This window comes from Lichenicola sp. GTC18331 (assembly GCF_055386855.1).
Genome location: NZ_AP045015.1, coordinates 960,169 through 1,016,829, shown reverse-complemented (window position 1 = coordinate 1,016,829; position 56,661 = coordinate 960,169). Strand labels below are relative to the sequence as shown.

General features: G+C 68.5%; 48 protein-coding genes (2 of these 48 cut by a window edge). 23 read left to right on the top strand and 25 right to left on the bottom strand.

Annotated features, from left to right (window positions below):
* Window positions 1–1,007, top strand: partial view of an MFS transporter gene (locus tag ACZ5BM_RS04680; RefSeq protein WP_498910232.1) — the 3' portion only. It extends 301 nt beyond the left edge of the window; the window shows 1,007 of its 1,308 coding nt (coding positions 302–1,308); the start codon falls outside the window, past its left edge; its stop codon occupies window positions 1,005–1,007.
* A gap of 30 nt (window positions 1,008–1,037) precedes the next feature.
* On the opposite strand, the gene ACZ5BM_RS04675 is transcribed toward ACZ5BM_RS04680, so the two are convergent.
* Window positions 1,038–1,520, bottom strand: coding sequence for a BON domain-containing protein (locus ACZ5BM_RS04675; RefSeq protein WP_498910231.1), 483 nt, complete (start codon window positions 1,518–1,520; stop codon window positions 1,038–1,040).
* A gap of 123 nt (window positions 1,521–1,643) precedes the next feature.
* Between ACZ5BM_RS04675 and ACZ5BM_RS04670 the strand changes: the two genes are divergently transcribed.
* The 6 genes from ACZ5BM_RS04670 to ACZ5BM_RS04645 all read left to right on the top strand — a co-directional run bounded on the left by ACZ5BM_RS04670 (window position 1,644) and on the right by ACZ5BM_RS04645 (window position 10,934).
* Window positions 1,644–5,096 (top strand): transglutaminase family protein, encoded by a 3,453-nt coding sequence (locus ACZ5BM_RS04670; RefSeq protein WP_498910230.1) that lies wholly within the window; start codon window positions 1,644–1,646, stop codon window positions 5,094–5,096.
* 31 nt (window positions 5,097–5,127) lie between these two features.
* Complete coding sequence (locus tag ACZ5BM_RS04665) at window positions 5,128–5,913, top strand: SPFH domain-containing protein (RefSeq protein WP_498910229.1); 786 nt, start codon at window positions 5,128–5,130, stop codon at window positions 5,911–5,913.
* Window positions 5,910–6,680 carry an exonuclease domain-containing protein gene (locus tag ACZ5BM_RS04660; protein WP_498910228.1) on the top strand — a complete coding sequence of 257 codons (771 nt, stop codon included), beginning with the start codon at window positions 5,910–5,912 and terminating at the stop codon, window positions 6,678–6,680. Before ACZ5BM_RS04665 ends, ACZ5BM_RS04660 begins: the two co-directional genes overlap by 4 nt.
* The gene (gene fosX / locus ACZ5BM_RS04655) at window positions 6,677–7,090 is read left to right on the top strand and encodes a VOC family protein (protein WP_498910227.1); all 414 of its coding nucleotides are present in this window, start codon (window positions 6,677–6,679) and stop codon (window positions 7,088–7,090) included. The genes ACZ5BM_RS04660 and fosX overlap by 4 nt, the downstream gene beginning before the upstream one ends.
* A 293-nt stretch (window positions 7,091–7,383) precedes the next feature.
* Window positions 7,384–9,759, top strand: coding sequence for a glucose/quinate/shikimate family membrane-bound PQQ-dependent dehydrogenase (locus ACZ5BM_RS04650; RefSeq protein WP_498910226.1), 2,376 nt, complete (start codon window positions 7,384–7,386; stop codon window positions 9,757–9,759).
* A complete protein-coding gene (locus tag ACZ5BM_RS04645) occupies window positions 9,759–10,934 on the top strand; it encodes a lactonase family protein (RefSeq protein ID WP_498910225.1) in 1,176 nt (391 codons plus the stop codon). The genes ACZ5BM_RS04650 and ACZ5BM_RS04645 overlap by 1 nt, the downstream gene beginning before the upstream one ends.
* Here ACZ5BM_RS04645 and ACZ5BM_RS04640 read toward each other — a convergent pair.
* Both ACZ5BM_RS04640 and ACZ5BM_RS04635 read right to left on the bottom strand, forming a co-directional pair.
* A complete protein-coding gene (locus tag ACZ5BM_RS04640) occupies window positions 10,918–11,820 on the bottom strand; it encodes a glycosyltransferase family protein (protein ID WP_498910224.1) in 903 nt (300 codons plus the stop codon). The genes ACZ5BM_RS04645 and ACZ5BM_RS04640 overlap by 17 nt on opposite strands.
* Window positions 11,821–11,935: 115 nt before the next feature.
* On the bottom strand, window positions 11,936–13,015 hold the full coding sequence (locus tag ACZ5BM_RS04635; RefSeq protein ID WP_498910223.1) for a zinc-binding metallopeptidase family protein: 1,080 nt from the start codon (window positions 13,013–13,015) through the stop codon (window positions 11,936–11,938).
* A gap of 233 nt (window positions 13,016–13,248) precedes the next feature.
* Between ACZ5BM_RS04635 and ACZ5BM_RS04630 the strand changes: the two genes are divergently transcribed.
* Entirely contained in the window at window positions 13,249–13,500 is a 252-nt protein-coding gene (locus ACZ5BM_RS04630; protein WP_498910222.1) for a CsbD family protein, read from the top strand.
* A 43-nt stretch (window positions 13,501–13,543) separates the two neighbouring features.
* The gene (locus ACZ5BM_RS04625; RefSeq protein ID WP_422862442.1) at window positions 13,544–13,717 is read left to right on the top strand and encodes a DUF1328 domain-containing protein; all 174 of its coding nucleotides are present in this window, start codon (window positions 13,544–13,546) and stop codon (window positions 13,715–13,717) included.
* 74 nt (window positions 13,718–13,791) lie between these two features.
* Here ACZ5BM_RS04625 and ACZ5BM_RS04620 read toward each other — a convergent pair whose 3' ends face one another.
* Genes ACZ5BM_RS04620 through ACZ5BM_RS04600 form a run of 5 tightly spaced genes read right to left on the bottom strand, consistent with a single transcriptional unit; the run spans window position 13,792 to window position 23,686 of the window.
* Window positions 13,792–14,139 (bottom strand): DUF3147 family protein, encoded by a 348-nt coding sequence (locus tag ACZ5BM_RS04620; protein WP_498910221.1) that lies wholly within the window; start codon window positions 14,137–14,139, stop codon window positions 13,792–13,794.
* Complete coding sequence (locus ACZ5BM_RS04615) at window positions 14,139–15,710, bottom strand: outer membrane factor lipoprotein domain-containing protein (RefSeq protein ID WP_498910220.1); 1,572 nt, start codon at window positions 15,708–15,710, stop codon at window positions 14,139–14,141. The genes ACZ5BM_RS04620 and ACZ5BM_RS04615 overlap by 1 nt, the downstream gene beginning before the upstream one ends.
* On the bottom strand, window positions 15,707–19,153 hold the full coding sequence (locus tag ACZ5BM_RS04610; RefSeq protein ID WP_498910219.1) for an efflux RND transporter permease subunit: 3,447 nt from the start codon (window positions 19,151–19,153) through the stop codon (window positions 15,707–15,709). Before ACZ5BM_RS04610 ends, ACZ5BM_RS04615 begins: the two co-directional genes overlap by 4 nt.
* On the bottom strand, window positions 19,150–22,332 hold the full coding sequence (locus tag ACZ5BM_RS04605; protein WP_498911486.1) for an MdtB/MuxB family multidrug efflux RND transporter permease subunit: 3,183 nt from the start codon (window positions 22,330–22,332) through the stop codon (window positions 19,150–19,152). Before ACZ5BM_RS04605 ends, ACZ5BM_RS04610 begins: the two co-directional genes overlap by 4 nt.
* Before the next feature lie 28 nt (window positions 22,333–22,360).
* Complete coding sequence (locus ACZ5BM_RS04600; RefSeq protein WP_498910218.1) at window positions 22,361–23,686, bottom strand: MdtA/MuxA family multidrug efflux RND transporter periplasmic adaptor subunit; 1,326 nt, start codon at window positions 23,684–23,686, stop codon at window positions 22,361–22,363.
* A gap of 363 nt (window positions 23,687–24,049) precedes the next feature.
* Here ACZ5BM_RS04600 and ACZ5BM_RS04595 point away from each other — a divergent pair, with 363 nt between their 5' ends.
* On the top strand, window positions 24,050–24,223 hold the full coding sequence (locus ACZ5BM_RS04595; protein ID WP_498910217.1) for a hypothetical protein: 174 nt from the start codon (window positions 24,050–24,052) through the stop codon (window positions 24,221–24,223).
* A gap of 54 nt (window positions 24,224–24,277) precedes the next feature.
* On the opposite strand, the gene ACZ5BM_RS04590 is transcribed toward ACZ5BM_RS04595, so the two are convergent.
* Complete coding sequence (locus ACZ5BM_RS04590; RefSeq protein WP_498910216.1) at window positions 24,278–25,702, bottom strand: MFS transporter; 1,425 nt, start codon at window positions 25,700–25,702, stop codon at window positions 24,278–24,280.
* 118 nt (window positions 25,703–25,820) lie between these two features.
* On the opposite strand from ACZ5BM_RS04590, the gene ACZ5BM_RS04585 reads away from it, so the two are divergent.
* From ACZ5BM_RS04585 to ACZ5BM_RS04565, 5 genes are all read left to right on the top strand, one after another.
* A complete protein-coding gene (locus ACZ5BM_RS04585) occupies window positions 25,821–26,102 on the top strand; it encodes a CsbD family protein (RefSeq protein ID WP_498910215.1) in 282 nt (93 codons plus the stop codon).
* Between the two features lie 105 nt (window positions 26,103–26,207).
* On the top strand, window positions 26,208–26,831 hold the full coding sequence (rnhB, locus tag ACZ5BM_RS04580; RefSeq protein ID WP_498910214.1) for a ribonuclease HII: 624 nt from the start codon (window positions 26,208–26,210) through the stop codon (window positions 26,829–26,831).
* A complete protein-coding gene (locus ACZ5BM_RS04575) occupies window positions 26,828–27,925 on the top strand; it encodes a site-specific DNA-methyltransferase (protein WP_498910213.1) in 1,098 nt (365 codons plus the stop codon). Before rnhB ends, ACZ5BM_RS04575 begins: the two co-directional genes overlap by 4 nt.
* A 106-nt stretch (window positions 27,926–28,031) precedes the next feature.
* Window positions 28,032–28,166 carry a hypothetical protein gene (locus tag ACZ5BM_RS04570; RefSeq protein ID WP_498910212.1) on the top strand — a complete coding sequence of 45 codons (135 nt, stop codon included), beginning with the start codon at window positions 28,032–28,034 and terminating at the stop codon, window positions 28,164–28,166.
* Window positions 28,167–28,174: 8 nt separating this feature from the next.
* Complete coding sequence (locus ACZ5BM_RS04565) at window positions 28,175–28,810, top strand: TenA family protein (protein WP_498910211.1); 636 nt, start codon at window positions 28,175–28,177, stop codon at window positions 28,808–28,810.
* Here ACZ5BM_RS04565 and ACZ5BM_RS04560 read toward each other — a convergent pair.
* Together ACZ5BM_RS04560 and ACZ5BM_RS04555 are read right to left on the bottom strand one after the other, a co-directional pair.
* The gene (locus ACZ5BM_RS04560) at window positions 28,801–29,469 is read right to left on the bottom strand and encodes an SOUL family heme-binding protein (RefSeq protein WP_498910210.1); all 669 of its coding nucleotides are present in this window, start codon (window positions 29,467–29,469) and stop codon (window positions 28,801–28,803) included. The genes ACZ5BM_RS04565 and ACZ5BM_RS04560 overlap by 10 nt on opposite strands.
* 207 nt (window positions 29,470–29,676) lie before the next feature.
* On the bottom strand, window positions 29,677–30,366 hold the full coding sequence (locus ACZ5BM_RS04555; RefSeq protein WP_498910209.1) for an ArsR/SmtB family transcription factor: 690 nt from the start codon (window positions 30,364–30,366) through the stop codon (window positions 29,677–29,679).
* Window positions 30,367–30,443: 77 nt separating this feature from the next.
* Between ACZ5BM_RS04555 and ACZ5BM_RS04550 the strand changes: the two genes are divergently transcribed.
* Window positions 30,444–31,862, top strand: coding sequence for a pyridoxal phosphate-dependent decarboxylase family protein (locus ACZ5BM_RS04550; protein ID WP_498910208.1), 1,419 nt, complete (start codon window positions 30,444–30,446; stop codon window positions 31,860–31,862).
* 244 nt (window positions 31,863–32,106) lie between these two features.
* Here the strand turns inward: ACZ5BM_RS04550 and ACZ5BM_RS04545 are convergent, their stop codons facing one another.
* From ACZ5BM_RS04545 to ACZ5BM_RS04530, 4 genes are all read right to left on the bottom strand, one after another.
* Window positions 32,107–33,051 (bottom strand): EamA family transporter, encoded by a 945-nt coding sequence (locus ACZ5BM_RS04545; protein WP_498910207.1) that lies wholly within the window; start codon window positions 33,049–33,051, stop codon window positions 32,107–32,109.
* An 18-nt stretch (window positions 33,052–33,069) separates the two neighbouring features.
* The gene (locus ACZ5BM_RS04540) at window positions 33,070–33,759 is read right to left on the bottom strand and encodes an ankyrin repeat domain-containing protein (RefSeq protein ID WP_498910206.1); all 690 of its coding nucleotides are present in this window, start codon (window positions 33,757–33,759) and stop codon (window positions 33,070–33,072) included.
* Between the two features lie 43 nt (window positions 33,760–33,802).
* The gene (locus ACZ5BM_RS04535; protein WP_498910205.1) at window positions 33,803–34,354 is read right to left on the bottom strand and encodes a TspO/MBR family protein; all 552 of its coding nucleotides are present in this window, start codon (window positions 34,352–34,354) and stop codon (window positions 33,803–33,805) included.
* A gap of 233 nt (window positions 34,355–34,587) precedes the next feature.
* Complete coding sequence (locus ACZ5BM_RS04530) at window positions 34,588–35,115, bottom strand: TetR/AcrR family transcriptional regulator (RefSeq protein ID WP_498910204.1); 528 nt, start codon at window positions 35,113–35,115, stop codon at window positions 34,588–34,590.
* Between the two features lie 65 nt (window positions 35,116–35,180).
* On the opposite strand from ACZ5BM_RS04530, the gene ACZ5BM_RS04525 reads away from it, so the two are divergent.
* On the top strand, window positions 35,181–36,011 hold the full coding sequence (locus tag ACZ5BM_RS04525) for an alpha/beta fold hydrolase (RefSeq protein ID WP_498910202.1): 831 nt from the start codon (window positions 35,181–35,183) through the stop codon (window positions 36,009–36,011).
* Window positions 36,011–36,700: an NnrU family protein gene (locus ACZ5BM_RS04520; RefSeq protein WP_498910201.1), complete on the top strand. Its 690-nt coding sequence runs from the start codon at window positions 36,011–36,013 to the stop codon at window positions 36,698–36,700. Before ACZ5BM_RS04525 ends, ACZ5BM_RS04520 begins: the two co-directional genes overlap by 1 nt.
* Window positions 36,701–36,813: 113 nt before the next feature.
* On the opposite strand, the gene ACZ5BM_RS04515 is transcribed toward ACZ5BM_RS04520, so the two are convergent.
* From ACZ5BM_RS04515 to ACZ5BM_RS04500, 4 genes are read right to left on the bottom strand one after another with little or no spacing between them, the layout of a single operon-like run.
* Window positions 36,814–39,003, bottom strand: coding sequence for a VWA domain-containing protein (locus ACZ5BM_RS04515; RefSeq protein ID WP_498910200.1), 2,190 nt, complete (start codon window positions 39,001–39,003; stop codon window positions 36,814–36,816).
* A complete protein-coding gene (locus ACZ5BM_RS04510; protein ID WP_498910199.1) occupies window positions 39,000–41,915 on the bottom strand; it encodes a DUF4159 domain-containing protein in 2,916 nt (971 codons plus the stop codon). The genes ACZ5BM_RS04515 and ACZ5BM_RS04510 overlap by 4 nt, the downstream gene beginning before the upstream one ends.
* Complete coding sequence (locus tag ACZ5BM_RS04505; RefSeq protein WP_498910198.1) at window positions 41,912–42,934, bottom strand: DUF58 domain-containing protein; 1,023 nt, start codon at window positions 42,932–42,934, stop codon at window positions 41,912–41,914. The genes ACZ5BM_RS04510 and ACZ5BM_RS04505 overlap by 4 nt, the downstream gene beginning before the upstream one ends.
* Entirely contained in the window at window positions 42,931–43,956 is a 1,026-nt protein-coding gene (locus tag ACZ5BM_RS04500) for an AAA family ATPase (protein WP_498910197.1), read from the bottom strand. Before ACZ5BM_RS04500 ends, ACZ5BM_RS04505 begins: the two co-directional genes overlap by 4 nt.
* A gap of 196 nt (window positions 43,957–44,152) precedes the next feature.
* Here ACZ5BM_RS04500 and ACZ5BM_RS04495 point away from each other — a divergent pair, with 196 nt between their 5' ends.
* From ACZ5BM_RS04495 to ACZ5BM_RS04475, 5 genes are all read left to right on the top strand, one after another.
* On the top strand, window positions 44,153–44,854 hold the full coding sequence (locus ACZ5BM_RS04495; protein ID WP_498910196.1) for a DUF1285 domain-containing protein: 702 nt from the start codon (window positions 44,153–44,155) through the stop codon (window positions 44,852–44,854).
* A 7-nt stretch (window positions 44,855–44,861) separates the two neighbouring features.
* Window positions 44,862–46,079: a CCA tRNA nucleotidyltransferase gene (locus ACZ5BM_RS04490; protein ID WP_498910195.1), complete on the top strand. Its 1,218-nt coding sequence runs from the start codon at window positions 44,862–44,864 to the stop codon at window positions 46,077–46,079.
* A 45-nt stretch (window positions 46,080–46,124) separates the two neighbouring features.
* Window positions 46,125–47,900 carry an ABC transporter ATP-binding protein gene (locus ACZ5BM_RS04485; protein WP_498910194.1) on the top strand — a complete coding sequence of 592 codons (1,776 nt, stop codon included), beginning with the start codon at window positions 46,125–46,127 and terminating at the stop codon, window positions 47,898–47,900.
* 187 nt (window positions 47,901–48,087) lie between these two features.
* On the top strand, window positions 48,088–49,266 hold the full coding sequence (locus ACZ5BM_RS04480; RefSeq protein ID WP_498910193.1) for an HlyD family secretion protein: 1,179 nt from the start codon (window positions 48,088–48,090) through the stop codon (window positions 49,264–49,266).
* Complete coding sequence (locus ACZ5BM_RS04475) at window positions 49,263–50,831, top strand: efflux MFS transporter permease (RefSeq protein WP_498910192.1); 1,569 nt, start codon at window positions 49,263–49,265, stop codon at window positions 50,829–50,831. The genes ACZ5BM_RS04480 and ACZ5BM_RS04475 overlap by 4 nt, the downstream gene beginning before the upstream one ends.
* 14 nt (window positions 50,832–50,845) lie before the next feature.
* Here the strand turns inward: ACZ5BM_RS04475 and ACZ5BM_RS04470 are convergent, their stop codons facing one another.
* From ACZ5BM_RS04470 to ACZ5BM_RS04445, 6 genes are all read right to left on the bottom strand, one after another.
* Complete coding sequence (locus tag ACZ5BM_RS04470; RefSeq protein WP_498910191.1) at window positions 50,846–51,628, bottom strand: GIN domain-containing protein; 783 nt, start codon at window positions 51,626–51,628, stop codon at window positions 50,846–50,848.
* A gap of 138 nt (window positions 51,629–51,766) precedes the next feature.
* On the bottom strand, window positions 51,767–53,143 hold the full coding sequence (locus tag ACZ5BM_RS04465; protein ID WP_498910190.1) for a bifunctional UDP-sugar hydrolase/5'-nucleotidase: 1,377 nt from the start codon (window positions 53,141–53,143) through the stop codon (window positions 51,767–51,769).
* Window positions 53,140–53,646, bottom strand: coding sequence for an RNA pyrophosphohydrolase (locus ACZ5BM_RS04460; RefSeq protein WP_498910188.1), 507 nt, complete (start codon window positions 53,644–53,646; stop codon window positions 53,140–53,142). Before ACZ5BM_RS04460 ends, ACZ5BM_RS04465 begins: the two co-directional genes overlap by 4 nt.
* Window positions 53,643–54,992, bottom strand: coding sequence for a divergent polysaccharide deacetylase family protein (locus tag ACZ5BM_RS04455; RefSeq protein WP_498910187.1), 1,350 nt, complete (start codon window positions 54,990–54,992; stop codon window positions 53,643–53,645). The genes ACZ5BM_RS04460 and ACZ5BM_RS04455 overlap by 4 nt, the downstream gene beginning before the upstream one ends.
* A 15-nt stretch (window positions 54,993–55,007) precedes the next feature.
* The gene (locus ACZ5BM_RS04450) at window positions 55,008–56,501 is read right to left on the bottom strand and encodes a S41 family peptidase (RefSeq protein ID WP_498910185.1); all 1,494 of its coding nucleotides are present in this window, start codon (window positions 56,499–56,501) and stop codon (window positions 55,008–55,010) included.
* Between the two features lie 132 nt (window positions 56,502–56,633).
* Window positions 56,634–56,661 carry the final stretch of a murein hydrolase activator EnvC family protein gene (locus ACZ5BM_RS04445; protein WP_498910184.1) on the bottom strand. 1,310 nt of this gene lie beyond the right edge of the window, so only the last 28 of its 1,338 coding nucleotides appear in the window; the start codon falls outside the window, past its right edge — the gene reads right to left on this strand; it ends in the stop codon at window positions 56,634–56,636.

Below are 56,661 nucleotides of genomic sequence, written 5' to 3'. Positions count from 1 at the left end.
TGTTCCTCCTGTTCGGCGTCGCCGCGAACTCATACCCGATCATGCTGCTGACCTATGCCCTGCGCGGTCTCGGCTATCCCCTGTTCGCGTTCGGTTTCCTGGTCTGGATCGCCGCCGCCACGCCGCCGCAACAGCTTGGCTCCGCCGCGGGCTGGTTCTGGTTCGCGTTCTCGGGCGGCCTGCCGACGCTCGGATCGCTGTTCGCCTCCTTCGCCATTCCGCATATCGGTCAGATGGCGACGTTCTGGAGTTCGCTCGGCCTTGTCGCCATCGGCGGTCTGGTCGCCGTGCTGCTGACCCGCGATCGCACCGGCGCCGCTCGTCTGGCGCCGCCGGATGCGCATCCGCTGCGTGTCGTGTTCGGCTCGGTCTCGATCATGTGGCGCGAGCCCAAGACCTCCATCGCCGGAATCATCCGCGCGGTGAACACCTCGTCCGAATACGCCTTTCTCGTCGTGATGCCGGGCTTCTTCGTCAGTCAGGTCGGGCTGACGCTCGAGCAGTGGCTCCGCCTGCTGTCGATCATGTTCCTGTCGAACATCATCTTCAATCTGATCTCCGGCATCCTGGCCGACCGGCTCGGCTCGCGCACCATCGTCGCCTTCGGCGGCAGCATCGGCGGCGCCATCTCGATCCCGCTCTTCTACTACATGCCGCTTTCGCACCCGCATTCCTTCGCGGTCGCCGCCGTCTTCGGCGCGATCTATGGCGCCACCCTGGCCGCCTTCGTGCCGTTGTCCGGGCTGATGCCGCAGATCTGCCCACGCGAGAAAGGCGCCGCCCTGTCGATCCTGGGCCTTGGCGCCGGCGCCAGCGTCTGGCTCGGCCCGCTGGTGGTCACCCTGTTCCGCTCGCATGTGGGGCTGGAGGGCGTGATCTGGATCTTCTCCGGCCTCTACGCCAGCACGGCATTGCTCACCGCGCTGCTGACCATCTCCCCGGAAGCCCGCGCCTATAGCGAATCCCCGGAAGGTCAGGCCGGCAGCGGTCCGTCGCTCGCCCACTGAGCGACGGATAAACGCGAAGGCCGCGCGGGGTCACTCCTTCGCGGCGCCGTTCTCCGGTATCCGGATCACCTGGCCGGGATAAACCTCGCCCGGCTCGTGCAGGATGGGCGCGTTGGCTTCGCTCAGCACGGGATGCGCCTCCGCGTCGCCCAGATGCGCTTCGGCGATCCCGGCCAGGGTCTCGCCTTCCTGCACGGTATGGAAGGTCGGTTCCGGCGCCGGCTCCGGCACGGCGATGTTGGCCTGCACCGCCTCGATCCCGGCGATGTTGCCGGCGGCCAGAATCGCCTTCTCCCGTGTCTCCGCATCCGGCGCGCGGGCCGTCACCGTCGCGGTACGCCCCTGCACCGTCACGTTCAGACCGCCGAGCTGCGCCAGCCCCAGCTTCTTGAACTCGTTGAGGATCGCGCTGCCGGTGGGCGGCTTCGGCAGCGGCTGGCTGCCGTCCTGGTGGGTGGTGCGACTGCCGCCGAGAACGCGCCCGGCTGACGCGGCGAAACGGAACAGGCCCATGATCTGAACTCCCGAACGAAGACGGCGAGGCCGTCGTGAAACATTGCAGCGAAAAACCCATTGGCGCGGTTCCGGCGCCGTGACAGCTTCGGACATCTCACGCTCCAACACGGATCCGACTTCATGACGCTGCATGTCGCCCTGACGCATCGGACCTCGTATCGCTATGACCGGCCCATCACCGTCGGTCCGCAGACCATCCGACTGCGTCCGGCGGCCCATGCCCGCACCCCGGTGCTGTCCTATGCCCTGAAGATCGAGCCCGCGAACCACTTCATCAACTGGCAGCAGGACCCGCAGGGCAATTTCCTGGCCCGGATCGTGTTCCCAGAGCGCGTCACCCGGTTCGACGTCACCGTCGATCTCGTGGCCGACATGGCCACCATCAACCCGTTCGACTTCTTTCTGGAGCCCGAAGCGGAAGAATTCCCGTTCAGCTACGACCCGGTGCTCCACACCGAGCTGGAGCCGTTCCGCCATACCAGCGATCCGGGACCGAAGCTGCAGGCGCTGCTGGACGGGCTGCCCAAAGAGAAGCAGCGCACCCTGCCGATGCTGGTCGCGCTCAACAGCCAGCTCCGCGACCGCATCAGCTACATCGTCCGCATGGAGCACGGCGTCTGGGAGCCCGAGCAGACGCTGGAGGAAGGGAAGGGCTCCTGCCGCGACAGCGCGTGGCTGCTGGTGCAGATCGCCCGCCATCTCGGCCTCGCCGCCCGGTTCGTTTCCGGCTACCTGATCCAGCTTCGTCCTGATCCCGACACGCAGGGCGACGGACCGCAGGGCGCGGCGGCCGATTTCACCGACCTGCACGCCTGGGCCGAGATCTATCTGCCCGGCGCCGGCTGGGTCGGTTTCGACGCCACCTCCGGCCTGCTCACCGGCGAGGGGCACATCCCCCTGGCGGCTACCCCGGAACCGGCCTCGGCCGCGCCGATCAGCGGTCTGGTGGAGAAGAACGACGGCGCCGAATTCGATTTCGGCATGTCGGTCCAGCGCATCGCCGAGACGCCTCGCACCACGGCGCCCTATGACGACGCGACCTGGAAGCGCATCCTCGACATGGGCGACACGGTGGACTGCGCCCTCGCCGACGGCGACGTGCGCCTCACCATGGGCGGCGAACCCACTTTCATCGACGCCGCCGACATGGACGCCGACGAGTGGAACGCCGACGCGCTCGGTCCCACCAAGCGCCGTTTGTCCGGCCGGCTGATCCGCGCGCTGGTGCCGGAATGGTGCCCCGGCGCGGTGCTGCAATACGCGGTCGGCAAGCATTATCCCGGAGAACAGCTGCCGCGCTGGGCGATCCACGCGATCTGGCGCCGCGATGGCGAGCCGGTCTGGACCAACCCGTCCCTGCTGGCCTCCGACGACGATCACGACACCGCCGATGCCGGTGACGCCCGGGTCTTCGCCCGTACCCTGGCGCGCGAACTCGGTGTCGACCCGGCCCGCGTGCTGCCGGCCCATGAGGACATCCATTACTATCTCTGGCGCGAGTATCGCCTGCCGGCCAACGTGATCGTGGAGGACGCCAAGCTGGCCGACCCGCTGGAGCGGGCCCGTCTCGCGCGTGTCTACGGCCAGGGCCTCGCGTCCGATGTCGGCTCCGTGCTGCCGCTCCGCCGCGCCCGGCGACGCGAGGGCAGGGTCTGGGAAAGCGGACGCTGGCTGCTGCGCTCCGATCTGCTGTTCCTGGTGCCGGGCGACAGCTCGATCGGTTTCCGCCTGCCGCTGCAGAGCCTGGAATGGGCCGATCAGGGCCGGATCGAGAACCAGCACGAGCGCGATCCGTTCGCCCCGCGCGGACCGTTGCCCACCCGCATGCAGCCGGGCTCTGTTTCTTCCGGCGGCGTCGGCATGACCTCGCATGGCGACGTATCGGACGATTCCGCCACCAGCCCGGAACAGCTCGGCCGCTTCCCGACCCCGCCGCGCGCGCCGGCGCCGCTGCGCACCGGCACCCCGGGCGGCGCATCGCTCGACATGATGCGCCCGCAGCCGCCGGCCGAGGCCGAGTATCCTGAGCAAGATGCGGCGCTGCTGGTCCGCACCGCGCTCACGGTGGAAGCGCGCGGCGGGCTGCTGCACGTGTTCCTGCCGCCGCTTTATCTGATCGAGGATTGGCTCGACCTGGTGTCGGCCATCGAGTCCGTGGCCACGCAGCTGAACCGCAAGGTGATCCTGGAAGGCTACGCCCCGCCGCACGACACGCGGATGCAGAGCTTCTCCGTCACCCCGGATCCCGGCGTGATCGAGGTGAACGTGCATCCGGCCCTGAACTGGGCAGAGCACGTTTCGCGCACCGAATTCCTCTACAAGGCCGCCCGCAAGCTCGGTCTGGGCACGGAGAAATTCCTGCTCGACGGCCGTCATGTCGGCACGGGCGGCGGCAACCATGTGGTGATGGGCGGCGCTACGCCGTCCGACAGCCCGTTCCTGCGCCGTCCCGACCTGCTGAAATCGCTGCTCGGTTTCTGGCACAACCATCCGAGCCTGTCCTATCTGTTCTCCGGCCTGTTCATCGGCCCGACCAGCCAGCATCCGCGCATCGACGAGGCGCGCATGGACGCGCTGGCCGAGCTGGAGATCGCCTTCGCCCAGATCGGTCCCGACACGCGCACGCCGTTCTGGCTGATCGACCGCCTGCTGCGGAACCTGCTGGCCGACATGACCGGCAACACCCATCGCACCGAGTTCTGCATCGACAAGCTCTACGCGCCGGAAAGCGCGTCCGGGCGGCTCGGCCTGGTGGAGCTGCGGGCGATGGAGATGCCGCCGCACGCGCAGATGGCGATCGCCCAGGCGCTGCTGCTGCGCACCGCCATCGCCGCCTTCTGGCAGAAACCGTACGAGCGTCGTCTGGTGCGCTGGGGCACGCGTCTGCATGATCGGTTCATGCTGCCGCATTTCGTGGAGCAGGATCTGCGCGACGCGCTGGACGATCTGGCCGGGCATGGGTTCCGGCTCGATCCGGCCTTCTTCGCGCCGCACATGGCATTCCGTTTTCCGCTCGCGGGCGCCGTCACCGTCTCCGGCATCACCGTCGAACTGCGTCAGGCGCTGGAACCCTGGCCGGTGCTCGGCGAAACCCCCGGCATCGGCGGCACGGTGCGCCATGTCGACAATTCGGTCGAGCGGCTCGAGGTGCGGGTCGATAACTGGATCGACGAGCGCTACGTGCTGGCCTGCAACGGCGTCGCCGTGCCGCTCACGGCCACGGAGCGCGTCGGCGAGGCGGTGGGCGGCGTGCGGTTCAAGGCCTGGGAGCCGGCCTTCGGCATGCACCCGGTGCTGCGCGCGCAGACGCCGCTGGTGTTCGACATCTTCGATCGCTGGACCGGCCGTTCGATCGGCGGCCTGACCCACCATGTCGCGCATCCGGGCGGCCGCAACTACGAGACCCGCCCGGTGAACGCCAACGAGGCCGAAGCCCGACGTCGCGCCCGGTTCCAGCCTTTCGGACATACGCCGGGCCCGATGGCCGAGCCGGTGAAGGCGCCGTCGAAGGACCTGCCGCTGACGCTCGATCTGCGCCGGGTGGCGTTCGGCGCCGATCGCGACCTGCCGTGAGGCGCCGGGACGAGGAGCGGGAGTCGATCTGATGGTGCCGTTCATCGTCCTGCTGGTGCTGGTCGTCGCCCTGCTGCGGCTCTCGGTGCGCATCGCCACCCAATGGGAGCGCGCCGTGGTGCTGCGTCTCGGCCGCTTCGCCGGGCTGCGCGGGCCCGGCCTGTTCGTGCTGATCCCGTTCGTGGATCAGGTGCAGGCGCGGGTCGATCTGCGCATCCGCACCACCGCCATACGCGCCGAGGAGGCCCTCACACGCGACACGGTGGCGATCGCCATGGATGCGATCGTGTTCTGGCGCGTTTCCGACGCCGCCCGCGCGGCGATGGAAATCGACGATTTCGCCCTGGCGGTGGAACGCGTCGCGCAAACCTCGCTCCGCGAGATGATCGGCATCTCCGACCTCTCCCGCCTGCTGTCCGACCGTCAGGTGGCGGATCAACGTCTGCGCAGCGAGATCGGCGCCAAGACCGCCGGCTGGGGCGTGGAGATCATGTCGGTGGAAATCCGCGACATCGGCATCCCGTCCGCGCTGCAGGACGCGATGAGCCGCCAGGCCCAGGCCGAGCGCGAACGTCAGGCGCGCGAAACCCTTGCCGCGGCCGAGATCGGCGTCGCGCGTCAGGTGGTGGAGGCCGCCGCCATCTACGGCGCCGATCCGGTCGCCTTGCGTCTGCGGCAGATGAACCTGATCTACGAGATGAACAAGGAACGCGGCGCCACCATCCTGATCCCGACCGATCTGGCCGCGGCATTGGGACAGGTGGCGGCCGCGGCGCCGTTGGCCGATCCGCCGCCCGGACCCATATCCGGGGCATGAATTCCTTCCTCCGCGTCATCGACCTCGAAACCACCGGCAACAGCTTCACCGATGGCGGCGTGGTCGAGATCGGCTGGCAGGATCTGGAGCAGGGCGCGGACGGACGCTGGGCTCTGCGTGGCGGGCCTGGCGCGATCCTGATCGATCCGGGCAACCCGATCTCGCCCGCCACCTCCGCCATCCACCATCTGATCGACGAGGATGTCGCCGGCGCACCGCGCTGGCTCGACGCCGCACCCGCCATCCTTCGCGCCGAGCCCGGCCCGGCCCCTCTGGCTCTGGTCGCCCATCGCGCGGCCTTCGAGCAGCGCTGGTGCGCCTCCGCCCTGTCCGGCCGTCTGCCCTGGATCTGCACCTATAAATGCGCGCTCCGTGTCTGGCCGGAGGCGCCGGGACACAGCAACCAGGGCCTGCGCTATTGGCGCCGCCCCACCGGCCTTGACCGCGACACCGGACTGCCCGCTCATCGGGCCGGGCCGGACGCCTATGTCACGGCGCATCATCTGCGCGACATGCTCGCCGTCGCCGATGTCGCCACCCTGCTGGGCTGGTCCGCCGAACCGGCCCTGCTCGCCCGCGTGCCCTACGGCAAGCTGCGCGGTCGCCGCTTCGCCGATCTGAGCGACGAAATGCTCGCCGGCCTGCTGGAAACCGGACGCAGCGACGGCGATCTCGGCTTCACCGTCCGCCACGAGCAGAGCCGTCGTGAACGCGTGATACCCCCGCCACCCGCCGAGGCCCCGCAGGGCGCGTTGCCGCTGCCATGATCCGAGGGCTCAGTCATCTCACTTTCGTGGTGCGCGATCTCGACCGTACCGAACGCCTGTTGGTCGACATTCTCGGCGCGGAGCGCGTGTACGACAGTGGCCCGTTTTTCTTCTCGCGCGGGCCGGAACGGTTTTTCACCGCCGCCGGTCTATGGATCGTCATCATGCAAGGCGACCCGCTGCCCGAGCCCTCCTATAACCACATCGCCTTCCAGATCGACGATGCCGACTATCAAACGATGCTGGACCGGATCGCCGCACTCGGCCTCGTCGTGACGGAAGGACGAACGCGCGTGGCAGGCGAGGGGCGGTCGATCTATTTCAACGACTGGGACAACCATCTTTTCGAATTGCATACCGGAAACCTGCCCGACCGTCTGTTCGCCTACGCCCAATTGTCCGCGCAATAGTCGCGTCGACACGGTCGAAGCGATACGTTTGTTTTGTTTTATGACGATCGCGCGATGATCTGTCCGAATTCGAACGGGCGCCTGAAAGGACGCCGTCGACGCGTCTTTCATCTTTCCCTGCAGCAATCAGAACCATCTTGGAATCGAGACCGACAGGAGGCAGGCTCGAGAAGCAGGCACCGTTGCGAAAGCGGGTCGTGCTTCGAACGGCACGATTTTCCCGTTTCCGGTTGTGCGTCTATGGTGCCGCCGATTTTGTGCGATGCGATAGAACGGAGGCGAAGACACACGGCATGGAGCCCACGACCCGAAAGCGGCCCTTACTGATCGTTGCTGCGGCAGTCACGATCCTTCTGGGCCTCCTCTCCACCGCCGGCGGCATCTGGCTGCTGAGCCTGGGGGGATCCGCCTATTATCTGATCGCCGGTCTCGGCCTGATCCTCAGCGGTGCGCTGCTGTTGCGCCGCCGTCACGAGGGCCTGCTGGTCTATGCGATCGTGCTGGCGGGCACCCTGGTCTGGGCGCTGTTCGAGGTCGGGTTCGATTTCTGGGCGCTGGTGCCGCGCGGCGATCTTCTGGCCCCGTTGGGCCTCGTGCTGCTGCTGCCGTTCGTGTCGCGCGGCCTCTCGCCGAATCGCGGCTCGCGTCTGGCGCTGGGCGGCGCGGTCGGCCTGTCCGCCGTGGTGCTGGGCATCTCGCTCGCCCATGACAGCCGTGCCATCGAGGGCACGCTGGCGATGAACACCAAGGCCGATACGCCGGCCGAAGCCCAGGCCGCCGCCGACTGGCCGGCCTATGGCGGCACCGGCTGGGGCACGCGCTCATCCGCGCTCGACCAGATCAACCCGCAGAACGTGAGCAAGCTGAAGCTGGCTTGGGAATTCCGCACCGGCGACATGCCCGGGCCGGACGATCCGGGCGAGTTCACCAACGAGGCGACGCCGATCAAGATCGGCCACACCGTCTACACCTGCTCGGCGCATCAGATCGTGTTCGCGCTCGACGCCGCCACCGGCAAGCAGCGCTGGCGCTTCGATCCGCATAGCGCGCACAATCCTACCTTCCAGCACCTGACGTGCCGCGGCGTCGCCTACCATGCCACCGCCCCGAACGCGCTGACCGCGGACGGCCAGCCGGCGCCGTCCGAGTGCCAGCACCGCATCTTCCTGCCGACCAATGACGGCCGCATGTTCGCGCTCGACGCCGACACCGGCAATGTGTGCGAAGGCTTCGGCGATCACGGCCAGATCGACCTCAAGACCGGCAGCGAAGTGAAGACGCCGGGCTTCTACGAAGGCACATCCCCGCCTACGGTCACCGACAAGGTGCTGGTGGTCGGCGGCGCGGTGATCGACAACTACGCCCGCAAGGTGCCGTCCGGCGTCATTCGCGGCTTCGACATCTATTCCGGCAAGCTGCTCTGGGCGTTCGACGCCGGCAATCCCGATCCCAACGAGATGCCGTCCGACACGCATCACTTCACCGCAGGCTCGCCCAACTCCTGGATCGTGTCCGCCGCCGACGAAAAGCTCGGCCTAGTCTACGTGCCGCTCGGTACGGGCTCGGACGACCAGTGGGGCGGCGAGCGCGACGCCAACGAGGAGCGCTACGATTCCGCCCTGGTGGCGCTGGACATCGCGACCGGCAAGCTGCGCTGGTCCTACCAGAACGTGCATCACGATCTGTGGGACATGGACATGCCGTCCCAGCCCAGCCTCGCCGACGTGACCACCGCCAGCGGCGTGATCCCGGCGATCTACCTGCCCGCCAAGACCGGCAACATCTTCGTGCTGGACCGACGCGACGGACACCCGATCGTGCCGGCCCCGGAAACCCCCGTTCCCGGCGGCGCCGCACCCGGCGACCACACCGCGCCGACCCAGCCCTTCTCCGAGCTGAGCTTCCGCCCGCGCGAGAAGCTGACGGGTGCCAACATGTGGGGCGGCACGATGCTCGATCAGCTCGCCTGCCGTATCAAGTTCCATTCGCTGCGCTATGACGGGCCGTTCACCCCGCCGAGCACGCAGGGCACGCTGGTGTATCCCGGCGATCTCGGCATGTTCGAATGGGGCGGCATCGCCATCGATCAGACCAAACAGATCGCGATCGCCAACCCGATCTCGATCCCGTTCGTGTCGCAGCTCATTCCGCGCGGTCCGAACAACCCGGCCCAGCCCGACAAGAGCAAGCCGTCCGGCAGCGAGTCCGGCGTGCAGCCGATGTTCGGCGTGCCGTTCGGCGTCAAGCTTTCGCCGCTGCTGTCACCGGTCGGCATCCCCTGCATGGCGCCGCCCTGGGGCAACATGGCCGCGATCGACCTGAAGACGCACAAGATCGTCTGGGAACATCGCGTCGGCACCATCCGCGACGAAACGCCGCTGCCGCTGCCGCTCGGGCTCGGCGTGCCGATGCTGGGCGGCCCGATCGTGACCTCCGGCGGTGTCGCCTTCATCACCGGCACGATGGATTATTACATCCGCGCCTTCGACGTCTCGAACGGCAAGCTGCTCTGGTCCGACCGCCTCCCGGCCGGCGGACAGGCGACCCCGATGAGCTACGAAGAGAACGGCCGCCAGTTCATCGTCACCGTGGATGGCGGGCACGGCTCCTTCGGCACCAAGCTGGGCGACTACATCCGCGCCTACGCCCTGCCCGAGGAGACGCACTGATGCGCCGGGGCGTTCGGTCCGGCGTGCAGGCGATCGCACGCCGCGCCGTTCGCCCCGGTCTCGTTCTGGCGGCGTCGTTGCTCGCGGCATCGACGCCGCGCGCTTTCGCCACGGAGGTGGAGGCGACGCCGCCTTTCCTGGCGCCGCAGCGTTTTGCCGTCGGCTGCGCCGCCCCCGGCGGACTTTCCATGCTGGACATGGCCCGTGACGGCACCCTGGAGGCCCATTCCGTCTTGCGGGACACGGCGATCGATCACGTCGTTCCCGCGCCGGACGGGCGCTTTCTCTACATTTCGGAACCTGCCGCCTCTGGCGGCATCGCCCGGATCGCGTCGCTCGGTCTCGGCAGCGGTGCCGTGACCATCCTGAACCATCTGCCGGTCAGAACGTCCGGCCCGATCTCTCTCCAGATGTCGCCCGACGGCCAGGCTCTGCTGGTCTCGAACGTTGCGGGCGAGCGGGACCAGTCCGGTCTCGCACTGTTCGCAGTCGAGGCCGATGGCCGCCTCGGTCGGCGACGACAATTCGTTCCCTATCCGGACGACAAGGCGGCCCCGGCGGGCGGGCACGCGGGGGAGGCGATTTTCGCCCCGGATGGCAAAGCCGTTTTCGTCGCCATGCCCGGCAGCGACACCCTGCGCGCCTTCCGCTACGACCACATCGCCGCGTCGCTGACGCGCCAGGCCGATGCCGATCTCGTCGTCCCGCACGGAAGCAGCCCGCGTCACCTGCTGTTCGCCCCCGACGGACGCCACGCCTATGCCGTGTCCGCCACCGCGCCGACGCTGTTCGTGCTCGACAACGCCGGTGGCCGTCTCGCTCTGGCGCAGACGGTCTCGCTCGCCGAGACGAACGGGTCCGACGCGATCCTCGATGTCGCGCCGGTCATCACCCCGGACGGGCGCACGCTGTATCTCGCCACGACCGGCGCCCGGATCGCCGCCCTGCATCTCGATGCCGACGGACGCGCCAGCCTGATCGGCCGCTACCCGACCGGAGGCGGCGCACCCGGCGCCCTCGTCTCAGACATGATCGGCGCCCGACTGCTCGTCACGGACGAGGCGTCCGACCGTGTCGACGAACTGCCGATCGACCGCAACACGGGCGCACTCGAACCGGCGCGGATCGCGCCGCTTCCGCTTCCTCATCCGATCGCGATCAGCGCGATTCGCTGACCGGATCGAGCGGAACCTCGTTCTCCGCCAGCGGTGCGAGACCGCGCCGGTCCTTCGGCTCCACGCCGGGTCTGGGCGGAAACAAGGCGGACAGGATGCGGTGGCGCCAGAACGCGTAATGGTCGAGCGGTGCGCGCGGCGTGATGCGCACCGTCTCGTCCCGCGCGGCATGAAAGCGTTCCGCCAGAGGCTCCATCGCCGGCTCGTCCAGCGTCGCGTAGCGCATCTCCACCGGGGTGCGTTCCGGCAGATACATCGACTCGAAGAAGCGTCCGTAGCCGTAGCGATGCCGGTCGTAGCCGCGCAGCTTCATCACGCGCTGTTCCGGCGTGCGCAGCACCCATTCGAAATGCACGAAGAACAGCTCCGGCGGCAGCCTCGCCCAGTGCCCGATGAAGAAACCGTCCGAATGCATGGCGGCGGTGAAGCGGACGCGGTCCGGCCGGAACAAACGCCACATATGGTCGAACCCGTGCCGGCCCGTCCGGTCCTGCCAATGGTCGCTGCGGCCGAACCGGAGCGGCTCGCCGGGTTCGTGCCAGGCCCAGCGTCGTGACAGCGCGATCGACGATGCGGTCGTACGCGGTTCCGGTCCCGCCAGCCAGTCGAACAGGGCGGCGGACGGCGCCTCGTCGTCATGCATGAACAAGGCCCAGGGCGTCGACACGCACTGGCGCGTCAGACTGACCACCCCTTCGGTAAAACGGAAATCCTCGACGGCGACGATCCTGCAACCATGGGCGGTCGCGATGGCGGCGGTGTCGTCCCGCGTGCGGCCGTCCAGCAGGATCACCGGCCTGATCGAATGCGCGGCGTAGAGGTCGAGCAGCGCGCCGATCCAGCCAGCGCTGTCGCGTGTGGGGATGGCGACGGTGAACCAGGACATCGGCGGCCTCGCGCTGGGTGCGGCGATTGACGGCCGGGCCCGACATGCGGTCAAGCGCGCGGATCGCGCGTCCGAAGGAAATCCGGGCGGCGGCTTGACAGCCGCCCGGCCATGATCAGGGCGAGGTCGGCGCCACCGGCGGCTGGTCCTGCAACATGGCATGGATGAAGCCCAGCTTCTCGCGCACCGGCTCCGAGATGATGAACGGATACAGGTCCGACAGCCCCATGGAGCGGTTCAGGCTGTTCATCGCGTAGACCAGCGGCATCCATTGGCCGAGGATCTCGTCCATGTGCGCCGTCTTGTAGGGATCGATCGCGACCTTTACCTCCAGATCGTCCGGATGCGGCACCTTCGGCTTCACCCCCATGCCGAACGCGTTGGCCGTCTCGAGCGTATCCATGATGTGCAGGTAGTGCGCCCAGGTTTCCGCGAAATCTTCCCACGGGTGCGAGGTCGCGTAGGTGGAGATGGTGCGCTCCTGCCAGTCCGGCGCCGGGCCGTCCTGGTAGTGCTTCTGCAACGCCTCGGCGTAGTCGGCGCGCTCGTCGCCGAACAGGGCCCGGAACGCATCGAGGCGGTTCTGGTCGCGCACCAGACGGTCCCACACCCAGTGCCCCACCTCGTGCCGGAAATGCCCCAGCAGCGTCCGGTAGGTCTCGTGCATCTGGTTGCGCATCTTCTCGCGATGCGCGTCGTCGGCCTCGTCCAGATTGATGGTGATCACGCCGTCCTGATGTCCGGTCAGCACCTTCGGCTCGCCCGGGATCGGGTCGAGAATGTCGAAGCACAGGCCCTCGTTCGGATCGTCCAGGCGATTGGGCAGGGGGATGCCCAGGCGGATCAGCGAATAGAACATCCGGTGCTTGGCGAGTTCGAGCTTGCGCCAGCGTGCGGCGGCGACCTCGTCGTCCAGCGGCGGAATGGTGCGGTTGTGGCGGCAGCACGCGCACAGCGTTTCTGGCGAATCCGCCGCCACCAGCCAGTTGCAGGCATCCCGTTCCGCGTTGGCGCACAGGCGCATCGGCTTTTCCGGTTCGGCCGAACCGGCGGCGGTGGTCACGTCGCCGTTCTGCACCAGAGCCGACAGAAGCTCCTCATGCGGCAGATAGCCGAGCGTCGTGCCGCATTGTTCGCAGGAGCGGTTCTCGAAATACAGCAGGTTGCCGCAGTTCTGACAGTTGAAGAGCTTCATGGCGCGGTTCCGGACAAGAAGAAACCCGGCCGGGCAGGACCGGGTCGGGATCGGGTGCCGCGGAAACAGCGATGTGCCCGCCCGGTTGCGCGGGGTCGTAACGAAACCGCGCGTCGCAGCCCTGTGCGTGCCGCGTATCGAACGCCGCGCATCTTTTCGCCGCTCCGTTGCGTTGGGGCGACGACAACACATCGCTCCCGCCTTCCGGGAGCAGCGAGAAGGAGACCGCGCGAATGGACGAGAACAAGATCGAGGGCGTTGCGGAAGAGGTCGTCGGCAAGCTTCAGGACGGCATGGGCGGCGCGCTCGGCGACAGCGCCATGCAGGCCAAGGGCAAGGCGCGTCAGTTCGCAGGTCAGGCGCAGGGCTATTACGGCGACACGCTGGACACCGTGCGCGACCTGACCGCCGACCAGCCGCTGATCGCCGTCGGCGTCGCCGTCGGTCTCGGCTTCCTGCTCGGCGCCCTGTTCGCGCGTCGCTGATCCGGCCGCTCAGCCGCCTATAATTTCAAACGAGGATCGTCCCATGCTCAAGCTTGCTCTTCTGTTCCTAGTGATCTCCATCATCGCCGGCATCTTCGGCTTCGGCGGCCTGTCGGCCGCGACCGCGGGCATCGCCAAGATCCTGTTCTTCATTGCCATCGTCATCTTCCTGATCTTCCTGATCCTGGGCCTGATGGCGGGCAAGGCGATCTTCTGATCCGCCCGGCGACGGTTTGAACCGACACGAGCCCCGGCGCCGAAAGGCGCCGGGGCTTTCGTGTGCGCCGGCTGCTACAGCTTCACCCCGAAGCGGGACGCGATCGCCACGGTCGACAGGTAGAGCCCCGCCGTCAGTACGCATCCCGCCAGCAACGACCACCAGAACGACAGCCCGGCCCGCATCAACGCCGGGATCAGCAGGAACATCGGCAAGGACGGCACCACGTACCAGAACGTCGCCGTCACGTGCTGTTCCATGCGTACGGGATCGCGTGTCTCGAGCCACAGCCAGATCATGCCCAGCACGGACACCAGAGGCAGCGACGCGATCAGCGCGCCCAGGGCCGGCTGCTTCCGGGCCACGGTCGACACGATCGCGATCAGCAGCGCCGAGATCGCCACCTTGGCCGCGAACAGCATCAGTTCCGGTCGGGGCTGACGAAGGAGGGCAGCAGCGGATTGTCGCTCTGCAATGCGTCCTTCGAAATCAGATTGCCGGTGGTCCAGCCGCCGCCGAGCGCGGTGATCAGCTGCACGCTGTCCACCATGCGGTTCTCCTGCACGCCCAGCGCCGTCTGCGCGTTGCTGAGCGCGGTTTCCTGGTTGGTGATCACCGTGGTGTAGATCGCGGTGCCGGCGCGATACTGGTTCAGCGACACCACCACGGCCTGATTGGCCAGATCCACCGCGCGCGCCTGGGCATCCGCCTGCTGCGACAGGATGCGCAGGTTGGACAGCTGGTCCTCCACCCCCTGCATCGCCGTCAGGACGGTCTGGCGGTAATTCGCCACCGCCTGGTCGAACGCGGCCCTGGCCGCACGCACGTCGGCGGAGCGCAGACCGCCCTGGAACAGCGCCTCCGCGGCGCTGGCGGCGATGCTCCAGCTCCGGTTGGCGAGCTTGAACAGGGAGCCGATCGGGTTGCCGGCATAGCTGGCGGTCGCGGACAAGGAGATGGTCGGGAAATACGCCGCGATCGCAACCCCGATCAGCGCGTTCTGCTGCTCCATGATCCGCTCCGCTTCCGCGATGTCCGGCCGCCGTTGCAGCAGCAGGGACGGGATCGTCACCGGGATCGCCGGAATGGCGGTCGGCAGCGCGCTCGGCGCGATGCTCAGATCGGCGGGCGGCACGCCGATCAGCACGGCGATGGCGTGCTCGTATTGTGCACGCGCGACCCCGGCCGCCACGGCCTGCGCCTTCGTGCTGGCCACCTGCGTTTCCGCCTGCAGCAGATCGGACGGGTCGGCGGTGCCGGCTGCGACCTGGTTGCGGTTGATGGCGGCGTTCTGCTCGTAATAGCTGACGAACTGGTTCAGCAGCGCGATCAGGCTGTCCTGATACCGCATCTCGAAATAGTACGTGGCGAGGCTGGTCTGCTCCGACAGCCGCGCGGCATCGAGCGTGGCCTGGCTCGCCTGCGCGTTCGCCACGTTGGACTCCACCTGGCGGCGGACCTTGCCCCAGATGTCCGGTTCCCAGTCCAGCGTGCCGGACAGCTGGTAGCGGGTGATGGCGGTCTCGTGCGCGCCGCTGGAGGTGACATCTAACGGCAGCGCCCCGGTGGTCGGAATGCTGGACGTCAGCGTGCTGCTATTCTGCCCGGCGCCGCTGCGCGTGATGCCGGGGGTCAGCGAGGCGGTGGGAAACAACGCGCTTCTCGCCTCGTCCACGATGGCCCGCGCCTGACGGAACGCGGCCTCGTCCGCCTTGATGGTCTGGTTGGAGATGTTCACCCGCTCTTCGAGCCGGCTCAGCTGCGGGTCGTTGTAGACCTCCCACCAATGGCCTTTGGGCAGTTCGGCATAATGCGGATCGGCGAACGCCCAGCCGGGCGGCGGCGGCATCTCCTTGAACCGCGCCGACAGGATCGCGTCGGGCTTGTGGTAGTCCGGCCCGACCATGCAGCCGGCGCACAGGCCCGCCAGCAGAAGGGCGGACAGCCGGCGCGGGCGATGGTTCTGCGGAACAAGGCGGCGGAACATGCTCATCCTGCGGCTGGGTCCTGTTGCAAGCGGCGGGAACGGCGCCATCCGCGACGGTTCCACCAGTGCCGCATCCGGTCGAGATACAGATACACGACCGGGGTGGTGTAGAGGGTCAGCGCCTGGCTCACGAGCAGGCCGCCGATTACGGACAGGCCCAGAGGCCGCCGCAACTCGTTGCCATAGCCGTTGCCGAGCACAAGCGGCAGCGCACCCAGAGCGGCTGCGAACGACGTCATCATGATCGGCCGGAACCGCATACGGCAGGCCTCGAGGATCGAATCCCGCGGCGACATGCCGTGATCCCGCTCCTGCACCAGCGCGAAATCCACCAGCAGGATCGCGTTCTTCTTCACGATGCCGATCAGCAGGACGATGCCGATCATCGCGATCAGCGTGAACTCCTCGCCGAACAGTTCCAGCGCCAGAAGCGCGCCCACGCCGGCCGAGGGCAGGGTGGACAGGATGGTCAGCGGATGGACGTAGCTTTCATAGAGAATGCCGAGCGTGATGTAGACCGCCAGCAAGGCGCCCAGCAGCACCAGCGGATAGCTGTTGTTGGCCTCGTCCAGCTCCTTGGCGTTCCCGGCGAATGATCCGTGGATGTTGGACGGCACGTGCAAACGCAGCATGGTGTCCTGGATCGCCGTCTCCGCCGCGCTCAGCGAACCGCCGGGCGGGGTGTTGAACGACAGCGTGGCCGCGACGAAGCCGCCATCGTGGCTCACCTGCAACGGCGTCGTGTCCGGCGTCAGCTTGGACAGGTTGATCAACGGCACCATGGTTTCCCGGGACGACGAGACGGCGGACCCGCTCGATGCGCCCTTGCCGCCGGCCAGGCTGTTGCTGGCCGCATTCTGCTGCGACTGCTTCGCCGCCGACTGCGTGTCGGTGCCGCCCGAAGCCCCGCTGGCGCTCACGCCGCCGGTGCCGCTGGTCGAGACGCTGGTGACGCCGTTGCCGACCGCGCCGGCACCGCTCGATCCGCCGTTGGAACCGGCTGCGCTGTTGGAGCTGGCGCTGTTCACGCGGATCAGGTTGGACGACGCGCTGCCTGTCGCCGTTCCCGCCGACGCGCTCACATACATCTGCTGCATGATGTCGGGCGTCTGCTGGTAGCGCTGCGCCACCTCCATCACGACGTGGTACTGGTTCAGCGTGTTCATGATCACCGACGCGCTGCGCTGGCCGAACGCATCGTAGAGCGTGTTGGAGATCAGCTGCGGCGTGATGCGATAGCGCGCGGCGGTGTCGCGATCGATGTCGACGGTGATCGCCGAGCCGCCCTGCGACACGTCGGAATCCACGTCCACCAGCTCGGACCGCTTCTTCAGCGCCGCCTCAATCAAGGGCGTCCATTTGTAGAGCAGCGGCGCGTCGTCCGATTGCAGCGAGAACTGATAGGCCGCGTTGCTTTCCCGCGCTCCGGCCCGCACGTCTCCGGCCGAGAAGGCGAAGAAGCGCGCGCCCACCATGTCCTGCATCCGCTTGCGCAGACGGGCGATGGTCTGGTCGTTGCTGTCGTGGCGGACGCTCTTGTCCTTGAGCTGGATGAAGATCTGCGCCTGGTTGGACGACCGTCCCCCGGTGAACCCCACCACGGACAGAACGTCCGGGTCCGCGGTGATCTCCTTCTGAACATGGATGAGCTTGTCGCGCATGTTCTGGAACGAGATGGTCTGCTCGCCTTCGATGTGCGCGATCAGCAGGCCGTTATCCTCGGTGGGAAAGAAGCCTTTCGGAATCTTGGCGAACAATACCCCCGTCAGCACGATGGTCAGCGGCAGGGTCAACAGCATGATCCGCCGGTGACGCATCGCCCAGCCGAGCGAACGCTCGTAGCCGTTCTGCATCCCGTCCAGACCGCGCTCGATCGCAGCCCCGGCGAAGGCGAGCCCGCGCGTCCAGGCGTCGCTCTTCGCGCGCGCGGCGGCCGCATCCTGCTCCGCCTGTTCGGCATTCACGCGCGGCTGCACACGCAGGATCAGCGCGCACATCATCGGCGTCACCGTCAACGCCAGCAGCAACGACACGCTGATGGTCACGATCAGCGTCATCGCGAATTCGAAGAAGAACTTGCCCGCGATGCCGGGCAGAAGAAGGATCGGCAAAAACACCGCGATCAGCGACACGGTGATCGACATCACGGTGAAGCCGACCTCCGACGCGCCCAGAAGCGACGCTTCCAGGCGCCCCATGCCGTCTTCCATGTGGCGGGCGATGTTCTCCAGCACCACGATCGCATCGTCCACCACGAAGCCGGTGGCGATGGTCAGCGCCATCAGCGACAGATTGTCGAGCGCGAACCCCAGCAGATACATCGCGCCGAAGGTGGAAATGATCGAGACCGGCACGGCGACGGCCGGAATCAATGTCGAGCGCAGCGTCCGCAGGAACACCAGCACCACCAGCACCACCAGAACGATGGCGATGATCAGCGTGAACTGCGTGTCCTTCACCGCCGCGCGAATGGTGGTGGAGCGATCGAGCCCGACATGCAGCTTCACATCGGCCGGCAGGGCGGCTTCCAGGATCGGCAGTTGCTGCTTGATCGCGTCGATGGTCTTGATGATGTTCGCATCGGCCTGCGGAAACACGATGCTGACGACAGAGGCTTCGCCGTTGAAGTAGCCCGCGTTGCGAATGTCCTCGACGCCGTCGGTCACGGACGCGACCTGCGCCAGACGGATCGGCGCGCCGTTGCGGTAGCCCACCACCAGATCGCGATAATCGTCCGCCTTGCGCGCCTGGTCGTTGGTGTCGAGCTGGTAGCGCGTCGGGCCGATATCGATGAAACCCTTGGGCGTGTTGGCATTGGCCGAAGCCAGCGCCGCACGCACGTCCTCGAAGCCCAGACCCTGCTGGAACATCGGCAAGGGATCGAGCTCGACGCGCACCGCCGGCAAGGCCGAGCCGCCGAGCTGGAAGTTGCCGACGCCCTTGATCTTGGACAATTGCTGCTGGAGATCGTTGGTGGCGATGTCGTAAAGTTGCGGTGCCGTCTTGGTCTTCGACGTCAGCGCCAGGATCATGATCGGCTGACCGGCCGGATTGAATTTCCGGAAGGTCGGGTTCGAGCGCAGCGATGTCGGCAGATCGGCTCGCGCCGCCTGGATCGCCGCCTCCACCTCCTGCGCCGCATCGTCCACGTTGGTGCTCAACGAGAACTGGATGGTGATGCGCGTCGTGTTCTGGTTGCTTTCCGACGTCATCTCGGTGACGCCGGCAATCGTACCCAGATGCCGCTCCAGCGGCGTCGCCACGGTGGCGGCCACTTCGTCCGGCGACCCGCCCGGCTGCGTTGCCTGCACCTGGATCACCGGAAACGCCACGTTCGGCAGCGGCGCCACCGGCAGCTTGGTGTAGGCGAACGCCCCGGACAGGGCGAGCGCCACCGCCAGCAGCGTGGTCGCCACCGGCCGCAGAATGAAGGGACGCGAAACGTTCACGGCGTGCCGGGCGCCGGCGCGTCGGGCGCGTCATGACGGTTGATCCAGCGCCGCGTGCGACGCGACAGCCCGTCCATGAACAGATAGATCACCGGCGTGGTGAACAAGGTCAGCAGCTGGCTCACCGCCAAACCGCCGACGATGGCGATGCCCAGCGGACGGCGCAGCTCCGAGCCGGTGCCGGTGCCCAGCATCAGCGGCAGCGCGCCGAACGCCGCGGCCAGCGTGGTCATCAGGATCGGCCGGAACCGCAGCAGCGCCGCCTGACGGATCGCCGCCTGGGGCGCCAGCCCTTCCTCGCGTTCCGCCACCAGCGCGAAGTCGATCATCATGATCGCGTTCTTCTTCACGATGCCGATCAGTAGCACGATGCCGATGATGCCCATCACGTCCAGATCGGCGCCGGCGATCATCAATGCCAGGATCGCGCCGATCCCGGCGGAGGGCAGGGTGGACAGGATCGTGACCGGGTGGATGAAGCTCTCGTATAGCACGCCCAGCACGATATAGACCGCGGCCAGCGCCGCGATCACCAGGAACAGCTCGTTGCCCAGACTGTCCTGGAACGCCGCCGCCGTGCCCTGGAAGGCGGTGGAGAAGGTCTTCGGCAGGCCGATCCGCTTTTCCGCGTTCTCGATCGCCGTCACCGCCGGCCCCAGCGACGCGCCCGGCTTCAGGTTGAACGAGATGGTCGTCGCCGGGAACTGGCCCAGATGCGAGATCAGCAACGGCCCGGTGCCGAGCCGCACCTGCGCCACCTGCGACAACGGCACCAGACCACCGGTCGCCTGACGCCGCGCGCCCGTGTTGGAGGTCGAGGACGAAGACGACGTGCCCGGCAGATAGACCTGATTCAAGCTGGTCAGATCCTTCGCCAGGGAAGGCTGCACGCCCAGGATCACCCGGTACTGGTTGGTCTGGGTGTAGATCGTGCTGATCTGGCGCTGGCCGAAGCTGTCGTAGAGCGCGTTGTCCACCGTCTGCGGCGTGATCGAGAAGCGCGCCCCGTTGGCACGGTCCAGGATCACGTCGGCGACCTTGCCGGTGGCCTGCAGATCCGACGTCACATCCGCCAGCTGCGGCAGGGCGCGCAGGCTGTCCAGAACCTTCGGCACCCAGACGGCGAAATCGTCGTAGTTCGGCGTCTCCAGCACGAACTGGTACTGCGTGGCCGACACGGCGGTATCGAGCGAAAGATCCTGCACCGGCTGCATGAACAGCGAAATGCCCGGCACGTCCGACACCTCGCTCTCGATCCTGCGGATCACCGCGGACGCCGACAGCGACCGATCGTCGCGCGGCTTCAGATTGATCAGGAACCGCCCCTGGTTCAGCGTCATGTTGGTGCCGTCGACGCCGATGAACGAGCTCAGGCTTTCCACGTCCGGATCGGCCAGGATCGCATCGCCCAGCGCCTGCTGGTGCTGGCTCATCGCGTCGAGCGACGTGTCCTGCGCCGCCACCGAGATGCCCTGCACCACGCCGGTATCCTGCACCGGAAAGAAGCCTTTCGGGATCACCATCACCAGGAACACCGTCAGCGCCACGGTGGCCACGAACAGGATCAGCATCAGGATCTGGTGACGCAGAACCCGATCCAGCCCGCGCCCATAGGCGGCGATGGTCCGGTCGATCGCCGCTTCCGACCAGCGCGCGAAGCGGCTGCCGTGATGCGCCGTCGTGCCATCGGCATGATGCGGCTCCTCGCGCAGCATGCGCGCGCACATCATCGGAACCAGGGTCAGCGACACGACCGCCGAGATCACGATCGTCACCGAGAGCGTGATCGCGAATTCATGGAACAACCGCCCGACCACGTCGCCCATGAACAGAAGCGGGATCAGCACCGCGATCAGCGAGACGGTCAGCGACACGATGGTGAAACCGATCTGGCCGGCGCCCTTCAGCGCGGCCTGCATCCGCGTCTCGCCCATCTCGATGAAGCGGGCGATGTTCTCGATCATCACGATCGCATCGTCCACCACGAAGCCGGTGGCGATGGTCAGCGACATCAGCGACAGATTGTCGAGCGAGAACCCCAGCAGATCCATCACCGCCATGGTGCCGATCAAAGACAGCGGCACGCTCAGGCTCGGAATGATCGTCGCCGGGATGTTCCGTAGAAACACGAAGATCACCAACACAACCAGCGCGATCGCCAGAAGCAGCTCGAACTCCACATCCGCAACGGAGGCGCGGATGGTGGTGGTCCGATCCGTCAACGGCGTGATCTCGATGCCAGCCGGAATGTCCTGGCGCAGACGCGGCAGGATGCGCTTGATGCTGTCCACCACTGCGATCACGTTGGCGCCCGGCTGGCGCTGCACGTTGAGAACGATCGCGGGAGTCTTGTTGGCCCAGGCCGCGAGTTGCGTGTTCTCCGGCCCGCTGGTCACGGTGGCGACGTCGCGCACACGGATCGGCGCGCCGTTGTTGTAGGCGATCACCTGATTGGCCAGCACCTCCGGCGCGGTGATCTGCCCGTCGATCTGCAAGGTCGTCGCATGCAGGGGGCCGTCGAACGTGCCGGTCGGCGCATTCACGTTCACAGTGCCGATGATGGTGCGCAGATCATCCAGCGCGATGCCGTAGGACGACAGCGCGCGCGTGTTCACGTTGACCCGGATCGCCTTACGGTTGCCGCCCGTCAACGTCACCAGGCCGACGCCGCTGATCTGGCTGATCTTCTGCGCCAGACGCGTGTCGACGTAGTCCTCCACATCCGTGAGCTTCATCGTCTTCGACGTGACGCCCAAGGTCAGGATCGGCGTGTCGGCCGGATTCACCTTGGCGTAGATCGGCGGCGCCGGCAGATCGCTCGGCAGCAGCGAGTTCGCGGCGTTGATCGCGGCCTGCACCTCCTGCTGCGCCACGTTGATGTTCATCGACAGGCCGAAACGCAGCGTGATCACCGACGCGCCGGCCGAGGACTGGCTCTCCATCTGGTCCAGCCCCGGCATCTGCCCGAGCTGATATTCCAGGGGCGCGGTGACGTAGGTCGTCATCACCTGCGGCCCGGCGCCGGGATAGAAAGTCTGCACCTGGATGGTCGGATATTCGACCTGGGGCAGGGCGGCGATCGGCAGGAACCGGAAGCCGAGCAGGCCCACCATCAGGATGGCCAGCATCAGCAGCGTCGTCGCGACCGGCCGCTCGATGAAGATGCGCGACGGGTTCACGATGCGATCCGCCCCGGCAGCAGGCGGTTCATCCGTTGCCGCCGCCCTGGTGCCGGTGATGCTGGACCGCACCCGGCGCCGCATCGTTGCCGGCCGGAGCCGGCGTTTCCGCCGGGATCATCACCTTGCTGCCCGACTTCAGGCGGTCGGTGCCGTCCGTCACCACCACGTCGCCGGCCTTCAGCCCGCTCTCGATCACCACGTCGGCGCCGCCCACCGTGCCGGTCTTCACCGGAACCGTCTTCACCGTGTGGTCCGGCTGCACCACATACACGAACGTACCGTCCGGGCCGGTCTGCAGCGACGCGTTCGGCACCAGAACCACGTCGTGCAGCGTTTCCAGATTGAGGCGCGCGTTCACGAACTGGTTCGGAAACAACTGCTCGTCCACGTTCGGGAAGGTCGCACGCACGCGCACCGTGCCGGTGGAGGTGTCGATGGTGTTGTCCAGCGTCAGCACCGTGCCGGTGGACAGCTTCACCGTGTTGGTGCGGTCGTACGCATCCACCACCAGCGACTTGCCGTCCCGCATCTGCGCCACGACATCCGCGATCTGCGCCTCCGGCAGCGCGAAGATCACCGAGATCGGCTTCAGCTGCGTCACCACGACGAGGCCGTTGGTCTCGCCCGAGGTGATGTAGTTGCCCTGATCCACCTGGCGCAGGCCGACACGGCCGTCGATCGGCGAGATGATGTTGCAGTAGGCCAGATTCTGCTTGGCGCTGGCGATCTCGCCCTCGTCCGTCTTCACCGCGCCCTGATACTGACCGACCACGTATTGCTGGTTCTGCGCGGTCTGCGCGGCGATCGAGTGCTGGCCGAGAAGCAGCGTGTAGCGGGCATTGTCCGCCAGGGCCTGCTTCAACAGCGCCTGATCGCGGACCAGATTGCCTTCGTACTGGGTCAGCGTCGCCTGGTAGAGACGCGGGTCCACCTGCGCCAGCAGATCGCCCTTCCTCACCTCCTGGCCTTCGGTGAACAGCACCTTCAGCAGATAGCCGGAAATCTGCGACTGCACCGTGATGTTGGCGAGCGAGGTCACGGTGCCGAGTTCGGTCAGCACCACGGGCATGTCGCCGGTCCGCGCGCTGGCCACGGCCACCGGCTGCGGCCCGCCGTCGCCCATCGCAGCAGCACCGCGATGATGGCGGCCGCCGGCACCCGCCTCATGCTGCGCGGCCGGCTTGTGCAGAAGCCGGATCGCCACCCAGGCCACCAGCAGCAGGATCAGCAGCCACACCACCAGACGCACCCAACGTCGCTTGCGGGCGGCCGGCTGAACGGCGGAATCGAACGGGGGCGGGTTGGCGTTGGAACGGGGCTGCGGCTGGCGGTTCGTCGGCTCGTCCATCATCTTCCCCAACCGGCCGCCGGCTCTTCGCCGGAGCGCCCCTTGTCCATCCTATCAGCTTTCCCCTCCGCTCGGAGGGGCCGCACGCCGCACGGTTTGATTCAAACTGTTCCGGCGTTCCTCGCTATCACGGAGGCGAGAGGACGAACACGGCAAGATTGTGGCGATGCCCCCGATGGGTCTACGGTGTCGCTTGCAGGACGACGGCGCCGGAAGCGCTTTCCTTCTCTCGTCTCCGTGCTGCCCGCGCCGCTCCGCCACGCTCGTCGGCGATCCGGCACGGCAAACGCCGCGGGAGCGCAGTCCCGCTTGTGCCGCAAGGAGGCGGCCGAAAGCGCCCGAACAAGGGCGCGTTGGGAGGTCGGCATGTTTCGCAAGCTGATGGAGATGGAAACCGAAGCGCTCAGGCGGCTCGCCAGCGAAGAGGACCATGAACAGGATGGGGCCGAACCCAGCGCCTTCCTGCCCAGCATCCTCGCCGCCTTCCGGCCGGTTCTGCCGCTCCGCTTCGCCGTCTGCTCGTCCCGCTTCGACCGCTGAACGCTGCGGACTTCGTCATCACGGGAACGGGCATAACCAGCTGATCCGTTCCCGTTAGCCGTTCGACCGATGCCCACTCAGCTCCGCCCCCGCCGAACGCGGCAACCGCCAGCAGGCCGGGATCGCGAACAACGAACACAGCCCGATCGCAACGAGCCCGATCGCGAAATCCGCCAGACCCGCGCTCGGATGTCCCGACAGAGACGCCGACAACGACACCACGACGGCGGCGATCGAGATCCCCAGCGTCAGCCCGAGCTGCTGCACGGTGGAATACAGCCCGGTCGCAGCTCCCATCCGTTCCGACGGCACATCGGCATAGGCGATGGTGTTCAACGCGGTGAACTGGAGCGACTGGGTGAATCCGGTCACGAACAGCACCGGAAACAACAGCGCCAGCGGCCAGCCCGGCCGGAACCCGGCGCAGCACACCGTCAGGACGCAGGCGCTGGCGCCGTTCAGGAGCAGGGTGCTGCGATAACCGAGCCGCCGCAGAATGGAGGCCGACAGGAAGCGCACCACGATCGAACCCAGTGTGGTGCTGAACGTGATCGCCCCGCTCTGCGCCGCGGACAGGCCGAACCCGATCTGCAACATCGACGGCAGCAGAAACGGCATCCCGCCGATGGCGATCCGGGACGCCGTGCCGCTCAGCACGGAAAGCCGGAACGTTTCCACCCCCAGAAGCGACAGATCGAGCACGGGCGACGCGATCCGACGCGCATGGCGGATATAGAGCCCGGCTGCGACCGCGCCCGTCAGCAGGGTCGGCACCGCAAGGAGGAATCCGGACGGCCCGCCGCGCACCTGCTCCAGCCCGAACACGAGCCCCACCAGGGCGATCGCACTCAGAACCACGCCCAGCCCGTCGAACCGCGTCGCCGCCCTTTCGCGCATCTGTGGGATCAGCCCCGCCGCCACCAGGCCGGCCAGACCGATCGGCACGTTGATGATGAAGATCCAGCGCCAGGACAGGGCGGTGGTGAGAAACCCGCCGATCGGCGGCCCGAGCATCGGCCCCACCGTCGCCGGCATCAGCGTCCAGAACACCGCATTGATCAGCTGGTCCTTGCGCACGCTGCGCATCAGCACCAACCGTCCCACCGGCACCATCAGCGCCCCGCCGCAGCCCTGGACGAAGCGCGCCCCGACCAGGAACGGCAGGGATTGCGACACGGCGCACAGGACCGATCCCGCCGTGAACAAGGCGATGGCGGCGCGGAAGATGGTGCGGCTGCCGAAGCGGTCGGCGATGCGCCCGCTGGAGGGCAGCAGCAGCACGAGACCCAGCAGATAGGCGGTCAGGGCCCCGCTCAGATGCACCGGGCTGGTGCCGAAGGAGTGCGCCATGGCGGGCAGGGCGGTGGACAGCACCGTGCTGTCGAACTGCTCCATCAGCAGGCCGCCGGCCACCAGAAGGGCGATGCGCCGGTGCTCCCGCGACAAGGCGGCCGGGTCCGGGGTCGAGCGTCGAAACATGATCCGCCGCCCAGCATCGACCGGTGCGGGGGAATTGCAACCCCGGAGCGGCCCGGTGCAACCGGACTTCCCGTCCCGCCGTTGCAGCCTCGTCACAACCGCCACGGGAGATCCAGGCATGGTCGACGAGAACCACATCGACGGCGCGATCGACAAAGGCATCGGCCGGGTCAAGGACGCGGTGGGCGGCCTGACCGGCGATCTCGGCCTGCAGGCGGAAGGCAAGGCCAACCAGTTCCAGGGCCATGTGGAACAGGAATATGGCGGGTTCCTCGATCAGGCCCGCGATCAGGTCGAGGAGGCCGCCGAGCTGGTGCGCGACCGTCCGCTGGCGGCGCTGGGAATCGCCGCCGGACTCGGCTTCTTCCTCGGTCTGCTGCTGACTCCGTCGCGCGGCTGAGCCCTCCGGCTGCTTGCCAGCCGGGCGCGAAAAATGGTCTTCCTGGGGCGGACGGCACGTCCCGATTCGCATGGTGCGTTTCGGAGTCGCCGTTCGGGAGCCGGGATGCCGCATTACAGGCGCGAATCGGAGCATGGCGGACGGGTCGCCGGGGTGGACGAGGTCGGCCGTGGGCCGCTCGCCGGTCCCGTGGTGGCGGCCGCCGTGCTGTTCGCCGGCAAGCCGTCGCGCCGTTTGTCCGCCCTGCTGGACGATTCCAAGAAGCTGAACGCCGAGGCGCGGGACGCCGCCTATGCCGCGCTGATCGCCACGCCGGGCATCGCCATCGGCATCGCCGCCGCCTCCGTGCGGGAGATCGAGCAGCTCAACATCCTGCACGCCTCCATGCTGGCGATGACGCGCGCCGTGTCGCGCCTCGCCCAGATCCCCGAGCTGGTGCTGGTGGACGGCAATCGCTGCCCGCCGGGTCTCCTCTGCCCGTCGGTGGCCGTGATCGGCGGCGATGCGGAATGCCTGTCGATCGCCGCCGCCTCCATCGTCGCCAAGGTGACGCGCGACCGGATCATGAGCCGGCTCGCGGCGCGGTTTCCCGCCTATGGCTGGGAGCGTAATGCCGGCTACGGCACCGCGATCCATCGCGACGCGCTACGTGCCAGTGGCCCCACGAAGCACCATCGCAGCGCCTTCGGCACCGTCCGGCAGCTCAGCCTTCTGCTGGAGGCTGCATGATCGGCCAGGCCATGGAACTGCCGCTCGACCAGATCCTGCTCGGCGACTGCATCGACCTGATGCGTCTGCTGCCGGCCGGTTCGGTGGACTGCATCTTCGCCGACCCGCCCTACAACCTCCAGCTTCGCGGCGAGCTGCGCCGTCCCGACGACAGCCTCGTCGACGGGGTGGATGACGACTGGGACAAGTTCGGCGACTATGCCGAATACGACCGCTTCACCCGCGACTGGCTGGCCGAAGCCCGGCGCCTGATGCGCAAGGATGCGACCATCTGGGTGATCGGCTCGTATCACAACATCTTCCGCATCGGCGCCATTCTCCAGGATCTCGGTTTCTGGATCCTGAACGACGTGGTCTGGCGCAAATCCAATCCGATGCCGAATTTCCGCGGCCGCCGCTTCACCAACGCGCACGAGACCATGATCTGGGCCGCGCGCAGCCCGCAGAGCCGCTATCGCTTCAACTACGCCGCCATGAAGGCGCTGAACGACGACGTCCAGATGCGCTCGGACTGGCTGCTGCCGCTCTGCACCGGCAACGAGCGTCTGCGCAACCAGCACGGCCTGAAGCTGCACCCGACCCAGAAGCCGGAATCGCTGCTGCACCGCGTGCTTCTGGCCTCCACCGGCGTGGACGACGTGGTGCTCGACCCCTTCACCGGCACGGGCACCACGGCGGCGATGAGCAAGCGCCTCCGACGCCGCTTCATCGGCATCGAGCGCCACCCGGACTACGCCGAAGCCGCGATCGGCCGCTTCCAGCGCGAACGGCCGCTGCCCATGGATAGCGTGATGCCAAGCCCGGCCAAGCGCGACGCCCCGCGCGTTCCGTTCGGCTCTCTGGTCGAGCGCGGCCTGATCCCGGTCGGCACGCGCGTCACCGACAAGCAGGGCCGGGTCAGCGCCATCGTCTCGCCGGACGGCACGCTGGTCAGCGGCTCCAAGCGCGGATCCATCCACAAGCTCGGCGCCGAACTCACCAACGCCCCCTCCTGCAACGGGTGGACGTTCTGGCATTTCGAGCGCGACGGCGCGCTGGTGACGCTGGATGTCGTGCGGGTGGAATCGTCGGCGGCGCAGGACGCCGCGGAGTAGACCGGCCGATTAAGTTTCATCGTGCAACTTAATCGGGAAGGCCTGGCGGCTTTTGTAACCGAGCGTAACGACGTAACCAGGGCGCGTCCCCTGTCGGAGCGTTCTCGTGGTCCTGTTCTGCCGTATGTCCCGCCTGCTGCTCGGGCTTCTCCTGCTGGCCGCCTGTTCCACCCCGGCGCGGAACGACGGTCCGGTGGATCGCGGCGGTTTCGAGTATAGCCGGCGGGTCCTGAGCTTCTGAGGCGTCCCATGTCCGAGCGCTATTCCGAACAGCTGCGCGCCCTGAGCGAGCCGGACTGGTCCGCGGCGGTGGAGCATCGCTTCGTGCGCGAGCTCTGCGACGGGACGATCGCGCCCGCGGTGATGACGCGCTACCTGATCCAGGATCATCGTTTCCTGGACAGCTTTCTTCGCCTTCTGGGCGCCGCGATCGCCACGGCGGACACCATCGCGGCACGTCTGCGCTATGGCCGGTCGGCCGGCGTGGTGTCGGGCGAGGAGAACACCTATTTCGAGCGCGCCTTTGTGGCACTCGGCGTCGGGCCGGAACGCGATACCGACCCGGATTCCGCTTCCACGGCAGGGTTCAAGGCGCTGATGCTGGAGGCGGCGGCGAGCGGCTCCTATCCGGCGGTGCTGAGCGTGCTCTGTGTCGCGGAATGGCTCTATCTGGACTGGGCGATGCGCGCGAAGCGGCCTTTGCCGGGCGATTTCGTGCATGCGGAGTGGATCACCCTGCACGACAACCCGGATTTCCGGCAGTTCGTGTCCGTGCTGCGGAGCGAGCTGGACCGGGTCGGGCCGGCGGCGGACACGCAATGCCGCGATGTCTTCCGCCGGGCCGTGGCGCTGGAGAAGCGCTTCCTGGACGACGCCTACGGCTGAGCGCGTTTTTCCACCGGCACCGAGACCTCGTTGCGTCGCAGGGGCGGCAGGGTCCAGGGCGGGTCGTAGAAGGCGGCGGACGGGATGCCGTCCGGGGCCCAGCCCGTGCCGCGGAGTTCGTCCAGAAGCATCTGCTTGTGCCGGGCGACCGCGTTCGCATCCGGGCTGCCGGAGAAGCGCAGCACCGCGACCGTGGCGGCGGGGATAGTAAGCAGACGAATGCTGTCGTCATGCGGCTTCGGCGCGTTGGCCGGGGTCACGCCCTCGGGCAGATAGAAGCGGATGATCCAGCGACCGTCCGGCGTCGCCGCGCTCTCGGTCATGGTCACGGTCGCGGGGGCCTGCACGACGGGGGCGGTCATGGCGAGGTGTTTGTCGGCCGCGTTGCCGCCGAAGATGAAGCCGGCGAGGCGGCGGAAGCCGCTGTAGCGCGCGTCGATCTCGGTGCCGGTTTCGGTGCATTCCGCCGCCGGGCGCGGGCCGTAGCGCCGGATCTCGATTGCCGTGTCGCCGGTGCCGATCCTCTGCACCACCGCGTAGGGCGGCTGCGGCGTCCCGCCGCGAATCCCCACCACGGAACACGCGCCGAGCAGGAGGCTGCCCATCAGGGAGGTGGCGGCACGTGTCGCCCGGCTCGTTGGCGAGGATGTTCGGGCCATGCGGATTGTTCCGTCCGGGGAAGACGATGGAAACGGCCAGCCGGCCTGGCGGTTCGCGCACCTGCAGGAGAGGTGAGGCGCTGGTGTCGTTCCGCCGGGCTGCGGGACGGCACGGAGGAGACGATCCGGCGGCATGTGGGTTGCGAGCGTCCCGGTTGGGTGGGACGACGATGCATGCGGATGATGACCCCCGAGAGCGGGTGATCGTCAGCGTTGTCGAGAGAGGATGGGAAAAGCAGTGTCGAAGGCGCGCGCGCCTTTGGCATCGAAGCGGATCGCCCGGCTATCGGCGTCACGCTTCGCCCATCCCAGCGCGAGAATGCGTTCGAGGCACGCTGATCCCAGGCGGCTCGCCAAATGATCCTTGCGTTCGCTCCAGTCCAGACAGGCGACGCAGTCTTGCGTACGCGACAGCAGAGCCGGGTCGATGCCGAATCCCCCCAGGAAGTCGCGGCCTGTGTCCTGAAGAAACAGTTCATCGTCCTGGCGAAGCAGAAATCCGCGCTGGCACAGGCTTTCGAGCATCTGCACCCCTTTCGCACCCGCGAGATGGTCGTAGCAGCGACGGGCCTCCCGCAACGCCGGATCGCGCGGGCCGGTACGGACCCGCAGATGCCCCGTGCGCTCGGCCAGAAGCATGAGGCTTTCCACCGTGTGCGCCACGTCGGCACCGGACAAACGGACATAGCGGTTACGACCCTGCCGGACGGAGACCAGCAGACCTGCCGTTTCGAGCTTGGCGATATGGGCGCTGGCGGTCGGCAGTCCGACATGGGCGGCGCGCGCCAGCTCGCCCACGGTGAGGGCGCGACCGTCCATCAGGTGAGCCAGCATGTCCGCCCGGGCGGCATCTCCGATCAGGGCAGCGATGAAGGCGAAGTTGGGACCGTCTTTCATGGTTCGACCCATAACGAACCATCTCCGATCTCTCCAGAGCTACAGACAGCCGTTGAAACGAAGCGGGGAGCACGAGGATGACAACCGAACCCGATCGGACCGCGCTGGCCACGGCCTATCGCCATGCCGAGCGATGGCTGGCGGAGCTGGACAAACGGTCCATCGGCGCGACAGCCACCATGGAGGAATTGCGCGACCGGTTCGGCAGGCCTTTGGCCGCATCGGGTCTGCCGGCGGATCGGGTTGTCGAAGACCTGGTGCGGAATGCGGAAGGCGGCCTTCTGGGCAGCGGAAGCGGGCGTTTCTTCGGCTGGGTCATCGGCGGCACGCTGCCTTCCGCGCTCGCGGTGGATTGGCTGGTCTCGACCTGGGACCAGAATGCCGCGATCCATGCCTGCAGTCCCGCCGAGGCGATCGTCGAGGAGGTGGCGGGCGGTTGGCTCAAGGACCTGTTCGGCCTGCCCGAGACGGCGAGCTTCGCGTTCACCACGGGAACGCAGGCTGCTCATGTGACCTGTCTGGCTGCGGCACGTCACCGGCTGTTGCGGCAGGCGGGATGGGATGTCGAGCGGGACGGTCTGATGGGTGCGCCACGCCTGCGTGTTCTGACCGGCAGCGAGCGTCACGGTTCGGTCGATCGTGCCTTGCGCCTTCTCGGTTTCGGCACCGCCTGCATGGAAATCCTGCCATGCGACGATCAGGGCAGGATCGTTCCCGAAACCCTGGAGCGCGCTCTGGAAGCGGCCGCCTTGCCGACGATCGTGGTGTTGCAGGCCGGCGACCTCAATATCGGCGCCTTCGACCCCTTCGCCGACCTCGTTCCCATCGCTCGTCGGCATGGGGCGTGGGTTCATGTCGATGGTGCTTTCGGCCTCTGGGTCCGTGCCTGTCCCGCTTATCGCCATCTCGCCGCCGGCGTCGATCTGGCGGATTCCTGGACGAACGATGGCCATAAATGGCTGAACACGCCGTTCGATTGCGGCTATGCCGTCGTGCGAGATGCCGAGGCGCATCGCGCAGCGTTCTCCTTCCGGGCGAGCTATGCGCAACCGGTCGGCTCCGCGCGCGATCCGATCGACTGGAATCCCGAATGGTCGCGACGCGGTCGGGCACTCCCGACCTACGCGGCTTTGCGGGAGCTGGGGCGGGACGGGGTTGCCGATCTGATCGGGCGGAGTTGCGACCATGCGCGTGCACTGGTCGCTGGCATCGGCGCGCTTCCCGGGGTGCGCATCGAATGGTTGCCGACGATCAATCAGGGGCTGTTGCGCTTCCTCGCTCCGGCGCCCGATGCGACAGCGGCCGACCATGACCGCAGGACCGACGCCGTCATTGCGGAGGTGGTGTCGGGAGGGGCTGCTTTTTTCAGCGGGACGACCTGGCGCGGCAAGCGCTGCATGCGCGTGTCGGTGTGCAACTGGCGCACAGGGCAAGCGGATATCGATCGTTCGATCAAGGCCGTCAGCGAGGCGATCGCTGGTCTTGCTGGCGCATAGAGCGTGTCCGGCGGATTGGGCCGTGACATAGGGCGCCGTCAACCGACCGGCGCGCGTGTCGCGGCGGCACAGCCCCAGAGCGACGCTCCCACCATCCGACGGCTGTTCGGTCGACCGTGACGACTGGTTCCCGGATGGCTCTCGATGTGGCCGGGCCCGCTTCGTGACGGGCGCATGGATGTCGCTTCGACGACGTGGCCCGTTGTGGTTTGGGGGGCGGGATCCGTGTGGGAGGGGACTGCGCTCAGGGGCCGGATTCGGGGAGGGCGTGTTCCGGCGGGGGCTTGTCTGTGAGGGCGCTGCCGAGGGAGGCGACGACGATGCCGCCGATCGCCAGCCAGCGCGCGGCGGACAGGTGTTCGCCGAGCAGCAGCAACCCGGCGATGGCGGCCATGGCCGGTTCCAGCGACATCAGGATGGAGAAGCCGCGCATGCTCATGCGGCGCATGGCCATCATCTCGATGGAATAGGGCACGGCGCTGGACAGCAGCGCCATGCCGAGTGCTGCCGGCAGCAGCCAGTCGGCGCGGAACAGCACCGGCAGGGCCGGCAGGGAGGCGGGGGCGGTGACCAGGGCGGCGCAGCCCATACCGAGCGCCGTCGCCGTGACGCCGGAAAGATGCTGCCCCAGCCTGCGTCCCGCCAGGATGTAGATCGCCCAGGCTGCGGCGGCGAGCAGGGCCAGACCGACGCCGACGAGATCGAGCGCGTGTCTGTTCTGCCAGGGCTGCATCAGGAACAGCAGGCCGGACAGGGCGAAGGCGACCCAGATGAGGTCGAGCGGGCGTCGGGAGCCCGCCAGGGCCAGAAACAGCGGTCCCATGAACTCGATCGCCACGACGATGCCGAGCGGCAGCCTTTGCAGGGCCAGGTAGAACACGATGTTCATGGCGCCGAGTGTGGCGCCGTAGACGAGGATCGCCCCGATCGCGGCGCCGGGGCGTGCGAGGCGGACGGGGTTCCGACTGTGCATGCGCCATGCGAGCGGAAACAGGATCAGCGCGGCGAACAGGATGCGCAACGCCGCCGTATGGGCGGCGCCGAGCAGCGGGAACAGCGACTTGGCGAGGCTGGCGCCGATCTGCACCGACACCATGCCGAACAGAAGCGCGCCCAGCGTCGCCACCCGTTCGAGCCGTGCGGGGGGATGCGGAGCGCCCGGCCCGGCGCCCGCGACCGGAGCCGTCACGACGCGAAAACCCGGTGTCTAGGAGCCGCCGAAGCCCAGAAAGCCGATCTGGGGCTGCGGCGTGCCGCCATCCGCTGCGTACTGGCGGGCCTTGGTCTGGCTGCGCCCGGGCTCGCGCGCGGCCACCGCCGTGTCGTGTCCCTTGCGTCCGTGCTTCTCCTTGGACGCCACCACCTTGACCGGGGCGGCTTCCGCCGTGGCGACGGAGGCGACCGGCGGGCCGTCGATGGTGTTGCGCATGGACAGCAGCAGGAAGGTGATGTCGTTGCGGTTCAGGTCGATCGCCATGTCGAGCGGCGACTGGCCCAGCACGTTCTTGCCGTTCAGATCGGCGCCGCGTCCCAGCGCTTCCTTGGCCGATGTGATGTCGCCGCGGTTGATGGCGTCGAACAGGGCGGCCGTCGGCTCCATGTCCAGGCTGGCATGGCCGGATGTGGCGGTCGCCTCATCCGTCACCGCGCCGGGGATCGCCGGCGGCGGGGCTGCCGCGCGCGCATCGGCCTTAGCCTGCGCCTTGGCGGCGGCGTCGGCCGCATCGGCTTCGTCGTTCGGGTTGCTGCCCGGTGCCGCGCTGGGATTGCCCATGCTGAACTGCGCCATGGCCGCATGGATCGGCAGGACGGTCGGGGCGGCGGCCAGAATCAGGACGGTCATGCAGGGGCGCAGGAAGCGCCCGAAATCCGTCTGCGAACCCTTGAACAGATGCATCTCTCGTTTCCGTCTTCCGCGCGTCTTCGCGTGCGGCGATCCTTCAGCCCGGGTTGAGCCAGGCGATCCCGGCTGTCAGCCAGGTCGCGTAGCACACCCAGACGAAGGATGGTGCCATCAAAACGCAGCCTGTGCGATCGACGGCGCGGAAATCGCGCAGAGCGAGGCCGGACAACAGCACGGAGAACAGGCCGAATCCGATCGCCGCATCCGCCTTGTGCAGCACGAAGAAGCAGACGGACCAGACCAGCCCGGTCATCAGCGTCCAGCACCAGAGCAGCAGCGCCCTGTGCCGTGGCGGCACGCGACGGGCGCGCCAGACCCTCCAGGCCGCGACCGCGACCGGCATCGCCAGCACGGCCCAGCAGACCGGGAAACCGAACGCCGGCAGCGCGCCCGGCGGCCGTCGCAGCAGCGCGTACCAGCCCAGCAGCGACGGCCATGCGAGCAGGGCGCCGACGCCCGCCGAGCCGAGGCTGAGCAGGACGAATCCGAGCAGTACCACCATCGGGTTAGGCAGGCCGCGTCCTGGCATGCGGGAGGCTGACTGGAAGGCACGAACTCCTTGAACCGCGCGCGAGGTTCCCGCGCGCATGGTGCCGTGTCCGGGCGTTCCGTCGCAACACCCAAGTCTGTAACAGCGAAGTCGGCGCGTCGTGCGGGAAGGGCGCCGGGTTCAAGAAACGTTCTCTGCCGAAGGAAAGAAGCAGAGAAATCTCATTCGTTTTGAAAAACGATCGCGGCTCTCTCCAGGCCCAGCGGACGGAGGTCTTTTTGCTTCTTTTTCTCCAGAAAAAAAGAACCTCTTGCTGGATCGCGGAAGGCTCTTCAGCCGAGACGATCGGTAAAGAACCGGATCGCCGCTTCCGGGTCTTCGCCGGGTCCGAGACGGCCGCTCGCCTCGATCACCGCAAGACCCTGCACGAGTGCGCGACAGGCGAGCCTTGCCGCCGCGCTGTCGTCGGGAGCGAGTTCGCTGGTGCGCCGTTTCAGCACGTCGCCGGCGCGATCGACGGAGGGGCTTCCGGCATTGCCGCGGCAAGGGCCGAACATCAGGCGGAACAGGGCGGGATGCGCGCGGGCGAAGCGCGTGAAGGCGACGCCCTGGCCGTAGAGGGCTTCACGCGGATCGGCATCGGTATCCGCGGCCAGCAAGGCGTCTCCGAGCAGGGCGAAGCCTCGATCGGCGACCGCAGCCAGTAGCGCCGCCTTGTCCTCGAAATGACGGTAGGGGGCCATGGCCGACACGTTCGCGTCGCGGGCGACGGCGCGCAGGCTCGGGACGTCGCCGTCACGTTCCAGAAGCGCCAGGGCACTTCGCAGCAGGTCGGCGCGCAGCCCCTCTTCGGATTGCATTTGACGTTCCGCTTACAGTGTATACAGTGCTGCTTACATTGTAAGCGTGTGGGAGCGCGTGGTCCATGACCATGAAGACGATCCGGACCGGGCTGGGTCCGATCGCGTATGACGATCAGGGCGATGAAAGGCGGCCGGTGGCGTTGCTTTGGCCGAGCCTGTTCGCCGATCACCGGATGTGGACGGCGCAGGTCGCGGCGCTCAGGGAGGCGGGCTGGCGCAGTCTGGCGATCGATCCGCCGGGTCATGGCGACAGCCCGGGCCCTGGCCGGTCGTTCACCATGGACGAGTGCGCGCAGGTGGCGCTGGCGCTGATCGACACGCTGCCGGCGGAGGTTCCGGTGGTGATGATCGGCACATCCTGGGGCGGCATGATCGCGCCGCGCGTGGCGCATGCGCGGCCGGGGCGGCTTGCCGGGCTGGTGATGACGAACACGACCGCCGAAGCGCCAGCCCTCAAGACGAAGCTGACCGCGATGCTGCTGACGGTGATGCTGGCCGTTCCGGCGATCGATCGCCGGGTGGATGCCATGCTTCTGTCGATGCAGTTGAGCGCACGGACGCGGAGCGAGCGGCCCGAGATCGGTCGCACCTATGCCGAACGGTTCCGGTCCTTCGCGCGCAAACCGTTCATCCGGGCGGTCGATTCCGTGCTGGTGCGGCGCGACGCGTTCCTGGACCGGCTGCACGCGGTGGAGACGCCGGCTCTCCTGCTGTCCGGCGCCGACGACACCATCCTGCCCACGGCGATGAGCCGCCGGATCGTGGACCGCATGCCTCGGGCCGAACTGATCGAGATCGCGGGTGCCGCGCATCTCGTGCCACTGGAGAAGCCGGAGGAGATGAATGCGCTGATGCTCGACCGAATGGGGCGCTGGATTGAGGGACGACGGTGATGGACGGTGTGTTTCTGGTGGCGTTGGGCGCCGTCTCGTTCGTGGGGACGCATTTCGCCATGTCGCATCCGTTGCGTCGGCCGCTCGTCGCGCGTTTGGGTGAAGGCGGCTTCAGCCGTGCCTATTCGGTCGTCTCCTTTCTCACGCTCGGCCTGACGATCTGGGCCTATGCCGAGGCGCCCGTGACGGCGCCGGCCTGGCCGGTCGGCGATGGCCTGTGGGTTGTGGCGACGGTGCTGATGCTGGTCGCGTCCGTCCTGTTGATCGGCTCCCTGATCCGCAATCCGGCCCTGCCCGGCGCGGGAAGCGTCGCGACGGCCAAGGCCGTCGGCGTTTATGCCGTCACCCGCCATCCGATGATGTGGTCGTTCGCGATCTGGGGCATCGCGCACGTTCTGGTCTGGCCGATCAGCAAGAACGTCGTTCTGTCCGGGGCGATGATCGTGCTGGCCCTGGTCGGTGCGGTGATGCAGGACCGGAAGAAGGCGCGGCTCGATCCGTCGGGATGGCCGGTCTGGGAGAGCCGGACGAGCTACTGGCCGTTCGTCGCGATCACGCGGGGACGGGCGCGTTTCGGCAGTTTCGGTCTTCCTGCGACACTGGGCGGGCTGGTCTTGTGGCTGTTCGCCTCCTGGGCGCATCTCCCGGCGACGGGGTGGGCGGCCGGGATCTGGCGCTGGATCGGGTAGGCGGGGAGCGGAACGGGCCGGGCGGATGTCACCGCCGGCTCCGGTCCTGACCGATCGGATCGGCCGCTCTCCCCGAATGTTTCGATGAGTCTTTCTATCGGCCGGATGATGGTCTAGCCGCGTTCGGCGTCGCGACGCCGTCCGCCTTCGCGCCACCAGCCGAACAGGAACAACAGCAGCGCCAACGGCAGCACCAGGACGGCGGGGAGCAGCGGATGGGCGCGTTCGCCAGTGACGGCGTGCGCACCGTGATCGCGCAGGCCGATCCAGTCCGGGCCGGTATCGGCGCCGTCGCGTCCGACCAGACGGAGGGCGGGGGTGCGGGCGGGGTCGTAACGGTCGCCGAGCCAGTGGATGCTGCCGCCGGTGGCCTCGACGAGAGGGCGGAGCGGGCCGGCGGTGGCGCGCAGATCGGCCATTTCCACCGGATCGCCGGGGCTGGCGGCGGCGAAGGCCTGCGCATCGCCGATCGTGGCTTCCCAGATGCCGGGCATGTCGGCCGGCATGCTGCCGGTTTCGGTGCCGTTCCGGCCGGGCTTGAGCGGCAGGTCGTGTTTGCTGCCGTCCGGGGCGGTGATTTCTGCGCTGGGGGCGGGGGTGCCGGACACGGAATGGCGCTGCACGGACAGGATGCCGTTCTGGATGGAGGCGGAGAGGCGCTCTTCTTCCAGCTCCGGCTCCTTCATCAGCCAGTGTGCGAGCCGGCGCAGCAGTTCGGCCTGTGGACCGCCGCCGTTCTCGCCGCGCGACCAGAGCCAGAGCTGATCCGAGAGAAGCAGCGCTACGCGGCCCTTGCCGACATGGTTCAGCAGCAGCAGCGGGGTGTCGCCGGGGCCGGACAGCAGCACCTCCGTGCCGGGGGCCAGCGTGTCCTTGTCGGCGCGAAGGGCGCGATACCAGTCGCCCCAGCCGCGATCGGCGCCGAGTTTCGGGTCGGAGGGCGGTTCCTGCGGCAGGTCGGCGGTGACGGGATGGCGGCGTCCGAGCGGGGTGGGGAGCGGCTGGAAGCGCTGTTCCACCAGACCGCCCTGTTCGGGCACGCGGACCGGCAGGATGTCGCCGAGCGGCGTGTCCTGGAGGGTGCCCGGGCCGATGAATTCCGGGCCTGCGGTGACGAGGAGGCCGCCGCCGTTGCGGACGAAATCGGCGATGTTGCCGAGATAGGACATGGGCAGGATGCCGCGATTCTCGAAGCCGTCCAGGATGATCAGGTCGAACGAGCCGATCTTGTCCTGGAACAGCTCGCGGATCGGGAAGGCGATCAGGGCCAGCTCGCTGAGCGGGGTGGAATCGTCCTTGTAGGGCGGGCGAAGGATGGTGAAATGCACCAGCTCCACCGCCGGGTCGGCTTTCAGCAGCCGGCGCCAGACGCGCTCGCCCTGGTTGGGCGTGCCGGACACGAGCAGCACGCGCAGATGATCGCGCACACCGTCGATCCGCACCACGGCGTCGTTGTTGATCGGTGAGACCTCGCCGGGCAGGGCGGAGGCGTGCAGCGACAGGAAGAGCGGTCCGGGGGCGGTGACGGGGACGGCGATGTCCTGCGGCGTGCCGGCCGTGATCGGGCGTTGTTCGGGCTCGCCGCCGTTGCGTTGGATGGTCAGCGTGGCCTGAGCGCCCGGCGGGGTGGGGCCGAGATCGTCGAGCTGCACGCGAATGGTGGCGTTCTGGCCGACGATGGCGAAGGGCGGCGCCTGGAGCACGCGCAGGCGGCGGTCGATCTGTTCGTGCGCGGCCGGGATCAGCACATGGAGCGGCGTATCCGGGTTGCCGGGCGGAAACGGGTGCGGGATCCGGGCCGGGACGTCGTGGGCCTGTCCGTCGGTGATGGCGACGATCGCGGCGATGCGGCCGCCGCCGGCGCCTGAGGCGGGCACGCTTTCCGCCGCGCGCCGGATCGCGTCGGCGAGATGGGTGCCGCCGGTCTGGTCGTGCCCGTCGCCGCCCGTGACCGGGACGGTGCACACGGTGATGCCGGGGAGCGCGGCGGCTTCCTCCCGGATGCGTTCGGCGGTCCGGTCGGCGATGGCCTGACGATCGCCGATGCGCATGGAGGCGGAGCGGTCCACCAGCAGCAGCAGGGTCTGGTTCAGCGGGCGCCAGTCCTGCTGCAGCAGGGTCGGGCCGGACAGCCAGGCGAGCAGCAGCGCGAAGCCGAGGCCGCGCCAGACGGCGCCGCTGGCACGCCGGACGAGCGCCAGCGCGATCACGAGGAGGCAGACCGCGCCCAGCGCCCAGAGCAGGAAGGCGGGCAGGAGCGGGGAGAAGCCGATACTGTCGGCGCCGGACAGGAAGCGGCTCACGGGTTGGGGTCTCCGGCATCGGCGGGTGCGTCGCCGCCGGGCTGGGCGGGGGCCTGACCGAGCCGTTTCAGCAGGGCGGGCACATGCACCTGATCGGCCTTGTAGTTGCCGGTGAGGGCGTAGATCACGGCGTTGACGCCGAAGCGGTAGGCCGCGGTGCGCTGCGCGTCCCCGCCGGGGATGGTGGCGAACGGATAGCCGCCATTGCCGTCCGTGGCCCAGGCGGCGGCCCAGTCGTCGGCGCCGATGATCACCGGGCTCACGCCGTCATTGCCGCTGTCCTCGGTGGTGGCGACCCAGACCGGGGCGCCGTCGTATCGGCCCGGCGTGCCGTGCAGAAGATAGAAGGTGCGGTTCAGCACGTTGCCCGGCGGCAGGATGGTGAGGGGCGGGATGTCGAGGCCGGTGGTGGCGAGGCGGAGCGCCTGCCTGGTGCCGGGCACGACGGGAACGTAACCGGTGTCGGTGCCGGCGCCTTCGGCCGCGCCCTGCGTGTCGATCAGCAGGATGCCGCCATGGCTCATGAAGCTGTTCAGCGCCTGCTGCCATTTCGGATCGGGTGCGGTGTGCACGGTTTGCGGCGTCACCGGCCAGTAAAGCATCGGGTAGAAGGCGAGATCGTCGCGTCCCGGCACCACGCCGTCCGGCTCGCCGAGACGGGCGGAGGTGCGGGCATTGGCGTAGTGCGACAGGCCTTCGAGCCCCTGGCGTGAGACGGCATCGGTGGCCTCGTCGCCGGTGACGACATAGGCGAGCCGGGTTTCCAGAGCCGGTCCGGGGGCGGGGCCGTTCGGGTCGGTGGCGGCGGCGGGCGGCGCGTCCGGCTGAGCGCGCGCGGGCTCGGCATGGCCCAGGGCCAGAACGGGCACGAGCAGCAGCGGGACGAGCAGGGTCGCGTCGCGACTGGGTGGCTGGGTCGCGCTGCGACGGGGCAGCGGCAGGAGGCCGCGCAGGATCAGCGTCGCCAGCAGATCGAGCACGAGCAGAAGAAGGGCCGTGGCGAGCAGCCAGGGGCCGAGATGCTGTCCGCTGCGGCGGCCGGACAGATCACCTGGCGTGCCGATCGGGGCTTCGGCGCGGAGCGGTGCGGCGTCGTCGGCGAGGTTGAGGGCGCGTCGGAAGCTGGCGGGACCGTACAGCCCGGGCGGATGCGTGGCGGTGGCTTCCGTATGGCCGAACGCGTCTGCGGCGAGCGGGCGCGCGGAAGGCGGCGGCGGGGCGAGCTGGCCGTCGCCGGTCAGGATCTCGGCCGGTTGCAGCAGGACGTCGCCGGCGGGGGTCTGCACGCCGACCGCGCGTTCCACCAGGCGTTGCAGCATGGCCGGAAACAGGCCGCTGAGCGGCAGGTTGGACCAGTCCGCCGTGCTGGTGACGTGAAACAGGACGAGCTGGCCGCTGCCGAGGCGGGCATGGGTGACGAGGGGCGTGCCGTCGGTGAGGCGGGCCCAGCTATGGTCGGCGAGATCGGTGGCGGGGGCGGCCAGGACCTGACGCGAGACCAGGACGTCGTCCGGCACGGAAAGACCGGCGAAGGGGGTGTCGCTGCCGAACGGGGCCGGGTGTTCCGGGTGGCTCCAGGACATGGCCCCACCGAGCTGGCGCGCGCCGCCCAGCAGGGCGACGGGGAGGAGGCGGTCGGCGGGTGTGCCCTGAGCGGCGCCGTGGATGGCGTCGGGTGTCGGAGTGGCCCCGTCCGGCTCGTCGTCGGGGGTGGCGGTTTCGGCGGCGAGGCGGGGGCCGGCGAAGCGGATCAGAGTGCCGCCCTCGCGGACGAAGGCGGCGACGCGCCGGCGCGCGTCCTCGCTGTCGAGCGTGCCGTCCGGCGCCACCAGAACGGAAAGAGGGCGGCTGAGAAGCGTATCGAGCTTCCCTTCGCGGAGTTCGGCGACGGGTGACAACGCGCGGCGGAGATAGAACAGGCTGCCGAGCAGCGGCGTATCGGCGCCTGTGCCGCTGGTGAGCAGACCGACCGGGCGGCGGCGGTCGCCCTCGTCCAGCAGGCGCACGCCGCCGGCCCCGCTGGATGCGCCGCCGGGCTGGTCCAGCACCAGCCGGGCCAAACGGTTGCGGAGTTCGCTGGGCACGGTGAGGGCGGCTTCGGCGTTGGACGCCCCGGCGGCGACGGGCACCGTCTGGCGGGCCAGCACTTCGCCGTTGGCGCTTTCGCCGCGCAGAACGAGGGTGCGCGCAGCGGGCGCGGGCAGAAGGAGGAGCGGAAGCCTGAGCCCGTCCACGGAGATGGCGGGGCGGCCGGGCAGGGCGATGCTGGCGGCGCCGCGCTTCTCGTCCACGGGGCCGACCGCGCGCAGGGCGGCGGCGAAGCGGTCGTCGCCGGGTTGGGCCACGCCGTCGGCGATGTAGAGCACGCTTCCATGCAGGGGATGGCTGCCGAGCGCCGTGGCGGCGGCGGCACGATCCGGGCTCCAGCTCATCGGCGTCTCGGCACGCAGGCGCGCGCGCAGGGCGCTGGCCGAGCCCGGGGCGGTGGGGGCGGGAGCATTGCCGCTCCGGTCCGGGGCGGTGAGCAACAGCGAGACCGGGCGGTCGCGTCGTGCGGCGTCTTCCAGCGCGTCGTCGGCGGCCTGAAGACGGCTGGACCAGTCGGCGGCGGATTGCCAGCCATTGTCGATCGCCAGCAGCAGCGCGCCGCTTTCGGAACCGGCGGGCGGAGGGGCTGCATCGCGCACCGGTCCGGCCAGACCCAGCACCAGCAGGAACACGGCGAGCAGGCGCAGCAGCAGCAGCCAGGGCGGTACGCGCCGGGCTTCGCGCAGGCGGCTTTGCAGGCCGTGCAGCAGCCGCAGCGGCGGAAAGGCTTGTGTGCGCGGGGCCGGCGGCAGGGCGCGCAGCAGCCACCAGAGCGCCGGAAGAGCCAGCAGGCCGAGCAGCAGGAGGGGATGCAGCAGGATCAACGCGGGGGCATCCGGGCGGCGCCGCGCCTGGGCGCGATCGCGTCATGCAGGGCGAGCAGCAATGTTTCGGGGCGCTGCCCGGTGTCGTGGGTGAGCAGGGAAACGCCTGTGGCGGCGCAGAGCCGGGACAGGGCTTCACGATGGGCACGCATGGCCTGGCCGTAGCCGTCCCGGATATCGCCGGCCTGCGGCACCAGGATTGGGGTTTCGCCTTCCAGCCCCTCGAAGCGTGTGCGGCCCTGGAACGGAAGGGTGAGCTCGGCAGGGTCGAGAATCTGCACCAGGACCGGCCTGACCGGCACGCGGGCCAGGGCGGAGAGAAGGGAAGCTGTTTCGGCAGGCGGCGACAGGAAATCGCCGACCAGCACCGCGCCGGCATGACGCGGCAGTTCGCCCGGGGCGGGCAGGGACGGACCGGTCTCGTTCGGCTCCGACAACATCAGCGTGGCCAGACGCTCCACCCCGCCGCGCGCGGCCAGACGGGTGCGGCCGCCGCGATCGTCGAGGAGGGAGAGGTGCTCTCCGCCGCGCAGAAGGCCGATGCCGAGCGCCAGCAGCACGAGTTCGGCGCGGTCGCGCTTGGTGGGCAGGGAGGGTGCGGAGCGCCAGCCCATGCTGGGCGAGCGGTCGCGCCAGACGCAGACGGTCTGCGCCGCTTCCCACTCGGTCTCGCGCACGAACAGGCGGTCGCCGCGCGCGGATTGGCGCCAGTCGATGCGCGCGGTGGATTCGCCGGGCGAAAGCGGGCGGTATTGCCAGAAGCTGTCACCGACCCCGGCGCGCAAGCGGCCATGCACGCCGCCTGCGACGGTGGCGGCGATCCGCTCCGCATCCGCGAGCAGAGGCGGGAGCCGCGCGGCGAGGGCCTCGGCGGCGGCGCGTCCGGTGGCGGCGGTTCTGCCGTTGCGTGCCGGGCCGGCCGGCGCGCCCGGTGCGGCACCGTGCCGCTCCCGCCGTCCGAGCGAACGCAGCAGGGTGCGGAACGCGCCGCCGGCTCCCGTGTCTGTCCGGTCGATCAACCGAGGCGCCGCACCAGCCCGTCGATCAGGTCGGACAGGGTGATGCCCTCCGCACGGGCGGAAAAGGACAGGGCCATGCGATGGCGCAGAACCGGATGCGCCAGGGCGGCGACGTCGTCGATCGAGGGCGACAAACGGCCGCCCAGAAGGGCACGGGCGCGGGTGGCGAGCATCAGCGCCTGCGCCGCGCGCGGGCCGGGGCCCCAGGCGAGGGAGCGGCGCAGCGTGTCGTCCGCGGCGGTGTCGGGGCGGGCGCCGCGCACCAGCGACAGGATCGCGTCCACAACGCTCTCGCCGATCGGCAGGGCGCGGACCAGGGTCTGCGCCGCTTCGAGTTCGTCCGGCGCCAGAACCGGCTGCACGACGTGATGCGCGGTGCCGGTGGTGGCGAGCAGCATGGCCCGCTCGGCGGCGAGATCGGGATAGGACAGGTCGATCTGCAGCAGGAACCGGTCGAGCTGCGCTTCCGGCAGGGGATAGGTGCCTTCCTGCTCGATCGGGTTCTGGGTGGCCAGCACGTGGAACGGGGACGGAAGCGGCTGGTCGGTGCCGGCTACCGCGACCTTGTGTTCCTGCATCGCTTGCAGCAGCGCGGACTGGGTGCGCGGGCTGGCGCGGTTGATCTCGTCGGCCATCAGCAGCTGGGTGAAGACCGGGCCCTGGATGAACCGGAAGGCGCGCCGGCCGGCGGCGTCTTCTTCCAGGATCTCGGAGCCGGTGATGTCGGCCGGCATCAGATCCGGGGTGAACTGCACGCGGCGGGCGCCCAGGCCCAGCACCGTGCCGAGCGTTTCCACCAGCAGCGTCTTGCCGAGGCCGGGCGCGCCGACCAGCAGCGCGTGACCGCCGGACAGGATCGCGGTCAGCACCTCGTCGACCACGCTCTGCTGGCCGAAGATCACCGCGCCGATCTCGGAACGCACCGCGCCGAGCCGGTTGATGAGCGCATCCGCCGCCCCGACCGGATCGGCGCCCGTTCCGAACCGGTCCGCGGCTGATCTCGACTCGCCCGGTTCCACCATCTCGCCTCGCTTCCTGGTTCTGTCCGAGCGGCGGGAAAGCGGTCCCGCGATCGGCAGACGGGGGCAATCTGCCATGTCCGGGGGTTTCATCAAGCCGGTGACACTCCCTATATCGGGAAGGCACAGGGTGCGTCGGCCCGTTTTCCAGGCGCGGCACCCTCCGAACGGCGGTTTTCGGCCGGAGGTAACGGTATTCGTGACGCATGACCGCTTTCCCAGCCTGAGCAAGGGGCCGCTGGAGACAGGGGGACCGCTCGGCGAGGCCGCGACGGCAGCCACCGAACGAGGCTGCGTTCCGCACCCGCACACCGGCCCGAAGCGCCAGCCACGCGATTGCGGCCCGCTGCCGTTCCTGATCCAGCGCGACGGGACCTGGCTCTACCAGGGCACGCCGATCCGCCGGAAACCGATGGTCTGCCTGTTTTCCAGCGTTCTCCGGCGCGACGCGGCGGGGCGCTACCGTCTGGAAACGCCGGCCGAGCGCGGCGAGATCGAGGTGGAGGACGTGCCCTTCGTGGCGGTGGAGCTGGAATGGCGTGGCTGCGGACGCAACCAGGTTCTCGCCTTCCGCACCAATGTCGACCAGATCGTCTGCGCCGGGCCGGAAAACCCGTTGCGCGTGGACTGGGATTGCGTGCGGTCCGGCGGCGATTGCGCCGCAATCCCGTATCTGACAGTGCGTGCCGGGGATGGCGAACTGCCGATCCAGGCGCGTGTGGCCCGTGCGGTGTATTACGAGCTGGCGGCCTTGGCGGTGGAAGGAAAGCGCAACGGCGAACCCTGTCTCGGCGTGTGGAGCCAGAACCGGTTCTTTCCGATCGGACCCCTGGTCTGTGCGTCGTCCGCGCTGAGCGGGACCGAGGCCGTCGCCGAACATCCGTTCGATCCCGGTGCATGACCATTGCATGACTCCGGCGGCTGAGCCGGTGACCGGTTTGATCGGTGGTCTGGACGACGGAACGCGCGCGGCGCTCGACCGGCTCTGGGGGGTGCTGCCCCAAGCGCGTCTGGTGGGCGGCGGGGTGCGCGACCTGCTGGCGGGCCGGCCGGTCTCCGATATCGATCTGGCGACGCCGGAACCGCCCGAGCATGTGCTGGAAGCGGTCTCCGCCGCCGGGATCAAGGTGGTGGCGACCGGGCTCGCGCATGGCACGGTGACGGCGGTGATCGCGCGCCGGCCCTATGAGATCACGACCTTGCGCGAGGACACCGAGACCGACGGGCGCCATGCCCGCGTGTCCTGGACCGCGGACTGGCGTGCGGATGCGGCGCGTCGGGATTTCACCATCAACAGTCTGTTCCTGGACCGACAGGGGGTGGTGCACGATTTTTTCGGCGGCGTGGCCGATCTGCGCGACGGGCTGGTTCGGTTCGTGGGCGAGGCCGGCCGTCGCATCGAGGAGGACGGGCTGCGCATCCTGCGCTTCTTCCGTTTCCAGGCGCGATACGGGCGCGGCGTGCCGGACCGGACGGCAACGGAGGCGATCGCCTCGCGTCTGCGGTGTCTGGACCGGCTTTCGGCGGAGCGGGTCTGGTCGGAACTGTCGCGGCTTCTGGGCGGGACCGCGCCGGGCGAGACCCTGGGTCTGATGCGCGAAACCGGGGTTCTGCCGGCCCTGCTGCCGGGGGCGGTTCTGGAGCCGGTGCTGCGTCTCGACCAGGAGGGTGCGCCTCTGGATGCGATCCTGCGTTTGTCCGCTCTGGCGGATGGCGACGGCGCCTGGGCCGGGGCGGTGGCGTCGCGGCTGAAATTGTCCCGCGACGAAGCGCGCCGGCTCGCGGCGTTGCTGGAGAAGGAGCCGCCGGCGGCGCGTGGCACCGACGAGGACTCGCTGCGTCGTCGTCTCGCCGATGCGCCTCCTGCGATCGTGATCGGCCGGTCCTGGCTGGCCGGGGAGGCAGCGTCCATCCGTGCGAGGATCGCGTCGATCGTGCCGCCGGTCTTTCCCCTGGCCGGGCGGGATGCGGTGCAGGCGGGGTTGAGGCCGGGGCCAGAGGTCGGGCGTTTGCTGGCCGAAACGCGGCTCTGGTGGTGGACTGGCGGGTGCCGGGCGGATCGGGCGGGATGTCTCGACCGGCTGCGTGTGCTGGCCGGAGAGGCGGGTCTGCTGCCGGCCGTGTAAATCCGCTCGTTTGTGGTCGCAGGCCCGCGCTGGTAAAGCGCGCCGATGACACAGACCGGACCGGGAAAGCGCCCTCGCAAGGATCTGGCTTCAAGCCGGAGCCTGATGCTGCGTTTGTGGCGCGACGAGATCAGCCGCCATCGCGGCCGGATCGCCGCCGTTCTGGTGCTGACCGTGGCGATGGCGCTGCTGAACGCGCTGTATCCGCTGGTGATCCAGCGGGCGATCGACATGTTCACCCATAACGATCCGCGCATCCTGTATCAGGTTCCGGCGCTGGTGGTGATCGTGACCGCCGCCAAGGCGGCGTCGCAGTACGGGCAGACCCTGGCGGTGCAGGGGCTGGTCCTGATCGTGATCCGCAATCTCCAGGGGCGGATGTTCGAGCATCTGGTGGATGCCGACATTGCCCGCATCGAGCGCGAGGCGCCGGCGCAGCTTTCCGCGCGCTTCACCACCGATGCCGTGACCATCCGCGAGGCGATGATCCGCGCCGTGAACGCGCTGGGCGACAGCGTGACCGTGGTCGGTCTGGCGATCTCGATGGTCTATATGGACTGGGAGCTGAGCCTGATCGCCGCCGTGCTGTATCCGCTCGCCGCCGTGCCGATCCAGCGCATCGGCAAGCGCGTGCGCCGGGCGTCGGGCGGCATGCAGGAACAGATCGGCCGTACCGCGGCGCTTCTGAACGAGAGTTTCGGTCTGGCCCGTTCGGTGCGGGTGTATCGTCTGGAGAAGGCGGAGGTCGGGCGCGCCTCGCGTTCGTTCGATCTGCTGCACAACAGCCTTCTGCGCATCACGCGCGGGCGGGCAGGCGTCGATCCGGTGCTGGAGGTGCTGGGCGGCTCGGCAGTGGCGGCGGTTCTGGGGTTCGCCGGGTGGCGGGCCTCGATGGGCGGGGCGACGCTGGGGTCGTTTTCCGGCTTCGTCGCCGCCCTGCTGCTGGCGTCGCGCCCGTTGCGCGCGCTTGGCTCGCTGAACGCGGCGGTGCAGGAGGGGCTGGCGGGGATCGAGCGCATCTTCACCGTGATCGACGAGCCGCCCGGGGTGCAGGAAAGCCCGAACGCATTGCCTCTGCCGGCCGGGCATGGCCGCCTGGTGTTCGAGCGTGTCGGCTTCACCTATCCGGATGGGCGCGCGGGCTTGCGCGATCTGAGTTTCGTGGCCGAGCCGGGGCTGACGGTGGCGCTGGTGGGTCCGTCCGGTGCGGGCAAGTCCACGGCCTTGTCGCTGATCCCGCGTCTGCACGACGTGACCGCCGGGCGGATCCTGCTGGACGGCGTGGATCTGCGCGACCTCCGTCTCGGCGCGCTGCGCGATGCGATCGCCTATGTGAGCCAGGACACGCTGCTGTTCGACACCAGCGTGGGCGACAACATCCGCATGGGGCGGCCGGGCGCCAGCGATGCGGCGCTGCGCGAGGCCGCGCGCGCCGCGGCGGCGGAGGAATTTATCGACGCCCTGCCGGAGGGGTTCGCGACGGTGGTCGGGCCGGGCGGGCAGAGGTTGTCGGGTGGCCAGCGCCAGCGCATCGCGCTTGCCCGCGCCCTGCTGCGCGATCCGCGTCTGCTTCTGCTGGACGAGGCGACGAGCGCGCTCGACACCGAAAGCGAGGCGACCGTGCAGGACGCCCTGGCGCGTCTGCGCGCCGGGCGCACCACCATCGTGGTGGCGCATCGCCTGTCCACCGTGCGTTCGGCCGATCTGGTGGTGGCGCTGTCGGACGGCGAGGCGATCGAGTGCGGCACGCATGCGGCGCTGATGGAGGAAGGCGGGCTCTATGCGCGTCTGGTCAGGACGCAGGCGCTGGAGGTGGCGTAGACGCTGCCGTTCTTCCGTCCTCAGAAACCAATGTTCGAGCGCCTGAAAGGCGAGTGCCGGAGTTCGGGTCGAACGGATCGGAGGCGGCATTGCCGGTCCGGAGGGCTTGTGGCACTCTGACCGAACCGATCGGTCAGCCGTAGCGCGTCCGTCGCGAGTGGCTTCGAGAAGTGGTTTGGAGGCGGGCATGGCTGAACGGAACGGGTCGGAAGACGGCCAGGATCAGCACGACCAGAATTCGGACGGCGGGCAGGACTCCGGTCAGAAGAACGACCAGCCTTCCCAGCAGGCGCAGAAGGACGAGGAGGCGCGCAAGAAGCGCAGCCCGTTCATCCGCATCGGTCTGGCGGTGTTCGCGGCAGTGCTGGTGATCGGCGGCGTCTTCTACTGGTTCACGACCCGCAATCTCGTCAGCACCGACGACGCCTTCACCGCCGGTCGCACGGTGACCATCGCGCCGCATGTGGGTGGCTACGTGGTCGAGCTGGACGTGAACGACAACCAGTTCGTGCATGAGGGCGAGGTTCTGGCCCGGATCGACCCGCGCGACTATCAGGCGGCCGTGGATCGCGCCCAGGCGGCGGTGGATCAGGCCAAGGGTCAGCTCGAAGGCGCCAAATACAGCGTCGAGGTCGCCAAGAAGAACTTCCCCGGCCAGCTGAAGCAGGCGGAGGGTCAGCTGGCTCTGGCGCAGGCGCAGCAGTTCCGGGCCGAAACCGATTACAAGCGGCAGCACAGCATCGAGCGTGCCGCCACCACCCAGCAGCAGGTGGACTACTCCACCGCGGCCCTGCAGCAGGCCAAGGCGCAGGTGATGCAGGCGGAAGGCCAGGTCGAGGTGGCGAGCCCGATCCAGGCCCAGGTCGCGACGCAGCAGACCCGCGTGACGCAGCAATCCGCCTCGCTGGCGGATGCCGAGGCGCAGCTGACCACGGCGAAGCTGAACCTGGAGTGGACGGTTCTGCGTGCGCCGCACGATGGCTGGATCGCCCAGCGGAACGTCGAGCGTGGGCGCCTGGTGCAGAGCGGTCAGAGCCTGTTCGCGGTCGTGCAGCCCGATCTGTGGATCACGGCCAACTTCAAGGAAACCCAGATCACCCGTCTGCGCCCCGGCCAGCCGGTGAGCATCTCGGTGGACGCCTATCCGGACATGAAGCTGAGCGGCCATGTGGGCAGCATCCAGCGCGGCACCGGCTCGTCGTTCTCGACCTTCCCGCCGGAGAATGCGACCGGCAACTTCGTGAAGATCGTGCAGCGTGTCCCGGTGAAGATCATCATCGACGATGGTCTGGACCCGCTGCTGCCGCTGCCGATCGGTTTGTCGGTGGAGCCGACCGTGAACGTCGCTCCCGCGACTCCGCGATGAGCGGCAGCCAGACGGATTGGCAGCCCAGGGCCAATCCGTGGCTGATCGCGGTGGTGGTGACGCTCGCCGCGTTCATGGAGATCCTGGACACCACCATCGTCAACGTGTCGCTGCCGCATATCGCCGGCGACCTGTCGACCTCCTATGACGACGCGACCTGGGCGCTGACATCCTATCTGGCCGCCAACGGCATCGTGCTGACGGTCAGCGGCTGGTTCAGCCGCGTTCTGGGCCGCAAGCGCTATTTCCTGATCTGCATCGCCATGTTCACGGTGTTCTCGTTCCTGTGCGGGGTGGCGAGCAACCTGCCGGAGCTGATCATCTTCCGGTTGATGCAGGGCTTCTTCGGCGGCGGACTGCAGCCGAACCAGCAATCGATCATTCTCGACACCTTTCCGCCGGCCAAGCGGTCCGCCGCGTTCGGCCTGACCGCGATCGCGACCATCGTGGCGCCGGTGATCGGCCCGACGCTGGGCGGCTACATCACCGACAACATCTCCTGGCGCTGGGTGTTCTTCATGAACGTCCCGGTCGGCATCTTCGCGGTGCTGGCGGTGAGTGCGCTGGTGGAGGACCCGCCCTGGGCCAAGAAGCAGAAGGCGCCGATCGACTTGATCGGTCTCGGCCTGATCACCGTGGGTCTCGGCTGTCTCGAAGTGATGGTGGATCGCGGCGAGGACGACGACTGGTTCGGCTCGCCCTTCATCTGCCTGATGGGAATCCTGACCGTGGTGGGTCTGGTGGGGGCGGTGTCCTGGCTGCTGACCGCCAAGCGGCCGGCGGTGAACCTGAACGTGTTCGCCGACAAGAACTTTGCCGTGGGCTCCATCCTGGTGGGCGTGCTGGGCATGGTGCTCTACGCGAGTTCGGTGCTGATCCCGCAATTCTCGCAGCAGGTGATCGGCTACAACGCGACGCTGGCGGGGCTGGTGTTGTCGCCGGGCGGCGTGGTGGTGATCTTGCTGATCCCGTTCGTCGGCCGGGCGATGAAGCGGATCCAGGCGCGCTACATCATCGCCGCGGGGTTCTCGATCATGGGCATCTCGATGCTGATCTCCGCGCATCTGATCCCGCTGATCGATTTCCGCCATCTGGTGATCTACCGCATGGTGCAGACCGCCTCGCTGGCGTTCCTGTTCGTGCCGATCAGCACCATCACCTATTCGACGCTGCCGCGTGAGCTGAACGGCGACGGGTCGGCACTGTTCTCCATGTCGCGCAACGTGCTGGGTGCGATTGGCATCTCCATGTCCACCTCGTTGGTGACGGAGCGCACGCAGATCCGCGAAGCGCACATGGTGCATCTGATGACGCCGTTCCGTCAGCAGTACAACGATTACCTGGACACCGTCCGCAACGCGGCCAGGGCGGTGGGGCAGTCGCAGCTCGCGGCGGATGCGACCGCGAATTTCCGCCTGCACCAGCAGTTCATCAAGCAGGCCTCGGTTCTGGCCTATAACGACTGCTTCCTGTTCTTCTCGATGCTGGCCTTCGCGGTGGTGCCGTTCTGCTTCCTGTTGAAGCCGGCCGTGGCCAAGGGCGGCGGGGGTGGCGGCGGGCACTGAGCCCGCCGGGGTTCTCAGTTCTCGTCGCTGTCGTCGTGCGTGCCGCCGGCCGGTCGTCCGGCCACGGTGATTCGGCCCATGCCGCTGGTGCTTCGGGTCAGATTGCCGCGCACGCCGCCGACGGTGATGCCGCCCATTCCGGAAACGGACAGGGTGGCGTTCTCCACTTCCGGCGTGATCGCGACGGTGGCCGCGCCGCTGTTCTGGACGGCCAGGTCGCCGATCCGGCCGCTGGCGACCCGGAACGTGCCGACGCCCGACAGGCTCGCCGACACCCGATTCGACTCCACCCGGTTCAGGGTCACGGTTCCGGCGCCGGACAGGTCCAGCCTCACATCGCCGGTGACGCTTTCGGCGGTGATCGACGTCATGCCGGATTCCTCGACCGACAGCGCGCCGATCGCGCCGATTGCGTAGTCGCCGAGGCCGCTATCCTCGAGCGCCACGTCGAAATGTGCCGGGATGCGCAGGGACAACACGAGCGTGCGGCTGAACGGGGCATGCTCGGCAGGCTGCCAGCATTCCCGCAGCCCCGGCTTGAGCCCGATCCTGGCAGCGCCATCCACCGTGGAGGCGGCGAGCTGGTCGATCTCCTGCGGGTTCGCGGCGTCTGCGGACAGGACGACGCGACCGGACAAGGCCGGATCGACCGAGATGGCGACGTGACGGGCGCAGCTTTGCGCGACCCGCAGACTGGTGCCCTGCGTTTCGCCGAAATCGCGATGGTCCGCCCAGGCGGCCTGGGTGGCGAGGAGCAGGGTCGTGGCGGCGGTGGCGATCGTGGTGCGGTTGAGCATTCGGCTGGTCCTTGAAGGTGACAAGGATGCTGCAACCTGCATGCCACAAAGTGCGATGCGGCAAGGTCTTGTTTAAGAACGTCTTTTTGTCGTGTCCATCCATGCGGGAGGTGGCGAAATTCGCCAACCTGGCGTGGCTCAACCGCGGATCGACGCGTCCACGAGTTGCGATAGTTTCGGCGCCCCGGCCAGGGGCGTGAAGCCCGGCACGTCCCAGCCGAACAGGGCGACGCGGTTGAGGCTGCTGGACGCGGCATAGGCGTTCACGGCCACGCGCACCGGGCGGCCGGCGGGAAGAGCAGCGAGATCGCTGGAATGCAGATAGTCGCCCGTACGGCGATCATAGGAGGTGACGCCGTCGAACTGGTTCAGCCGTGCCAGCAGGGATGGGAGACGGTCCTGGGCGATCTCCCCGGTGGCGATCGCACCATCGAAGCGCAGGAAGCCGTCGCGATCAAAGCGCGTGACGTCGCCCTCCGGCAGACCGTCGCCGAAGGTGGTGTGGGACAACAGCGCGAGATCGCAGCCGGTATCCTGGCGCATCCGGTCGGCGACGCGTCGTATGGCGGCTTCCAGGGGAAGGGCATGGTCGAGACGGCCGATCACCGCGCGGTCTTCCGGACGCAGATGGGCGGCTTTCTCGCGCTCGATCGCCGCCTGCAGGGCGGGGTCGGCGGGCGAATGCGCGTCCAGAACCACGTCGCGGACCGAAATTGTCGGTTTGTCGCCGGAGAAGCGCACCGTGGCGATCTGGAAGGCGCTCGACCAGGCGCCGCTTTGCAGATGTAGCCGGTTTCCGAGCTTCTGGGTGAAGCGCAGATGATCGTGCGCGCCGTGCAGCAGCAAGGGGCCGGGCGGCAAAGCGCCGAGAACGGTGCGATCGGCCTGGAAACCGGCATGTACCAGCAGCACGGGCAGGGCGGCGCCGCCGATCTGTGCCGGGACGATCTGCGCGGCGTATCGGGCCGGGTCGGGCACGTCGTAGAACGGGCGCATCGCCGGCGGATAGACGGCCAGATTGGGCGTGCCGATCGAGGCGAACACCACGCGCCGGTCGCCGGGCAGCACGAGGTCGTCCGTGATGGCGGCGTAGGGGCCGTGCGCGCGCGGATCGGCGATGTCGCTCACCACGCGTGCGCCGGTTTCCGTGACGGCAGCGACGAATTCGAGCGGGTCGAACAGGTCGCTGTCGTGGTTGCCGATCGTCACCAGAGTGGGTGCCAAAGCGGCGAAACGGCGCAGTAAGGCGAGGTCGATCGATCCCTTCGTGCGCCGGGCGAGCACGTTGTTGCCTTCGAACACGTCGCCGTTGACGACGATCCGCACCGGGCCGTGCGCTTCGGCCACCGCATCCGAGACGGCGCGCAGGAGGGGTGCCGACCAGCGATAGCCGGAATGGAGGTCGCCCATCAGGATCAAGGTGAGATCGGCGGGCTTTCGCGTTGGCCGGGGGGCCTGTGCGACCAAGGGAAGCGCCGCCGCCGTGGCGGCGAAACGGCGGCGCGTGAGGCTCATGCTGCGGGAACAGCGTAGGGCGCGAAGCTGGCGGCGAGGATGCGGTAGGTCTCGCGCTTGAAGCCGACTTCCAGCGTCGGGAGGTCGGTGAGCGGCACCCATTTCCAGGCATCGAACTCGGGGTGCGGGTCGAGATCGAGCCGGATCTCCGAATCCTCGCCGAGGAAGCGCAGGGCGAACCAGCGCTGACGCTGGCCGCGATATTTGCCGCCGAGCGCGCGGCCCATCAGATGGGGCGGCAGATCGTAGCTGAGCCAGTCCGGGTGTTCGCCGAGAATGGCGGCGTGATCGGTGCCGACCTCCTCGCGCAGTTCGCGCAGCACCGCGACCGCCGGGTCCTCTCCCTCGTCGATCCCGCCCTGCGGCAACTGCCAGACGCCAGGCGCGCCTTCGGCATTGGGCAGATCGGCGCGACGCGCCGCCAGAACCAGCCCGTCCCGGTTGAACAGGGCCGCGCCGACGTTCGGACGATAGGGCAGGTGGCGGAAACGGTCGTCGGTCATGGATGTCTTTCGGGCGGTGTGGTCCGGGAGGGGGCGGACGCATCGGGTCGGTCCGAGACCGCCGGGGCCGTCGCGGCGGACCGGGCGGGCTGTTCGGCCGGTGCAGGCCTGCCGGTGGGTTGTGCGGCGACGGGGGCGAGCGTCTCGGTGCGCACGGCTGCCGGATCGGGCGGTTGGACGATGGGCGCCGTCGCCGGGGCGGGGCTTGCCGGCACAGCGTTGGACGGCGCCGGTGCGCCCGCAGGCGGGGGAGCCTGCGTGGTTCCGACGCTGCCCGGAGCGGCGCCGGGCAGGTCTGCGGGGGCGGGATGCGGCGGCGGCAGGGCGCTCACCGGAACCAGGGTGATGCCATGCTCATGCAGGGTGCGGCTCCAGTTCCGCAGTCGCTCGATCGTCACCGGGCGCAGCGGTCCGGCAATCCCGAGCGCGCTGCCGTTCTGTTGCGCGAGCTGTTCCAGGCGGGACAATCTGGCCTGGATGTCGGATGCGTCCGGGCTGTCGTCGATGGAAAGATCGGCATGGCGCGTGCGGGGCGGAACGATCGCCGGCTGGTCGTGCGGCGCCAGTCCCGCATCCACATAGGCGAGTCCGCGCTGCCGGATCGCATCGGCGACCATGTCGAACGCGCTGGACGAGGCGAACCGGTCGCCGCGCAGGCCGCCCAGGGCGTTGGTGAGGCCGACATAACCGGGAAAGCGCGACAGGCACCAGATCAGCCATTCGCGATCCTTGGCGAGGTCGACGTTCAGGCTGAGCGCATGCGCGCCTTCCGTATCTGCCGGGCTGCCGGCGGGCTCCATCGGCATCGAGAGCCAGAGTTCGTGCCCATTGCGCCGGGCCCGATCGAGCAGCGGCGGCGTGGCGCTCAGGTCGAGCGCGTCGGCATAGGGCGACACGGCAAAGGAGATCGGCGCCGGCAGGCTGTCGACCGCCTGCCGGTCCACCGCGTCAGACAGGCCGAGCCCTTCCAGCAGGATGGCGATCTGCGGGCCGGTGGCGGGCAAACCGGCATGGGACGCGTAGGCGGTTGCCGGCATGCGTCCGTCCGGTCCGATGACCGGCAGGGTGCGTCCGGGCAGGCCCGGCGCGGGTTCCTCCAGCGCCGGAAGGGGCGGAGATACGGCGAGAGAGGCCGTCTCTATGCTTCCGGGCGTGGCCTGTGGAACGGGTGGCGTCCGCGCTCCCGCGACGACGGGAGGCGGGGCTTGGGGAGGGCTGGAAGGGCGGGGCGGAAACAGCTTCGGCGCCGGGGGCGCGCCCAGCCACCAGAGCACCGCGCCGCCGCCGCCGGCCAGCAGCAGAAGCGCGATCCAGAACGCCAGAAGAGCCCGTCCGGCGGGATGCACCGTCCGGTTCTCGGATCAGTGCTTGGTGGGCGGTGCGGCGTCGGTGGACGGACCCTGCTTGTCCGGCTGCTTGCCGCCTTTCGCCGTCACCTCGGTGGTGTCCGCTGGCATCGGGTGTCCCGACATTGCCGCGATCACCTTCAGCCCTTCCTGGAGCTGGAAGTCGGTGGAGGGCTTACTGAGATCGAAGGCGGGCCAGTTCGCCGGGGGCGCATCCGGGATGGTCTTGGCGATCGGCGGCAGGTCGGTGCGCGGCTGCGGGGGGGTCTGCGTGCCGCCCTCGTTCTTGATGATGTGGGCGAGGTCGCCTTCGCGCAGCATGTATTTGCTGTCGTCCTCGCGGGTTTCGCGCACCTTGATGTCCGGCACGATGCCCAGCCCCTGAATCGAGCGGCCGGACGGCGTGTAGTAGCGCGCCGTGGTGAGGCGGATGGCGCCGTTATCGCCCGAAAGCGGGATCAGCGTCTGCACCGAGCCCTTGCCGAACGAGCGCTCGCCCAGGGTGATCGACCGGTGATGGTCCTGCAGCGCGCCGGCGACGATCTCGCTGGCCGAGGCGGAGCCCTCGTTGATCAGCACCACCACCGGCAGGCCGCCCGTGATGTCGGTGCCGTGCGCGTCCATGCGCTGGCTGTCGCGGGGATTGCGGGCGCGGGTGGAGACCACCGCGCCGGAGGTGATGAAATCGTCGCACACAGCGACCGCCTGATTGAGCAGGCCGCCGGGGTTGTTGCGCAGATCGAGCACCAGGCCGTCCAGCTTGCCGCCGGCCTGCTTCTTCAACGCCTCGAACGCCTTGCGCAGACCGCTCTCGGTATCCTCGTCGAACGAGGCGACGCGGATATAGGCGGTCTTGCCGTACAGCGCCGAGCGGATCACCTGGATATGGATGATCTCGCGCGTCATGGTGACGTCGAACGGCTTGTCCTTGCCCTGACGCTTGATGGAAAGGGTGATCTTGGTGCCGGGCTGGCCGCGCATGCGGTCCACCGCGTCGCTCAGATCGACGCCGTCCAGGCTCTTGCCGTTGATGCCGATGATGTAGTCGCCGGTTTTCAGCCCGGCGCGCTGGGCGGGTGTGCCGTCCATTGGCGTCATGACCTTGATCAGCCCGGCATCGGAGGTGACTTCGAGGCCTAGCCCGCCGAACTGGCCGCTGGTCTGCACCTGCATGTCGGCGAATTGCTTGGCCGTCATGTAGGAGGAGTGCGGATCGAGCCCGGTCAGCATGCCGTTCAGGGCATTGTTGATCAGTTCGCGGTCGGTGACGGGCGACACGTAGCCGGCGCGCACCTGCTCGAACACGTCGCCGAACAGCGTGAGCAGGCGATAGGTCTCGTCATGATCGTTCTTGGTGCCGGCCTTGGCACCCGTGCTGTTCTGATCGACTTCCTGCGCCAGGGCGGTGCCGAAAGCGGAATGGTTCGCCAGCAGCGGCCCGATCTGGGGCCCCGCGACGGCACCGAAAGCGAAGCCGGTGCCGAGCAGCAGGCCATATCGCAGTTTCATGCGGCTTCAACTCCTCCGGTCGCATCACCGAACGCCGCTTCTACCAGGCGCCCTCCTAACGAACGGTTGACGCTACATTACACCGATCATGGGGGTGACGAAAATCGCGACCGGGGTGTCCGGCCGCCGATTTCAGCGCGACAGCACGCGCATCGGGTCC

Excerpts from the sequence above, each read along its gene's own strand:
- ACZ5BM_RS04675 (WP_498910231.1), bottom strand. The coding sequence starts at position 1,520 with ATGGGCCTGTTCCGTTTCGCCGCGTCAGCCGGGCGCGTTCTCGGCGGC.
- ACZ5BM_RS04670 (WP_498910230.1), top strand. The coding sequence starts at position 1,644 with ATGACGCTGCATGTCGCCCTGACGCATCGGACCTCGTATCGCTATGAC.
- ACZ5BM_RS04665 (WP_498910229.1), top strand. The coding sequence starts at position 5,128 with ATGGTGCCGTTCATCGTCCTGCTGGTGCTGGTCGTCGCCCTGCTGCGG.
- ACZ5BM_RS04660 (WP_498910228.1), top strand. The coding sequence starts at position 5,910 with ATGAATTCCTTCCTCCGCGTCATCGACCTCGAAACCACCGGCAACAGC.
- fosX (WP_498910227.1), top strand. The coding sequence starts at position 6,677 with ATGATCCGAGGGCTCAGTCATCTCACTTTCGTGGTGCGCGATCTCGAC.
- ACZ5BM_RS04650 (WP_498910226.1), top strand. The coding sequence starts at position 7,384 with ATGGAGCCCACGACCCGAAAGCGGCCCTTACTGATCGTTGCTGCGGCA.
- ACZ5BM_RS04645 (WP_498910225.1), top strand. The coding sequence starts at position 9,759 with ATGCGCCGGGGCGTTCGGTCCGGCGTGCAGGCGATCGCACGCCGCGCC.
- ACZ5BM_RS04640 (WP_498910224.1), bottom strand. The coding sequence starts at position 11,820 with ATGTCCTGGTTCACCGTCGCCATCCCCACACGCGACAGCGCTGGCTGG.
- ACZ5BM_RS04635 (WP_498910223.1), bottom strand. The coding sequence starts at position 13,015 with ATGAAGCTCTTCAACTGTCAGAACTGCGGCAACCTGCTGTATTTCGAG.
- ACZ5BM_RS04630 (WP_498910222.1), top strand. The coding sequence starts at position 13,249 with ATGGACGAGAACAAGATCGAGGGCGTTGCGGAAGAGGTCGTCGGCAAG.
- ACZ5BM_RS04625 (WP_422862442.1), top strand. The coding sequence starts at position 13,544 with ATGCTCAAGCTTGCTCTTCTGTTCCTAGTGATCTCCATCATCGCCGGC.
- ACZ5BM_RS04620 (WP_498910221.1), bottom strand. The coding sequence starts at position 14,139 with ATGCTGTTCGCGGCCAAGGTGGCGATCTCGGCGCTGCTGATCGCGATC.
- ACZ5BM_RS04615 (WP_498910220.1), bottom strand. The coding sequence starts at position 15,710 with ATGAGCATGTTCCGCCGCCTTGTTCCGCAGAACCATCGCCCGCGCCGG.
- ACZ5BM_RS04600 (WP_498910218.1), bottom strand. The coding sequence starts at position 23,686 with ATGATGGACGAGCCGACGAACCGCCAGCCGCAGCCCCGTTCCAACGCC.
- ACZ5BM_RS04595 (WP_498910217.1), top strand. The coding sequence starts at position 24,050 with ATGTTTCGCAAGCTGATGGAGATGGAAACCGAAGCGCTCAGGCGGCTC.
- ACZ5BM_RS04590 (WP_498910216.1), bottom strand. The coding sequence starts at position 25,702 with ATGTTTCGACGCTCGACCCCGGACCCGGCCGCCTTGTCGCGGGAGCAC.
- ACZ5BM_RS04585 (WP_498910215.1), top strand. The coding sequence starts at position 25,821 with ATGGTCGACGAGAACCACATCGACGGCGCGATCGACAAAGGCATCGGC.
- rnhB (WP_498910214.1), top strand. The coding sequence starts at position 26,208 with ATGCCGCATTACAGGCGCGAATCGGAGCATGGCGGACGGGTCGCCGGG.
- ACZ5BM_RS04575 (WP_498910213.1), top strand. The coding sequence starts at position 26,828 with ATGATCGGCCAGGCCATGGAACTGCCGCTCGACCAGATCCTGCTCGGC.
- ACZ5BM_RS04565 (WP_498910211.1), top strand. The coding sequence starts at position 28,175 with ATGTCCGAGCGCTATTCCGAACAGCTGCGCGCCCTGAGCGAGCCGGAC.
- ACZ5BM_RS04560 (WP_498910210.1), bottom strand. The coding sequence starts at position 29,469 with ATGGCCCGAACATCCTCGCCAACGAGCCGGGCGACACGTGCCGCCACC.
- ACZ5BM_RS04555 (WP_498910209.1), bottom strand. The coding sequence starts at position 30,366 with ATGAAAGACGGTCCCAACTTCGCCTTCATCGCTGCCCTGATCGGAGAT.
- ACZ5BM_RS04550 (WP_498910208.1), top strand. The coding sequence starts at position 30,444 with ATGACAACCGAACCCGATCGGACCGCGCTGGCCACGGCCTATCGCCAT.
- ACZ5BM_RS04540 (WP_498910206.1), bottom strand. The coding sequence starts at position 33,759 with ATGCATCTGTTCAAGGGTTCGCAGACGGATTTCGGGCGCTTCCTGCGC.
- ACZ5BM_RS04535 (WP_498910205.1), bottom strand. The coding sequence starts at position 34,354 with ATGCGCGCGGGAACCTCGCGCGCGGTTCAAGGAGTTCGTGCCTTCCAG.
- ACZ5BM_RS04530 (WP_498910204.1), bottom strand. The coding sequence starts at position 35,115 with ATGCAATCCGAAGAGGGGCTGCGCGCCGACCTGCTGCGAAGTGCCCTG.
- ACZ5BM_RS04525 (WP_498910202.1), top strand. The coding sequence starts at position 35,181 with ATGACCATGAAGACGATCCGGACCGGGCTGGGTCCGATCGCGTATGAC.
- ACZ5BM_RS04520 (WP_498910201.1), top strand. The coding sequence starts at position 36,011 with ATGGACGGTGTGTTTCTGGTGGCGTTGGGCGCCGTCTCGTTCGTGGGG.
- ACZ5BM_RS04500 (WP_498910197.1), bottom strand. The coding sequence starts at position 43,956 with ATGGTGGAACCGGGCGAGTCGAGATCAGCCGCGGACCGGTTCGGAACG.
- ACZ5BM_RS04490 (WP_498910195.1), top strand. The coding sequence starts at position 44,862 with ATGACTCCGGCGGCTGAGCCGGTGACCGGTTTGATCGGTGGTCTGGAC.
- ACZ5BM_RS04485 (WP_498910194.1), top strand. The coding sequence starts at position 46,125 with ATGACACAGACCGGACCGGGAAAGCGCCCTCGCAAGGATCTGGCTTCA.
- ACZ5BM_RS04480 (WP_498910193.1), top strand. The coding sequence starts at position 48,088 with ATGGCTGAACGGAACGGGTCGGAAGACGGCCAGGATCAGCACGACCAG.
- ACZ5BM_RS04475 (WP_498910192.1), top strand. The coding sequence starts at position 49,263 with ATGAGCGGCAGCCAGACGGATTGGCAGCCCAGGGCCAATCCGTGGCTG.
- ACZ5BM_RS04470 (WP_498910191.1), bottom strand. The coding sequence starts at position 51,628 with ATGCTCAACCGCACCACGATCGCCACCGCCGCCACGACCCTGCTCCTC.
- ACZ5BM_RS04465 (WP_498910190.1), bottom strand. The coding sequence starts at position 53,143 with ATGAGCCTCACGCGCCGCCGTTTCGCCGCCACGGCGGCGGCGCTTCCC.
- ACZ5BM_RS04460 (WP_498910188.1), bottom strand. The coding sequence starts at position 53,646 with ATGACCGACGACCGTTTCCGCCACCTGCCCTATCGTCCGAACGTCGGC.
- ACZ5BM_RS04450 (WP_498910185.1), bottom strand. The coding sequence starts at position 56,501 with ATGAAACTGCGATATGGCCTGCTGCTCGGCACCGGCTTCGCTTTCGGT.